This is a genomic window from Pseudomonas sp. UMAB-40, from assembly GCF_900095275.1.
GTDB lineage: Bacteria > Pseudomonadota > Gammaproteobacteria > Pseudomonadales > Pseudomonadaceae > Aquipseudomonas > Aquipseudomonas mandelii_B.
The window spans coordinates 285,999-343,669 of the sequence record NZ_LT607552.1 but is presented as its reverse complement, the minus strand read 5'-3'; the positions used below and the strand labels follow the sequence as shown (position 1 = coordinate 343,669).

General features: G+C 60.2%; 42 protein-coding genes, 1 tRNA gene and 1 pseudogene (2 of these 44 cut by a window edge). 19 read left to right on the top strand and 25 right to left on the bottom strand.

Annotated features, from left to right (window positions below; genetic code table 11):
• The 4 genes from K0F88_RS04190 to phaR all read left to right on the top strand — a co-directional run.
• Positions 1–1,179, top strand: partial view of a cation acetate symporter gene (locus K0F88_RS04190; protein ID WP_094467470.1) — the 3' portion only. It extends 492 nt beyond the left edge of the window; 1,179 of the gene's 1,671 nt are visible here — the last part of the coding sequence; the start codon falls outside the window, past its left edge; the stop codon is at positions 1,177–1,179.
• Positions 1,180–1,247: 68 nt separating this feature from the next.
• Positions 1,248–3,020 carry an acyl-CoA dehydrogenase C-terminal domain-containing protein gene (locus K0F88_RS04185; RefSeq protein WP_094467469.1) on the top strand — a complete coding sequence of 591 codons (1,773 nt, stop codon included), beginning with the start codon at positions 1,248–1,250 and terminating at the stop codon, positions 3,018–3,020.
• Between the two features lie 127 nt (positions 3,021–3,147).
• Positions 3,148–4,416 (top strand): OprD family porin, encoded by a 1,269-nt coding sequence (locus K0F88_RS04180; RefSeq protein WP_094467468.1) that lies wholly within the window; start codon positions 3,148–3,150, stop codon positions 4,414–4,416.
• 232 nt (positions 4,417–4,648) lie between these two features.
• Entirely contained in the window at positions 4,649–5,197 is a 549-nt protein-coding gene (gene phaR / locus K0F88_RS04175; protein ID WP_094467467.1) for a polyhydroxyalkanoate synthesis repressor PhaR, read from the top strand.
• A 38-nt stretch (positions 5,198–5,235) separates the two neighbouring features.
• Here the strand turns inward: phaR and phaP are convergent, their stop codons facing one another.
• The gene (phaP, locus tag K0F88_RS04170) at positions 5,236–5,805 is read right to left on the bottom strand and encodes a TIGR01841 family phasin (protein WP_094467466.1); all 570 of its coding nucleotides are present in this window, start codon (positions 5,803–5,805) and stop codon (positions 5,236–5,238) included.
• Between the two features lie 243 nt (positions 5,806–6,048).
• On the opposite strand from phaP, the gene K0F88_RS04165 reads away from it, so the two are divergent.
• Entirely contained in the window at positions 6,049–8,601 is a 2,553-nt protein-coding gene (locus K0F88_RS04165; protein ID WP_219094138.1) for a DUF3141 domain-containing protein, read from the top strand.
• Positions 8,602–8,626: 25 nt separating this feature from the next.
• Here K0F88_RS04165 and K0F88_RS04160 read toward each other — a convergent pair whose 3' ends face one another.
• A complete protein-coding gene (locus K0F88_RS04160; protein ID WP_094467463.1) occupies positions 8,627–9,664 on the bottom strand; it encodes an AraC family transcriptional regulator in 1,038 nt (345 codons plus the stop codon).
• Between the two features lie 281 nt (positions 9,665–9,945).
• On the opposite strand from K0F88_RS04160, the gene phbB reads away from it, so the two are divergent.
• From phbB to K0F88_RS04135, 5 genes are all read left to right on the top strand, one after another.
• Entirely contained in the window at positions 9,946–10,692 is a 747-nt protein-coding gene (gene phbB / locus K0F88_RS04155) for an acetoacetyl-CoA reductase (RefSeq protein WP_094467462.1), read from the top strand.
• A 57-nt stretch (positions 10,693–10,749) separates the two neighbouring features.
• Complete coding sequence (locus tag K0F88_RS04150) at positions 10,750–11,928, top strand: acetyl-CoA C-acetyltransferase (RefSeq protein WP_094467461.1); 1,179 nt, start codon at positions 10,750–10,752, stop codon at positions 11,926–11,928.
• A 101-nt stretch (positions 11,929–12,029) separates the two neighbouring features.
• The gene (phaC, locus tag K0F88_RS04145; protein ID WP_094467460.1) at positions 12,030–13,733 is read left to right on the top strand and encodes a class I poly(R)-hydroxyalkanoic acid synthase; all 1,704 of its coding nucleotides are present in this window, start codon (positions 12,030–12,032) and stop codon (positions 13,731–13,733) included.
• Positions 13,734–13,877: 144 nt separating this feature from the next.
• Complete coding sequence (locus K0F88_RS04140; protein WP_094467459.1) at positions 13,878–14,531, top strand: hydrolase; 654 nt, start codon at positions 13,878–13,880, stop codon at positions 14,529–14,531.
• 67 nt (positions 14,532–14,598) lie between these two features.
• Complete coding sequence (locus K0F88_RS04135) at positions 14,599–15,909, top strand: OprD family porin (protein ID WP_094467458.1); 1,311 nt, start codon at positions 14,599–14,601, stop codon at positions 15,907–15,909.
• Positions 15,910–15,917: 8 nt separating this feature from the next.
• On the opposite strand, the gene K0F88_RS04130 is transcribed toward K0F88_RS04135, so the two are convergent.
• The 7 genes from K0F88_RS04130 to fdnG form a co-directional block, all read right to left on the bottom strand.
• Positions 15,918–16,013 (bottom strand) — tRNA-Sec (locus K0F88_RS04130).
• 6 nt (positions 16,014–16,019) lie between these two features.
• The gene (gene selB, locus K0F88_RS04125) at positions 16,020–17,927 is read right to left on the bottom strand and encodes a selenocysteine-specific translation elongation factor (RefSeq protein ID WP_094467457.1); all 1,908 of its coding nucleotides are present in this window, start codon (positions 17,925–17,927) and stop codon (positions 16,020–16,022) included.
• Positions 17,924–19,345, bottom strand: a complete 1,422-nt coding sequence (selA, locus tag K0F88_RS04120) for an L-seryl-tRNA(Sec) selenium transferase (protein WP_094467456.1) — start codon at positions 19,343–19,345, stop codon at positions 17,924–17,926. Before selA ends, selB begins: the two co-directional genes overlap by 4 nt.
• 50 nt (positions 19,346–19,395) lie before the next feature.
• Entirely contained in the window at positions 19,396–20,322 is a 927-nt protein-coding gene (gene fdhE, locus K0F88_RS04115) for a formate dehydrogenase accessory protein FdhE (RefSeq protein ID WP_094467455.1), read from the bottom strand.
• Between the two features lie 4 nt (positions 20,323–20,326).
• Positions 20,327–20,980 carry a formate dehydrogenase subunit gamma gene (locus K0F88_RS04110; RefSeq protein WP_094467454.1) on the bottom strand — a complete coding sequence of 218 codons (654 nt, stop codon included), beginning with the start codon at positions 20,978–20,980 and terminating at the stop codon, positions 20,327–20,329.
• Complete coding sequence (gene fdxH / locus K0F88_RS04105) at positions 20,977–21,912, bottom strand: formate dehydrogenase subunit beta (RefSeq protein WP_094467453.1); 936 nt, start codon at positions 21,910–21,912, stop codon at positions 20,977–20,979. The genes K0F88_RS04110 and fdxH overlap by 4 nt, the downstream gene beginning before the upstream one ends.
• Positions 21,913–24,978 carry a formate dehydrogenase-N subunit alpha gene (fdnG, locus tag K0F88_RS04100; RefSeq protein WP_141213415.1) on the bottom strand — a complete coding sequence of 1,022 codons (3,066 nt, stop codon included), beginning with the start codon at positions 24,976–24,978 and terminating at the stop codon, positions 21,913–21,915.
• Between the two features lie 353 nt (positions 24,979–25,331).
• On the opposite strand from fdnG, the gene K0F88_RS04095 reads away from it, so the two are divergent.
• From K0F88_RS04095 to K0F88_RS04075, 6 genes are all read left to right on the top strand, one after another.
• Positions 25,332–26,486 carry a MalY/PatB family protein gene (locus tag K0F88_RS04095; RefSeq protein WP_094467450.1) on the top strand — a complete coding sequence of 385 codons (1,155 nt, stop codon included), beginning with the start codon at positions 25,332–25,334 and terminating at the stop codon, positions 26,484–26,486.
• Between the two features lie 155 nt (positions 26,487–26,641).
• A complete protein-coding gene (locus tag K0F88_RS04090) occupies positions 26,642–27,499 on the top strand; it encodes an SDR family oxidoreductase (protein WP_094467449.1) in 858 nt (285 codons plus the stop codon).
• Positions 27,500–27,761: 262 nt separating this feature from the next.
• On the top strand, positions 27,762–27,890 hold the full coding sequence (locus tag K0F88_RS32230; RefSeq protein ID WP_257605188.1) for a hypothetical protein: 129 nt from the start codon (positions 27,762–27,764) through the stop codon (positions 27,888–27,890).
• A 46-nt stretch (positions 27,891–27,936) separates the two neighbouring features.
• Positions 27,937–29,280 carry a sodium:proton antiporter gene (locus K0F88_RS04085; protein ID WP_094467448.1) on the top strand — a complete coding sequence of 448 codons (1,344 nt, stop codon included), beginning with the start codon at positions 27,937–27,939 and terminating at the stop codon, positions 29,278–29,280.
• 189 nt (positions 29,281–29,469) lie between these two features.
• Entirely contained in the window at positions 29,470–29,772 is a 303-nt protein-coding gene (locus tag K0F88_RS04080; protein WP_094467465.1) for a hypothetical protein, read from the top strand.
• A gap of 320 nt (positions 29,773–30,092) precedes the next feature.
• A complete protein-coding gene (locus K0F88_RS04075; protein ID WP_094467447.1) occupies positions 30,093–30,569 on the top strand; it encodes a hemerythrin domain-containing protein in 477 nt (158 codons plus the stop codon).
• Positions 30,570–30,623: 54 nt separating this feature from the next.
• On the opposite strand, the gene K0F88_RS04070 is transcribed toward K0F88_RS04075, so the two are convergent.
• A complete protein-coding gene (locus K0F88_RS04070) occupies positions 30,624–31,160 on the bottom strand; it encodes a hypothetical protein (protein ID WP_219094136.1) in 537 nt (178 codons plus the stop codon).
• A gap of 138 nt (positions 31,161–31,298) precedes the next feature.
• On the opposite strand from K0F88_RS04070, the gene K0F88_RS04065 reads away from it, so the two are divergent.
• A complete protein-coding gene (locus tag K0F88_RS04065; protein WP_094467445.1) occupies positions 31,299–31,532 on the top strand; it encodes a hypothetical protein in 234 nt (77 codons plus the stop codon).
• A 12-nt stretch (positions 31,533–31,544) separates the two neighbouring features.
• Here K0F88_RS04065 and K0F88_RS04060 read toward each other — a convergent pair whose 3' ends face one another.
• A complete protein-coding gene (locus K0F88_RS04060) occupies positions 31,545–33,467 on the bottom strand; it encodes a PAS domain-containing sensor histidine kinase (RefSeq protein WP_094467444.1) in 1,923 nt (640 codons plus the stop codon).
• Between the two features lie 147 nt (positions 33,468–33,614).
• Between K0F88_RS04060 and K0F88_RS04055 the strand changes: the two genes are divergently transcribed.
• Positions 33,615–34,370 carry a DJ-1/PfpI family protein gene (locus tag K0F88_RS04055; RefSeq protein WP_094467443.1) on the top strand — a complete coding sequence of 252 codons (756 nt, stop codon included), beginning with the start codon at positions 33,615–33,617 and terminating at the stop codon, positions 34,368–34,370.
• On the opposite strand, the gene K0F88_RS04050 is transcribed toward K0F88_RS04055, so the two are convergent.
• From K0F88_RS04050 to K0F88_RS04040, 3 genes are all read right to left on the bottom strand, one after another.
• Complete coding sequence (locus tag K0F88_RS04050) at positions 34,351–35,247, bottom strand: zeta toxin family protein (protein ID WP_094467442.1); 897 nt, start codon at positions 35,245–35,247, stop codon at positions 34,351–34,353. The genes K0F88_RS04055 and K0F88_RS04050 overlap by 20 nt on opposite strands.
• 126 nt (positions 35,248–35,373) lie before the next feature.
• Entirely contained in the window at positions 35,374–37,653 is a 2,280-nt protein-coding gene (locus tag K0F88_RS04045) for an ATP-dependent DNA helicase (protein WP_219094134.1), read from the bottom strand.
• The gene (locus K0F88_RS04040; protein WP_219094132.1) at positions 37,650–39,302 is read right to left on the bottom strand and encodes a VRR-NUC domain-containing protein; all 1,653 of its coding nucleotides are present in this window, start codon (positions 39,300–39,302) and stop codon (positions 37,650–37,652) included. Before K0F88_RS04040 ends, K0F88_RS04045 begins: the two co-directional genes overlap by 4 nt.
• A gap of 187 nt (positions 39,303–39,489) precedes the next feature.
• Here K0F88_RS04040 and K0F88_RS04035 point away from each other — a divergent pair, with 187 nt between their 5' ends.
• Positions 39,490–39,714 (top strand): YgdI/YgdR family lipoprotein, encoded by a 225-nt coding sequence (locus K0F88_RS04035; RefSeq protein WP_010460381.1) that lies wholly within the window; start codon positions 39,490–39,492, stop codon positions 39,712–39,714.
• A 107-nt stretch (positions 39,715–39,821) separates the two neighbouring features.
• Here the strand turns inward: K0F88_RS04035 and K0F88_RS04030 are convergent, their stop codons facing one another.
• From K0F88_RS04030 to K0F88_RS03980, 11 genes and pseudogenes are all read right to left on the bottom strand, one after another.
• A complete protein-coding gene (locus K0F88_RS04030; RefSeq protein WP_094467440.1) occupies positions 39,822–40,184 on the bottom strand; it encodes a hypothetical protein in 363 nt (120 codons plus the stop codon).
• Positions 40,185–40,383: 199 nt separating this feature from the next.
• Complete coding sequence (locus K0F88_RS04025; protein WP_219094130.1) at positions 40,384–42,237, bottom strand: polyurethanase; 1,854 nt, start codon at positions 42,235–42,237, stop codon at positions 40,384–40,386.
• Between the two features lie 96 nt (positions 42,238–42,333).
• A complete protein-coding gene (locus K0F88_RS04020) occupies positions 42,334–44,022 on the bottom strand; it encodes a polyurethanase (protein WP_094467438.1) in 1,689 nt (562 codons plus the stop codon).
• Positions 44,023–44,046: 24 nt separating this feature from the next.
• Entirely contained in the window at positions 44,047–47,118 is a 3,072-nt protein-coding gene (locus tag K0F88_RS04015) for an autotransporter serine protease (RefSeq protein WP_219094128.1), read from the bottom strand.
• A 199-nt stretch (positions 47,119–47,317) separates the two neighbouring features.
• Positions 47,318–50,275: an autotransporter serine protease gene (locus tag K0F88_RS04010; protein ID WP_219094126.1), complete on the bottom strand. Its 2,958-nt coding sequence runs from the start codon at positions 50,273–50,275 to the stop codon at positions 47,318–47,320.
• Between the two features lie 72 nt (positions 50,276–50,347).
• Positions 50,348–51,715 carry a TolC family outer membrane protein gene (locus K0F88_RS04005; protein WP_219094124.1) on the bottom strand — a complete coding sequence of 456 codons (1,368 nt, stop codon included), beginning with the start codon at positions 51,713–51,715 and terminating at the stop codon, positions 50,348–50,350.
• Positions 51,716–51,717: 2 nt separating this feature from the next.
• Complete coding sequence (locus tag K0F88_RS04000; RefSeq protein WP_219094122.1) at positions 51,718–53,067, bottom strand: HlyD family type I secretion periplasmic adaptor subunit; 1,350 nt, start codon at positions 53,065–53,067, stop codon at positions 51,718–51,720.
• On the bottom strand, positions 53,064–54,839 hold the full coding sequence (locus tag K0F88_RS03995) for a type I secretion system permease/ATPase (RefSeq protein WP_219094120.1): 1,776 nt from the start codon (positions 54,837–54,839) through the stop codon (positions 53,064–53,066). The genes K0F88_RS04000 and K0F88_RS03995 overlap by 4 nt, the downstream gene beginning before the upstream one ends.
• A gap of 171 nt (positions 54,840–55,010) precedes the next feature.
• Entirely contained in the window at positions 55,011–55,439 is a 429-nt protein-coding gene (locus tag K0F88_RS03990) for an AprI/Inh family metalloprotease inhibitor (protein WP_094467432.1), read from the bottom strand.
• Between the two features lie 74 nt (positions 55,440–55,513).
• Entirely contained in the window at positions 55,514–56,971 is a 1,458-nt protein-coding gene (locus tag K0F88_RS03985) for a serralysin family metalloprotease (RefSeq protein WP_219094118.1), read from the bottom strand.
• A 338-nt stretch (positions 56,972–57,309) separates the two neighbouring features.
• Positions 57,310–57,671: pseudogene (locus tag K0F88_RS03980) on the bottom strand (transposase); it runs 143 nt beyond the window's last position.

Genomic DNA, 57,671 nt, shown 5'->3' with positions numbered 1-57,671 from the left:
CTGATCGTGCAGATGGTCGGGGCCGGTCAATTGATCAAGTTGCTGTTCGGTCTCGACTACCCGGTTGCGGTGGTGATCGTCGGTGCGTTGATGCTGGTCTACGTGATCTTCGGCGGCATGATCGCCACCACCTGGGTGCAGATCATCAAAGCCGTGCTGTTGCTGGCAGGCGGCACCACCCTGGCGGTGATGGCCATGTCGCAGTTCGGTTTCAGCTACGAAACCCTGGCGGACAAAGCCGTCCAGGCCCATGCCAGCGGCTGGAACATCATGGGCCCGGGCTCGATGCTCGCCGACCCGATCAACACCGCCTCGATGTCGCTGGGCCTGGTGTTCGGGATTGCCGGTCTGCCGCACATCCTGATGCGTTTCTTCACCGTGCCTAACGCCAAGGAAGCGCGTAAGTCGGTGTTCTACGCCACAGGCTTTATCGGTTTCTTCTTCCTGGTTGTCTGCACCCTGGGCTTTGCCGCGATGGTCATCATCGGCACCGACCCGCAGTACTACGTCAACGGTGAAGTCGGCGGCGCCTTGATCGGCGGCGGCAACATGGTTGCCATGCACCTGGCCAAAGCAGTCGGTGGCAACCTGTTCTTCGGTTTCCTCTCGGCCGTGGCCTTCGCCACCATTCTGGCGGTGGTCTCCGGGCTGGCCCTGGCCGGTGCCTCGGCGATTTCCCATGACCTCTATGCCACGGTGTTCAAGAAAGGCAAGGCCAGCCAGAAACAGGAAATGCGCGTGACGCGCATGGCCACGGTGGGCCTGGGCATCATTGCGATTCTGCTGGGCATTCTGTTCGAGAAGATGAACGTCGCGTTTCTGGTGGGCCTGACCTTCGGCATCGCCGCGTCGACCAACTTCCCGGTGCTGATCATGGCCATGTACTGGAAAGGCCTGACCACCAAAGGCGCGATCCTCGGCGGTTTCGCCGGCCTGATCTGCGCACTGGTGCTGGTGGTCCTGTCGCCAGCGGTGTGGGTCACCGTGCTTGGTCACGCTCACGCGATCTTCCCCTACGACCACCCGGCGCTGTTCTCCATGCCGCTGGCGTTCTTCGTGATCGTGGTGGTGTCGAAGCTCGACCGCAGCGTGCGCGCCGACAAGGAGCGTGATGCCTACGCCGACCAGTTCGTTCGCGCTCAGACCGGGCTTGGCGCCGCCAGCGCTTCCGCTCATTGATTGAAAGGGCACGGCCCGTATTTACGCCGCCGTGCCCATCGCACAACCGTTCTATTGAGGTTCACGTTATGCCCGAATTCAACGCTCCGCTGCGCGACATGCGCTTCGTGCTGCATGAAGTGTTCGACGCCCCGGCCCTGTGGGCGCGCTTGCCGGCCCTGGCCGACACGGTCGACGCCGCCACCGCCGATGCCATTCTTGAGGAAGCGGCGAAAGTCACTTCGCACCTGATTGCGCCGTTGAATCGCAGCGGCGACGAAGAAGGCGCCCAGTGGCTCGAGGGTCAGGTCAGCACGCCGATCGGCTTCAAACAGGCTTATGCCACCTTCATCGAAGGCGGCTGGGTGGGCCTGTCCGGTAACGCCGATTTCGGCGGCATGGGCATGCCGAAGATGCTTGCCGTGCAGTTCGAAGAAATGCTCTACGGCGCCAACTCAAGCTTCGCCCTGTATTCGGCGTTGAGTTCCGGGGCCTGCCTGGCGCTGGATGCCCACGCCAGCGAGACCCTGAAAAATCTGTATTTGCCACCGATGTACGAAGGCCGCTGGGCCGGTTCCATGTGCTTGACCGAAGCGCATGCCGGCACCGACCTGGGGATCATCCGCACCCGCGCCGAACCCCGGGCCGACGGCAGTTTCAGCATCACCGGCAGCAAGATCTTCATCACCGGTGGCGATCAGGACCTGACCGAAAACATCATCCATCTGGTGCTGGCGAAACTGCCGGATGCGCCAGCCGGACCGAAAGGCATCTCGCTGTTCGTCGTGCCCAAGGTGCTGGTCAATGCCGACGGTTCACTTGGCGACGCCAATGCCGTGAGCTGCGGTTCGATCGAACACAAGATGGGCATCAAGGCTTCGGCCACCTGCGTGATGAACTTCGACGGCGCCAGCGGTTGGCTGGTCGGCGAAGCGAACAAAGGCCTGGCGGCGATGTTCACCATGATGAACTACGAGCGCCTGTCCATCGGCATTCAGGGCATCGGCTGTGCGCAAGCGTCCTATCAGAGCGCCGTGGCGTATGCCCGCGAACGTGTACAGAGCCGCGCACCGACCGGCGCGATTGCCCCGGACAAAGTGGCTGATCCGATCATCGTCCACCCCGATGTGCGCCGTATGCTGCTGAGCATGAAAGCCATGACCGAAGGTGGTCGCGCGTTTGCCAGTTATGTCGGGCAGCAACTGGACCTGGCGAAGTTTTCCGATGACGCCAAGGAGCGCGACAGCGCGCAAACCCTGGTCGCGCTGCTGACGCCAGTGGCCAAGGCGTTCTTCACCGACACCGGCCTGGAAAGCTGCATCAACGGCCAGCAAGTGTTCGGCGGTCATGGTTACATCCGCGAATGGGGCCAGGAGCAGTTGGTCCGTGACGTGCGCATCGCGCAGATCTACGAAGGCACTAACGGCATTCAGGCGCTGGACCTGCTCGGTCGCAAAGTGCTGGCCGACAGCGGCTTCGCGCTGCGTCAATTCACCGGGGAGATCCGTCGTTTCGCCCATCAGCCCAACGCGCCCTACTCCGTGCAGTTGTTCGATGCCGTGCAGCGTCTGGAAAACCTCAGCGACTGGCTGCAAGACCAGGCCGCCACGAACCGCAACGAAATCGGTGCTGCTTCGGTCGAGTATTTGCACCTGTTCGGTTACGTCGCCTACGCCTGGCTCTGGGCGCGCATGGCCCAGGTCGCGAAGAAAAAACTCAGCGAAGACCCAACGTTTTATGGCGCGAAGATCGCCACCGCCGATTTCTACATCCGTCGCCTGCTTCCGCGCACATTGAGCCTGGAGCATTCCATTCTCGCCGGCAGCGCCTCGTTGTACGGCCTGAGCGCCGAACAGTTCTAACGATTGAACCGACGCGGCACCACGCTCCTCTCGATTCGGCGCCGCGTTTTTTTGTTGATAAGCCCTCGCCTTCCTGGCGAGGGCCGCGGGACCTGTCTTTCCATAATAAAAACAAAGGGGCTTCACCATGGACCGCAACACCCGCACCCTCGCTACCCGACTGTTACTGGCCGGCGGCGTCATCAGCCTCTCGGCCCCCGCCGCTGCGGACTTTGTCAAAGACAGCAAGGCCAGCCTTGAGCTGCGCAACTTCTATTTCAATCGGGATTATCGCCAGGACAACGCCGCCCAATCCAAACAAGAGGAATGGGCCCAGGGTTTCCTGCTGCGCTATGAGTCGGGCTTCACCGACGGTTTGATCGGTGTCGGTTTCGATGCGATTGGCCTGGTCGGCGTCAAGCTCGACTCCAGCCCTGACCGTGCCGGCTCCGGCCTGCTCAAACGCCATCGCGACACGAGCAAAGGCGCTCAGGACGAGTACGGCGAACTGGGATTGACCGCCAAACTCCGCGCTTCCAAAAGCACCCTGAAACTCGGCACGCTGCTGCCGAAATTGCCGACGGTACTGGCCAACGATTCACGGCTGTTGCCACAAACCTTCAAGGGCGGTCAGTTGACCTCGCTGGAGATTGAAGGCTTGACCGTCGATGCCGGGCGGCTGACCCAGGTCAATCAACGTGATTCTTCGGACTACGAGGACATGGGCATCACCCGGACCGGCGCCAAAGGCATCACCACGCGGCACCTCGACAGCGACAGCTTTGATTTCGCCAGCCTGAACTACAAATGGACCAGCAACCTCGCCACCGGCTACAGCTACGGCCACCTCGACAATTTCTACAGCCAGCACCTGGTGAACCTGACCTACGTGATGCCGGTAACGACGGGGCAATCGTTCAAGACTGACCTGCGCTTTGCCCGCTCCACGGATGATGGCGGCAGCAATGTCGACAACAATGCGATTGGCGCGATGTTCACCTACAGCCTCGGCGGGCATGCGGTGGGCCTGGGTTATCAAGGCATGAGCGGCGACACCGGCTACGCCTACGTCAACGGCACCGATGCGTTTCTGGTGAACTTCGTGCAGATCGGTGACTTCGCCAGCAAGGACGAAAAATCCTGGCAGGCGCGTTACGACTACAACTTTGCAGCCATGGGTGTGCCGGGGCTGACCTTCATGACGCGCTATATCACTGGCGACAATATCGACCTGGGCGGCAACCGCCCCGAAGGCAAGGAATGGGAGCGTGATACCGACATTGGTTATGTCGTGCAGAGCGGTCCGCTGAAGAATGTCGGCGTGAAATGGCGTAATGCGACGGTGCGTTCGACCAACTTCGGCAATGATCTGGATGAGAATCGCCTGATTGTCAGCTACACCCTGCCGATCTGGTAAACCCGTTCAGGTTTCACAAAGGGGGGACTCGCTTGGCGGCGCAGTCCTCTTTTTTATTGTGGATTTTCGCTGTGATGACGGGCCTCATCGCGGGCAAGCCCGCTCCCACAGGGATCTTCAGTGTCCCCAGATCCCTGTGGGAGCGGGCTTGCCCGCGATGGCGGCCTCAGAAGCACCGAAGATATTGCTCCCGACCTACCCCATCCCGCGGCAGTAGCCATAGTAGGTTAAGATGCCTGCAAACCAGGCCCGCCGCGAGACGCCCCGCATGACTGATACCACCCCCCGCCTGATCAAGAAGTACCCCAATCGCCGACTCTATGACACCCACACCAGCAGTCATTTGACGCTGGCGGACGTGCGCCAATTGGTCGTCGATAAAGTTGCGTTTCAGGTGGTCGATGCCAAGAGCGGCGAAGACCTGACGCGCAGTATCCTGCTGCAAGTGATTCTAGAAGCCGAAAGCGGCGGTGAGCCGATCTTCACCAGCGAGATGCTGATGGGGATTATCCAGTTCTACGGTCCTTACCAGGGGGTGCTCGGCAGCTACCTGGATAAAAGTATTCAGACCGTCATCGACATTCAGTCCCAGACCGGCGCGCAGTCATCGGAGGCATGGAGCGACTTCATGCATCAACAGGCCCCGGTCATGCAGGACCTGATGCGCCAGTATGTCGACCAGTCCAAGGCCTTGTACCTCAATACCCAGAACCTGTTCGGCATGTTTGGCGCCAAGCCGGGCACCGATAACGGGCCGAAAAAAAATGGCGATGGGGAATAAACCCATCGCCATTGTTTGTGCCGCTGGCCTGAAACGACTTACTTGTTACCGCTGGTAGCCTTGGCGCCCGCTTCCGGTGCTGCTTTGGCGGCAGCGGCAGTGGCGGCGTCAAAATTGCTCTGAGCCACATCGGAAGCCTGTTTCACGGCTTTCTGTGCACTTTCGAACACGGTACTGGCATTCGCCAGGCCCGACTTGAATGCAGCCACGACAGGCTCGGAGCCGGCCGGTGCATTCTTGCTGATGGCTTCAACAAACTCATTGACCTGCTGGGTGCCTGCCTCGACCTGACTCGACGTCAGTTTGGCGATGTCCGACTGCGTGCCCACGATCAGCGCTTGAACCTGACGATTGAACTCGGCCAGACGTTCGGTCTGCGCGCTCGGCTGGGTGAACGACGCCTGCAAATCGGCAAAACCTTGTGGATCACGCACGGCCAGCAGCTTGCGCACGCCTTCGAAGTGTTCTTCGGTGGAGTCGCGCAGAGCCTTGAACTGCAACTGGCTCAGCTGTTCAACGCTGGCGAAGACTTTGCCGCTGATCTGCTGCAAAAGATCGAGGTTGGCTTTTTGAGCGGTTTGCAGTTTTTCCGAATTGAAAAAAGACATGCTTGAATCTCCTGGTACTGGAAGGCCCGGATGGACCAGAGGACGCGATAGCGATCCTGCCAGACATCGCGTTAGCCTTGATATTGCAGTGCACAAAACTATTTGGCAACGGCTATTTTGTGCGGCGCACAATAAAGTTCGCTTCCTTGACCGTTATTCCCTATACACTCGTGAAAATCGAACGGCCGGCTTGGCTGCTATTAGTCAGGGCAACGTTCCCACGCATGGTGTCAGGAGTTCACAATGGGTCAGGAAGAAAATATTGCGCTGCACGATGAAGGGCTTTCGACTCCGTCCGGGTTGTTCGAGCACCTGAACCATCTGCAGCGCCTCAACACCCGCAACGTTCTCGACGCCGTGCAACAGCGCCAGGCCAAAACCTACGCACCTTCAAGCCTTGAACAACTCCGGCAGCCGACCGCCGCCGACTGGCAGGAATACTTCACCGACCTTGGCCAACGCAGCGTGCTGTTCTGGGACACCTTGCGTCAGCGCGGCGACAACACCCTGGCCCACGAACGCGCCGGGTATCCGCTGCTGCTCAAGTTCAACCATGAAACCCTGATTGCCGGTGAAGACCTGCCCCGCCCGGTCAACTACTCGTTGCTGCAGATCCTCCCGGGCCCCGGGCAACAGCTCGACAGCAAAAAGCAGCCGGTGATCATCATTGACCCGCGCGGTGGCCACGGTTCAGGGATTGGCGGTTTCAAACAGGATTCGGTCATCGGCGAAAGCCTGCGCGCCGGTCACCCGACCTATTTCATTTCGTTCAGCCATTCACCACGCCCGGGGCAAACCCTGGCGGACATCGTTGAAGCCCAGGCGCGGTTTATCGAAGAGGTCAGCACGCGACATCCCGCCAGCGCCAAACCCGTGGTGATCGGCAACTGCCAGGCCGGCTGGGCCTTGATGGGCCTCGCGGCGACCCGCCCTGAACTGCCGGGGCTGATCATCGTCAATGGCGCGCCTTTGTCGTACTGGGCAGGCGTCAACGGGCGCAATCCGATGCGCTACACCGGCGGATTGCTGGGCGGTGGCTGGATGGCGCGCCTGGGCAGCGACCTGGGCAATGACCGTTTCGACGGCACCTGGCTGGTGAGCAATTTCGAAAGCCTCGACCCGGCCAACACCTGGTGGGGCAAGTACTACCACCTGTTCAGCGAAGTCGACAGCGAGGCTCCGCGCTTCCTGGATTTCGAACGCTGGTGGGGCAGCCCGACCCTGCTCAATGGCGAAGAAATCGAGATGATTGTCGATGACCTGTTCATCGGCAATCAGCTGTCCGGCGGCCTCGGGCGCAAGAGCAGCGGGCTTGACCTCAAGCGTATCGAAGTGCCGGTGGTGGTGTTCTGCTCCTATGGCGACAACATCACCTCGCCGCAGCAGGCACTGGATTGGATCACCGACGTCTATCCCAGCGATCTCGCCCTGCAAAATGCCGGACGCACCATCGTTTATCTGCGGCACGCGAGCATCGGCCATCTGGGCATCTTTGTGTCCGGTGAGGTGGCGCGGCGTGAACACCGTGAGTTGCTGGGCGCCGTCGACGCGATCAACGAACTGCCGGGCGGGCTCTATGAAATGCTCATCGAGGATCTGCCGGAACATTCGCAAACGCCCTATGCCGTGCGTTTCGAGCGACGACGTATCGCCGACATCCACGGTGACGTGCAGCCGCCCCGTGACGATGATCGCGAATTCGCACTGGTCGAGCGTGCCTCTGATTTTAACAACACGCTTTACGACGGGTTTGTACGGCCGTGGTTGCGCCAGTTGATCAACGAACCGACCGCCGAACTGATGCGCAAGGCCCACCCGTTCCACCAGCAACAGGTGATGTGGAACAGTTTGAACCCCGCGCTCTGGTGGCTGCCGGGCAGCGCCGCCCAGGTGAGCAAGGATCGACACCCGGCAAGCCCATCCAATCCATTGCTGGCTTGGCAGGCATTGTTTTCCAACCAGATACAGGATGCCTTGAACGGCTATCGGGACCTGCGTGATGCCGCTCAGGAAATGAGTTTTTACGGTGTGTATGGCGTGCTCAACAGCCTCACCGGCAATGCACCGGCACGCAATCTCCAGGCGCATGCCGAGCAGCACGATAAAGTCCTGATCGAACGCCTTCAGGACGCCCTGCCCCTGGGCGGCTTGATGGAAGCCTTGATCCGGATCCTGTTCCTGCTGGGCCGCGACAGCGACGAGCCGGGCAAGCAAAGCGTCGAGAAACTCATCCTGCAATTGCAAGTGCTGCTACAGGACTACAGCGCCGAACCACTGGACCTGCGCGAAACCCTGCGCCTGCAAAAACTGCTGGTCGCCACCCACCCGCAGGAAAGCCTGCGCAGCTTGCCCCTGATGCTGGCCGAGGTCGAAGAACGCCAGCAAGTGCTGGCCGCTGTTGCCAATTTGCTGCCGGAGTTGCTGACCAGCGGCGCAGACAACCCGTTCTGGTGTGAGCTGCACACGCTGCTTGAGGTGCCGCTGCCGGGGTTCAACCTGACTCAACCACCGGGTGAAGCCGATGTTATTGAGGAAAAAGCCCCGGCGATAACCCCGGAGCCGATCAAGCCAAAAGTTTCGGCAGTCGTACCTGGCCCCATCAAGGCGAAAACTCCAGTGGTCGTAGCTGAACCCACCAAGCAAAAAGCCCCGGTAACCGCGCCTGAGCCGACACCGCCCAATCCGATCACACAACAGGCCGATGTGGTGCCACCTAAGCCAATCGCCAAGGTTTCGGGTCCCGCGCGTAAACCTGCCAAAAGTAAGAAAAGCGTAAAAAAACCGCCGGTAAAATAACACCGGACCGCTGACGAGCACCGCGTCACACCGGCGCGGCTTCCTCGATCTCAAAAGATTCATCGGACCGGTACTGCCCCGGTGTCATGCCAAACCAGCGGCTACAGGCTTTGTTGAAGCTGCTGTGGTCATGAAAACCAAGGAGATAGGCGACATGCTTCATGTTGAAGTGAGAATGGCGCAGGTAGAAATCGGCCAGTTGTCGGCGTACCGCATTCAGCACGTCCTTGAATTGCGTCCCTTCTTTTTCCAGCGCCCGTTGCAGCGTGCGCTTGCTGATGTTCAACGCTGCTGCGATCGACTCCATGTCGCATTGCCCCTGGCCCTGACTCAGGCGCTCGGTAATCAGCGCGCGAATCCGCCCGACAATGCAAAAACCAAACAGCAGGTCCAGTTGCGCTTCGGCAAAACTGTCATGCAGCACCGCCAGCTTTTCGTTGGCCATGCTCAACGGCCGCAACAGCTCCTGTCCGTCGAACAAAATACTGTCGTAAGGCGCGTCGAATTGCAGATTGGGGCCAAACAGGCGCCGATGCTCGGAGATGTCTTCGGGCTCGGGATAGGTGAATTCAACGCTCAAGGGATGCGGTGCGTCGCCACCCAACAACTTGCGGGAGAAACTCAGCAATGACGCCAGAGCGGAATCGGTGTACTGGCGCGGTTTGACCGAACCATGCTGTTGATGGTCGAGGCTGGACAAGCGGTAATGTTGCTGTTCGGCGGTAAAGAAAAGGCTGAACCCGGTGCCAATCAACGGACTGAAACGGACCAGGCGCTCAAGGGCCTTTTTCAGATTCAGGCTGGACATCATGGTGTAGCCGATGATCTGAAAGCTGCCGGGGTGGAAACTGCCATAGGCCCTCAAGCCAATGTCAGGATCGCCCGAGGCCTCGGCGGCCAGCTCCCATAGTCGATAGATGTTCTTTCGCTCGCAAAACGCACCTGGTTGGTCCGCGAGATCAATGTCTAGTCCAGCCTCCCGGCACAGACTGGCAACATCCAGTCCTTGAGCCGAAAGCGTATTTACCAGCACGCTGGCATAGCCTGAACTCATTCTATACATGGCGTCCTCAATGACCTGTGGAACCGGACATCCTGTCCGGAGCCATGACTGATCTGCGATGAATCAAAATACTAACGGGTGGTTCAGTCGCCAATATTGATCCCAGTATAGGTAATCCTCATTTTTCGCCACTGGTCCCGGCCATTCGTCGCCCCGATGCAACTAAACCGGACATGGCACCTTTGGACACCAGCCCGTCACCTCCCAACACTTCCGCATCCCCCGCCAATACCGAACAATCGCCCATCTTGCAGCGCAAAATACAAAAAGGAACGAAGCTTATGAAGTCGCTTGGTCGTATTGCGTTGGTCACGGGTGGTATGGGTGGGATTGGCACGGCGATCAGCCAGCGCCTGTACAAGGAAGGATTCAAAGTCATCGTCGGTTGCAGCGCTGATTCCGCCCGCAAGAACGACTGGATTGCCGGTCAACTGGCGGCGGGTTATCAGTTCGAATGCATCTACGGCGACATCACCGATTGGGAGTCGACGCGCAAGGCTTTCGAAATGGCGCACGAACAATTCGGCCCGGTCGATGTGCTGGTCAACAACGCAGGCATCACTCGTGATGCCTCCTTTCGCAAGCTGACGCCCGAAGACTGGAACGCGGTGATCGGCACCAACCTGACAGGCCTGTTCAACACCACCAAGCAAGTGATTGAAGGCATGTTGGCCAAGGGTTGGGGACGGGTGATCAATATCTCCTCGATCAACGGTCAGCGCGGCCAGTTCGGCCAGACCAACTACAGCGCGGCCAAGGCCGGCATCCATGGCTTCACCATGGCCCTCGCGCGGGAAGTGTCCGGCAAGGGCGTGACCGTCAACACCGTCTCCCCGGGTTATATCCAGACCAGCATGACCGCGGCCATTCGCCCGGACATCCTCGACACCATGATCGCGGCCACCCCCGTCGGGCGCCTCGGCCAACCCGAAGAAATCGCCTCGATCGTCGCCTGGCTGGCCTCCGATGAGTCGGGCTACAGCACCGGCGCCGACTTCTCGGTGAACGGCGGCATGAACATGCAGTAGACCGATCAGGGCAAGGACGCCCTGCTCCCGCTTGCCAGAATCTTAATGAGGTCACGCATGAACGAAGTCGTAATCGTTGCCGCTACTCGTACCGCCATCGGCAGTTTTCAAGGTGCCTTGTCCGCGATTCCAGCCACTGAGCTGGGTGCCACGTTGATCCGCCGTCTGCTGGAAGAAACCGGCCTGGACGGCGCGCAGATTGATGAAGTGATTCTCGGCCAGGTGCTCACCGCAGGCTCGGGGCAAAACCCGGCACGCCAGACGGCAATCAAGGCCGGCCTGCCCTTCACCACCCCTGCCCTGACCCTGAACAAGGTCTGCGGCTCGGGCCTCAAGGCCGTGCAACTGGCGGTCCAGGCGATCCGCTGCGGCGACGCCGAGCTGGTGATTGCCGGCGGTCAGGAAAACATGAGCCTGGCGCCTTATGTGCTGCCCAAGGCGCGCACCGGTTTGCGTCTGGGTCATGCGCAGTTGCAAGACAGCGTGATTCAGGACGGTTTGTGGGACGCCTTCAACGATTACCACATGGGCATCACCGCTGAGAATCTGGCCAAGCAGTACAGCCTCAGCCGCGAAGATCAGGACGTCTTCGCCGCCGCCTCGCAACAGAAAGCCGCCGCCGCCATCGAAGCGGGCTACTTCAAGGGTCAAATCACCCCGATTCTGATCCCTCAGCGCAAGGGCGATCCGCTGGTGTTCGATACGGATGAGCAACCGCGCCCGGGCAGCACGCTGCAAGCGTTGAGCAACCTTAAACCGGCGTTCCAGAAAGACGGCAGCGTGACCGCCGGCAACTCCTCGACCCTCAACGATGGCGCCGCCGTGTTGCTGCTGGCCAGCGCCTCCACTGCCGAAGCCCTCGGCTTGCCGGTGCTGGCGCGCATCAAGGCCTATGCCAGCGCAGGTGTGGACCCATCGATCATGGGCATCGGCCCGGTCCCGGCCACCCGTCTGGTGCTGGAGAAAGCCGGCTGGAGCCTTAACGATCTCGACCTGATCGAAGCCAACGAAGCGTTCGCCGCGCAATCACTGGCGGTCGGCAAGGAACTGGGTTGGGACACCGCCAAGGTCAACGTCAACGGGGGCGCAATTGCGCTGGGGCATCCGATCGGGGCGTCGGGCGCGCGGATTCTGGTGTCGCTGGTGCACGAACTGATTCGCCGTGACGGCAAAAAAGGCCTGGCCACGTTGTGCATCGGTGGCGGCCAAGGCGTCAGCCTGGTCATCGAACGATAAAAATAAGAAACACAGGACTGCTTGCTTGACTGCTGACGCGGTGCCGAATGGCGGCACCGCGGTTTTTTCTGCCCGGTTTACCGATGTGGGCAAGGAGTTCCATGGACAATAACGCGCACACCTTCAACACTTTCTGGTCAGGCCAGGTCCCGTTCATTGCCTCCTTTGCAGTGCAACAATTACGCCTTTGGGTCAGCACCAATCCATGGTTCACCGGCCAGGAATACGAGGAGTGGTTCGACCTGCCGCGCCCCACCCTGGAAAGCCTGCAAGCCGAGTATCAAACCCAATGGGGTGATCTGGGCCAGCGCCTGCTGACCGGCCAACCGTTTTCCTTTGAAGATCGACGTTTTTCCAGTGGCAACTGGAGCACCCCGCTGTTCGGTTCCCTCGCGGCGTTCTACTTGCTCAACGCCGGTTTTCTGCTGAAGCTGCTCGATAAACTGCCGATCAAAGACAAGAAACCCCGCCAGCGTCTGCTGTACCTGGTGGAGCAAGCGATTGCCGCTGGGGCGCCCAGCAACTTTCTGGCGAGCAACCCCGATGCCTTGCAACGCGTCGTCGACACTCAGGGCGGCAGCCTGTTCACCGGCCTGCTGCACCTGGCCAGCGACCTGCAAGAAGGCAAGATGCGCCAGTGCGACAGCGGCGCTTTCAAGGTCGGCGTCGATCTGGCCAACACCCCCGGCGAAGTGGTGTTCGAGAACGAACTGTTCCAGTTGATTCAGTACTACCCGCAAAGCGAAACCCAGTACCGGCGCCCGGTGTTCATCGTCCCGCCGTCGATCAACAAGTACTACATCCTCGACCTGCGACCGGACAACTCGATGGTTCGCCATCTGCTGCAACAAGGCCACCCGGTGTTCCTGATGTCGTGGCGCAACTTTGATCAGGCGCACGCCGGCACCACCTGGGATGATCTGATCGACACCGGCATCATCAAAGGCCTGCAAGTGACTCGCGAGATCAGCGGCGAGCAACGCCCCAATTGCGTGGGTTTCTGCATCGGCGGCACGCTGTTGAGTTCGGCGCTGGCCGTACTGGCAGCGCGCGGCGACAAGGACATCGCCAGCGTGAGCCTGTTGACTACCTTTCTCGATTACCTCGACACCGGCCCCATCGACATCTTCGTCGACGAACAACTGGTGGCCTACCGCGAGCGCACCATCGGCGGCCAGGAGGGCCCCATCGGCCTGTTCAAGGGCGAGGACATGGGCAACACCTTCTCGCTGCTGCGCCCCAATGATTTGTGGTGGAACTACAACGTCGACAAATACCTCAAGGGCCAGAAGCCGATTCCCCTCGACCTGCTGTTCTGGAACAACGACAGCACCAACCTTCCGGGGCCGATGTACTGCTGGTATCTGCGCCACACCTACCTGCAAAACGACCTGAAATCCGGGGATCTGGACTGTTGCGGAGTCAAACTCGACCTGCGCGCCATCGATGCGCCGGCGTACATCCTCGCCACCCATGACGATCACATCGTGCCGTGGCGCAGCGCTTACGCCAGCACCCAATTGCTCTCCGGGACCAAGCGCTTTGTGCTGGGTGCCTCCGGGCACATCGCCGGGGTGATCAACCCGCCAGCCAGGGAAAAACGCCATTACTGGACCAACAATCGGGTTTCGAAGGAGCCTGACACCTGGTTCATGAATGCCCAGGAGCATGCCGGTAGCTGGTGGAATGACTGGTTCGTCTGGTTGGCAGACCAGTCCGGCGAGCGCCAGCCTTCCGTGCTGCACACCGGCAACGCGCAATACCCGGCGTTGGAGTCGGCGCCTGGGCGGTATGTGATGCAATGAACAACGGCCCCGCGCACTGACCGATAGTGCGCGGGGCCGTTCTTCGCGCGGCCCCGCAAAAACCCAAACACAGCACATCGCTTCAATATTCCCGCCTGAAACTGCGCAACCATGGCCTCCTCACTCACCCGTAAGGATCTCGCCATGGCCATCGCCAAAGCTGTTCCCGGCAAAACCCTGCTGACCCCGACCGACCACACCCTGATCATGATCGATCACCAGTCGCAGATGTCCTTTGCAACCAAGTCGATCGACGCCGTCACCCTGCGCAACAACGCCGCCCTCGTGGCCAAGGCCGCGCGCGGCTTCAAGGTCTCGACCATCCTGACCACTGTTGCCGAGAAGAGCTTTTCCGGGCCGATCTTCGACGAAATCAAGTCGGTGTTCCCGGAACACAACGTCATCGACCGCACCAGCATGAACACCTGGGAAGACGAGCGCATCGCGGTTGAAGTCAACGCCTTCGGCAAACAGAAAATCGTCCTCGCCGGCCTGTGGACCTCGGTGTGCATCGTCGGCCCGGCGCTGTCGGCCATCGACCAGGGTTTCGAGGTCTACGTGATTGCCGACGCCTGTGGCGACGTCAGCACCGAAGCCCATGAAATGGCCATGCAGCGCATGATCCAGATCGGCGCCCGTCCAATGACCTCGCTGCAATACCTGCTCGAACTGCAGCGCGACTGGGCACGTACCGAAACCTATGAAGAAACCGTGAAAACCTCGATTGCCAACGGTGGCTCCTACGGTCTCGGCCTGATCTACGCCAAAACCATGTTCGGTGCCTCGGAAGGCCACTAAGCGCTTTTCCTATAAAAAGCGGGCGACTGCGGACCTTCCGCAGTCGCTGCTGCGTGGTGATTGACCAATGAAGTTTCGCAAGCAAGTTCTCCCCTTTTGGTTGTCGATGCTATTCGCCGGAACAGCCCTGGCTGATGAAGCCGCACCAGGGTTTCTGGACGGCGCAAACCTTGAAGTGCTCAGCCGAAACTTCTACCTCAACAGCGACTACCGGTCCCCTTCGCCGACAGGCAAAAGCTATAAAGCCGAGTGGGCTCAAGGCTTTATCAGCGCTTTTGAATCTGGATTCACACCCGGCACGCTCGGCTTTGGCCTCGACGCCCACGCCTTTCTGGGACTGAAGCTGGATGGCGGCAAGGGACATTCCGGGACCGGATTGTTGCCCGTGAATGATGACAGCCGTAGCGAAGGCAACTATTCCAGTGGCGGTGGCGCGCTGAAAATCAGAGCCTCCCGAACCACCTTGGCCTTCGGCGAAATGATGGTGGAAACCCCGGTGTTCGACACCGCGGACAAACGCCTGCAACCGGAATACGCCACAGGTTTTCTGTTGAACAGCCGCGAAATCGATGACGTGAATCTGCTGGCCGGGCATTTCACCGCATTCAAAAACCAGGACAGTTCTTCGAGCAAAGGCAACTTCTACGGCTACGGCGCCAACACCGAAGCCGGCGGCATTACGTTTCTGGGCGCTGACTTGTTCACTCAACGCCCCGTCGGCGGCGCGCTCTATGCCTCAGAACTCACCGACACTTGGCATCAGTACTACGCCAACTTGCACCTGAAGCAGCCCGGGGTGTTCCTCGACGCCAATCTCTACCACACGCAAGACACCGGCAAAGCGCTGGCCGGTCCCATCGACAACACCGCGTTCAGCCTGTCGGGCAAGTACACCGTCGATGCCCACGCCTTCACCCTGGCCTATCAAAAAATTAATGGCGATACGCCGTTCGATTTTGTCGGCGGCGACTCGATCTACCTCGCCAACTCGATCAAGTACGCCGACTTCAACGGTGCCCACGAGCGCTCATGGCAGGCGCGTTACGACCTCGATTTTGGCACCTTCGGGATTCCCGGCCTGAAATTCATGACGCGTTACGTCCTGGGCAGCCAGATCGACGGCACCCATGCACCCAAGGGCGGCGCCTACAATCCGTTTGATGCGTCCGTCGGCGAATATGTGCCACAACAAGGCGATGGCGGCCGGCATTGGGAGCGCGACATCGACCTGCACTACATCGTGCAGTCGGGGGCGGCCAAGGGGTTATCGCTGCAACTGTCCCATGTCTCGCATCGGGCCAATGCGGCGCAGGCCGGCGATGATATTGACCGGGTTTATGTGGTCATCCAGTACCCGCTGAGCTTCGGGCCTCTCTGAAGGGGAAATGGCGGAAGGCAGCCGGAGTCGAACCTGCCCGGGAACGGATGCCGTCCCCAACCGGGTTTGAAGCCCGGCCGCGCCACCGGGCGCGATTGCCTTCCTTGAAGTCAGTTTCCTGATGGCTGGGCCAAGGCATTGTCGAGGCGCAAATGGCGCTTGTCGCCAAAACGTCGGGTCAGGCCCAGCCGGTCGAAGTATTCGAGGATCTGGATGCTGCGCTTGCGCCCCAGGCCCACGGCATCGCGAAACGCCGTGACCTGAATCACCGGGTTCTGCGCGGCCAGTTGCACAAGCATAGCCGCCAATCGGCGGATGACTGCGTCGGTGTAAAACAGGTCGCGGACGACTTGATGCACCAGCCCCAGCCTCGCCATTTTGCGCAGCAACAAGCGCACCGTCGCTTCGTCATGGCCGAGGTCGCGCACCCACGGTGCATTGAATCCGGCCTGTTCGAACAACGGTTGCAGTTGTTGCCACAACGCTTCGTCCTCTTCACTCAAGCGCACCTGATGCTCGGGCAAGTGCAGCCACGGCCCGCTGGCCAGCATGGCGCCGCTGGTGAGTAATTCGTCGACCAGGCTGATGAAAGTCGGCCGATCCAAAGATGTCCCGGCGAAACGCCGCAGGCGATCCCGGTCGGGTCCCATCTGGTCCGGCTCGAGTTGGTGAAAGCGTGCCAGATGCTCCAACAACGACGTTTTCAGGGACTCCCAACGGTCAGCGCTGAACAACAACGGTCCTTGGCGTGTATCGATCAAACGCACATCGGCGGGCAGGACCCAAGTGTCACGCGGCCGGTTGAACTGACGCTCCAGGCGTTGCGGGTCGAGCCCGGTTTCGCTGTTGCGCAATAACGCAGGCAGCACGTCTTCCAGATCATTGCGGGTCCCGAGTGCCTGAAGCTGCGCCAATCGCTCGGGACTGCGACGGTGTCGGGTCGGCGCAAACGGGTCGAGCACCCGGCCACCGCCGAGGGTCCGTTGGGCGCTCTGGTCACGCAGAATCAAAGGATCGCCCTTCACCGCCTGCACCGGCGCATTCAGCAGGATCTGCGCGAACATCCGCTCACCCGGCGCAACACTGGCACCTTCCAGCAGCGCCACTCGCCCCGTGACATCCTGCGTCCCCAAGTGAACATGCACCGCTTGAAAATGCTCGAACGCCTTGGCTTCGCTGGCCAGCAACCGCATGTCGATGTCCAGGCGCTGGGTCGGTGCGTAAAGCCACTCTGACACCAGCCAGTGGCCACGGTGAATCTGCTCCAGTGCCAAGCGCTCGGCACTCAGGTTCAGCGCCACTCGCTGACCCGCCACCCCAATCTCTGCGGCCTGGTTTTGCGCATGCAAGCCGCGCACGCGCACGGGTTTGCCCAACGGACCGAGCATCAGCGTATCGCCCACGGCAACCTGCCCGGACAGCGCCGTGCCGGTCACCACAATGCCGGCGCCGGCCACGCTGAACGCACGATCGATCGCCAAACGAAAACCGCCACGGGTGCTGCGTTGCAGCACATCACGCTGCGCATCCAGCAAGGCCAGACGCAACGTCTCGATACCCTCCCCGGTCACGCTCGACAGCGCAATCTGCGGTGCGCTTGCATACGGCCCGGGCGCGAGCAAGCTTTCGATTTGTTCGCGCGCGGCCTGCACGCGGGCCGGATCGACCCGGTCGCATTTACTGATCACCACCAGGGCCCGAGGGATGCCCAGCAGTTCGACGATTGCCAGATGTTCGCGGGTCTGGGGCATGACGCCGTCATCCGCGGCGACCACCAGCAACACCAGATCGATGCCCTGGGCCCCGGCGAGCATGTTGTGGGTGAAGCGTTCATGACCGGGTACGTCGATAAACCCGGTCAGTGCTGCGCCCGGTTCCAGCGCGGCGTAGAGATAGCCGAGGTCGATGGTCATGCCGCGTTCACGTTCTTCGCGCCGACGGTCGCCGGCCTGGCCGGTCAAGGCCTGGAGCAACGTCGTCTTGCCGTGGTCGATGTGCCCGGCGGTGCCGACGATCACCCCGGCACCTGCAATTGATCGAGTTGCGCCAGCCACGCGGTTTCGTCATCCAGTTGGCGCAAATCCAGCCACAGCGCGTCGTCGTCAATTCGGCCCAGCACTGGAATGGTCAGCTGACGGAGCGCTGCCTCCAGTCCGAGCAATTGCCGGCCACGCAGACGCTTACTGACAAGCGGCCTGAGGCACAACGCCGCGCTTGGCAGGCGCGCCACCGGTTGGCTGCCGCTGCCGATCATCCCCAGCGCCGCCACCGCGCTGACGCTCCAGCCATCGCCCACGGCCTGCGCCAATGACGGTTGCAGGCGTTCGGCTTGCAACAGAATGTCGGCCTGCGGTCGGGTCAGCAGGCGCAGGCTCGGCAGTCGTTCGGCCAGTCGATCGGGATTGCGGTACAGACCCAACACCGCTTCCAACGCCGCCAATGTCAGCTTGTCGACCCGCAACGCCCGCTTGAGCGGGTTCTTTTTGATCTTCGCGATCAACTCTTTACGGCCGACGATCAACCCGGCCTGGGGACCGCCGAGTAACTTGTCGCCGCTGAAAGTGACGATGTCCGCGCCATCGATCAATGCCTGGCGCACCGTGGGTTCGGCGGGCAAACCCCAACGGGTCAGGTCCAGCAAACTGCCGCTGCCAAGGTCTTCGAGCAGTGGCAGCCCGTGCTTGTGCGCCAGCTCAGCCAACTCGGCCGTCGGCACTCGGGCGGTGAAGCCTTCAATGGCGTAATTGCTCGCATGCACCCGCATCAGCAGACCACTGCGCGGGCCAATCGCCGCCTCGTAATCCCGGGCATGGGTGCGGTTGGTGGTGCCGACTTCGTGCAGCCGGACCCCGGCACGGGCCATGATGTCGGGAATGCGAAACGCGCCACCAATTTCGATCAGCTCGCCCCGGGAGATGATCCCTTCCCTGCGCGCGCCCAGGCTGTTGAGCGTCAGCAGCACGGCGGCGGCATTGTTGTTGACCACGGTCACAGCTTCGGCGCCGGTCAGTTCGCGGATCAGGCCTTCGATCAGGTCGTCACGGTCGCCGCGTTTGCCGCTTTGCAGGTCGAATTCAAGATTGAGCGGATAGCGAGCGGCCATTTGCACCGCTTCGATGGCTTCTTCGGGCAACAAGGCGCGGCCGAGATTGGTGTGAAGCACCGTGCCGGTCAGATTGAACACTCGGCGCACATGGCTGCGATGCTGGAGGGCCAGGCGCTCGCCCGCTCTGCCAGCCAAGACTTCGGGGGTGATTTCAACGGCGTCGAGCTGGCTTGACAGTACCGGTTCGCGCAGGTCATCCAGCAACTGCCGCAGGCTGGCCAGCAGCGCGTCACGCCCAAAGCGCTCGGCCAATGGCAGGCACGCCGGATGGCGCAGCAAACTGTCGATGGAAGGCAGCCGCAAGGCTGGGCTGGCGGATCTGGCAGGCATCAGGCGCTCCCGCAAACGTTGACTGTCGTGCCTGAGTGTAGCCGTTGTGCTTAATCGCCTCCCGGAGCGAGCAGAAGATTCGGTGCCGGGCGCAAGTAACCTTCCTGTTCCAGACGCATGTCCAGCATCAGGCTGGTCAGGTCGGTCGAGAGCGCTTCGGCCTCGGCGTCGTTTTCCAGGTACAGCAGTTTCAGGTAGCTGTGGCAGCCGGGGCAGGTTTCGGCGCGCAACGGCGCCTGATTGGCGGCATGGCGGTCGTCATCGAGGCTGACGTATTCCAGGCCTTTGCTTTGTTCGCAATACACGCATTTGACCCGCACCACATGCCATTCGCAGGCGCACAACGAACACACCAGATAACGCAATCCGTTGTGTTTGCCGCGATGGCGAATGACCCCGGCCATGGCCGGTGAACCACAGGCCGGGCATTGGTTGAGGCTGTCGCCAGGTTTCAGCGCAAGGTCCGGGGTGTTCAGCAGCCAGTGACTGAAGGCGGCTTGCAACGCCGCGCCGAGAAACGGCACCAGCGCTGCCGGCAGCATCGAATACTGGCCGCTGACCAAGGCGATCGCCCAGGCTTTGCGTTGCCCGCTATTGGCATTGCGCAAGGTCGCGACCGCTTTGTCGACGGCCGAGTCTGGCGGTGGCGAGTACCGCTGCAACACCGCATCGAGATACGGCAACCAGGCGTCCTCGCGCACCAGGCTGTCGGCGGCGAACGGTGGCAAACCGTGTTGCTGGCACATTCGCAGGCGCTCGGGATCGAGCGGGGCCGTTTCAGGCGGATCGTCCAACAGGTGTTGCTGAACGCGGCACAGGTCGACCACCAGTTTCAGGTAATCGACCAGTGGGTGCCCGTCCGCCAGTTTTTCCAGGCGCAGCGCCCGCAACGCGAACAGGTTGTTCGGTGGCAGGTGCAGGAACGGCGGTGAACCCGCCGCCGCTTCGATCTCTCCAGGCTCAAGAATGGTCGCCAAGGGGTCATCCTTTTTTGCGGATCGGGTGATCAGGGTTTTCGTCCCGGGTCACTTCCCGAAACCAGAGTTCATGGTGCTTCTTCGCCCAGGCGCGGCTGACCCAGCCATGCACCATGGCGCTGACCGAACCCTTGATCCAGAGGCCGGCATAGATGTGAACGATGATGCTCAACACCAGCACAAAACCGGCCAAGGCATGCAGCAGCATCGCCCAGCGAATCGAGGTGATGCCGAAGTACGCGCTGAAATACGCACGCCAGATCACCAGACCGCTGAACAGCAACACCAGCATGCACAACAACAAGGTCCAGAACAGCAGCTTCTGCCCCGGGTTGTACTTGCCGATCGGTGGCACGCCCTCCTCCTCATTGCGGATCACCCGCCCAACGCGCCGGAGCCACAACCGATCATTGCTGATAAAGAAATTCGCCCGAAAGAACTGGATGACCAGGCCGAGGAACAAAACAAACATCACCACGCCCATGAACGGGTGCAGGATGCGCGTCCACGGCCCGCCGCCGAACAGGTGGCTGAGCCAGAACAGCGCCGGATGAAACAGCGCCAAGCCAGACAGGGCGGCCATGAAAAACAGGATCGCCACCAGCCAGTGATTGGTGCGCTGGTTCGCGGTGTAGCGCAGGATCTGTCTGCGGATCATGGTCTGTCCTCCCCGCGCGGATCAAAGGTGTGCACCGACGGATCGACTTCATGCACGGCCGGATCCTTGAGCGGCGGCAATTCATCCTCCTCGACCAACTGCGGTCCGACGCGTACGTAATGGAAGAACCCGGCCAGCACCGCCAGACCCATGGCCAACAATCCCAAGGGCTTGCTCACGCCCTTCCACAGTTCCACCAGCGGGCTGATTGTCGGGCTGCCCGGCAAACCGGCGTAGAGCGTCGGCGTGTCCGCGTGATGCAGCACATACATGACGTGCGTACCGCCCACGCCGTCGGGGTCGTACAGGCCGGCGTGATCGAAGCCACGGCTTTTCAGGTCGACGATGCGTTCGGCGGCGTGTTCCTTCATGTCTTCCTTGCTGCCGAACACAATGGCCCCGGTCGGGCAGGTTTTCACGCAGGCCGGTTCCAGCCCCACTTCCACCCGGTCCGAACACAAGGTGCATTTATAGGCCTTGTGATCCTTTTGCGAGATCCGCGGAATGTTGAACGGGCACCCGGTGATGCAATAGCCGCAACCGATGCAATGGTCCTGATCGAAATCGACGATGCCATTGGCGTGCTTGATGATCGCCCCTGGGCTTGGGCACGCTGCCAGGCAACCGGGCTCGGCGCAGTGCATGCAGCCGTCCTTGCGGATCAGCCATTCCAGGTTGCCGGCATCGGTTTCATGCTCGGTGAAGCGCATCAGGGTCCAGGTGTCTGCGCTGAGGTCTTGAGGGTTGTCGTAGGTGCCGAGGTTGTGGCCGACGTCGTCGCGCAACTCGTTCCATTCCGAGCAGGCGACCTGGCAGGCCTTGCAACCGATGCACTTGGTGGTGTCGATCAGCTTGGCCACTTCCTCCTGGTTGCGCACCGAGGACGGCACGGTGGTGGTGGCCGAACGGGCAATGATGTCTTGGCTGGCCATTTAGACTTTCTCCACGTTGACCAGGAATGACTTGGATTCCGGGGTCTGTGTGTTGCCATCGCCGAGGAACGGCACCAGGGTGTTGGTCAGGTAACCGTGGCGCGTGAGGCCGGTAAAGCCCCAGTGCAACGGGATGCCGATCTGGTGCACCACCTGATTGTTGACCTGCAGCGGACGAATCCGCTTGGTCACCACCGCCACCGCTTCGATGTGCCCGCGCTTGGAACTGACGCGGACCCGGTCGCCGGCGACAATGCCTTTCTCCTTGGCCAGCACTTCACCGATCTCGACGAATTGCTCGGGTTGGGCAATTGCGTTGAGCTTGCAATGCTTGCTCCAGAAGTGGAAATGCTCGGTCAGCCGGTAGCTTGTCGCCGCATACGGATAGTCTTTGGCCACGCCGAGGGAATCCCACACCGAATCGAAGATCCGTGCCGCCGGGTTGCTGGTGGCTTTTTTGTTTTCCGGGTGCAGCGGGTTGATGCCGATCGGGGTCTCGAACGGCTCGTAGTGCTCGGGGAATGGGCCCTCGTTCATCTTGTCGACGGCGAAGAACCGCGCGATGCCTTCGGGGTTCATGATGAACGGGTTCATCCCGGCTTCCGGCGGCGAGTCGGCCTTGAAGTCCGGCACATCGGTGCCGCCCCAGGCTTTACCGTTCCACCATACAAGGCGCTTTTTCTCATCCCAAGGCTTGCCTTGCGGGTCGGCCGAAGCACGGTTGTAAAGAATCCGCCGGTTGGCCGGCCAGGCCCAGGCCCAGCCCTGATGTTGATGCATGCCGTAGGGGTCGCTGTTGTCGCGCCGGGCCATTTGATTGCCCGTCTCGGTCCAGCTGCCGCAGAAAATCCAGCAGCCGGAGGCCGTACTGCCATCGTCCTTGAGTTGGCCAAAACCGGCGAGTTGCGCATTGCCCTTGATCGTCGCGCCAGTGGCGTCGGTAAAATCGGCAATGGCATAGCCGTTGATTTCCCGCGCCAGTTCTTCCGGCGAGGGTTCGTCGGCGATCTTGTACGGCCAGGACAGTTTGAGGATCGGGTCGGGATAAGCCCCGCCCTTGGCTTGATAGCGCTGGCGCAGGCGCAGGAACAGCTCGCTCATGATTTGCACGTCGGTGCGCGCTTCACCCGGTCCGTCGGCGCCTTTCCAGTGCCACTGCAGCCAGCGGCTGCTGTTGACCAGCGAACCGTCTTCCTCGGCGAAACAGGTGGTGGGCAGGCGAATGACTTCGGTCTGGATACCGGCGGTATCCACATCGTTGTACGGCCCGACATGGCGCCAGAACTCCGAGGTTTCGGTGGACAGCGGGTCCATCACCACCAGCCATTTCAATTTCGCCAGTGCCGCCATCACGCGGTTTTTGTCGGGGAGCGCCGCGATGGGGTTGAAGCCCTGGCACAGGTAACCGTTAACCTTGCCCTGGCCCATCAGGTCGAACACTTTGAGGATGTCGTAGTTGGGAATGTCCAGTTTCGGCAAATAATCGTAAGCCCAGTTGTTCTCGAGCGTGGCGTTGTCGCGGTACCAGGCTTTCATAAGGCTGACGTGGAATTTGCTGTAGTTCTGCCAGTAGGACAGCTGCCCGGGACGCAGCGGCATTTGCGTGCGCTTGGTGATGTAGGCGGTGTAATCCTGCTCGGCGTCGCCCGGCAGGGTCAGGTAGCCCGGCAGCGAGTTGGACAGCAAGCCGAGGTCAGTCAGGCCCTGGATGTTGGAGTGCCCGCGCAAGGCATTGACGCCCCCGCCCGGCATGCCGACGTTGCCCAACAGCAGTTGCACCATCGCCGCGCTGCGGATGATTTGCGAGCCGATCGAGTGCTGCGTCCAGCCCAGCGCGTAGAGAATCGTCATGGTCTTGCCCGGTTGCGAGCACGTGGCGATTTCTTCCCAGATCTTCTGCATGGCATCGACCGGCATGCCGCAAATCTGGCTGGCCAGTTCGATGTTGTAGCGGCTGTAATGCTGCTTCATTAACTGGTAGACGCAGTGCGGGTCTTGCAGGCTCGGGTCGGTTTTGACGAAACCGTCCTCGCCCAACTCGTAGCCCCAGCCGGATTTGTCGGTATACGCCCGTTTGGCGGCGTCGTAACCGCTGAAGATGCCGTCCTCGAAGCCATACCCCGCTTTGACGATAAACGACACGTCTGTGTAGTTGCGCACGTATTCGTGCTGGATCTTGTCCTCGGTCAGCAAGTAATTGATCAGCCCGCCCATGAAGGCGATGTCGGTGCCGGTGCGAATCGGCGCGTAATAGTCGGCCACCGAGGCGGTCCGGGTAAAACGCGGATCGACCACGATCAGCCGCGCCTTGTTGTGCGCCTTGGCTTCGGTCACCCATTTGAAACCGCACGGGTGCGCCTCTGCTGCGTTGCCGCCCATCACCAGGATCAGATTCGCGTTGGCGATATCGGTCCAGTGATTGGTCATGGCACCACGGCCGTACGTCGGGGCAAGACTTGCCACCGTCGGGCCGTGTCAGACACGCGCCTGGTTATCAAACCCCAGCATGCCGAGACTGCGAACGACCTTGTGGGTGATGTAACCCGCTTCATTGGACGCCGCCGAGGCCGCGAGGAAACCGGTGGTCAGCCAGCGGTTCACCGTTTGGCCCTTTTCATTCTTCTCGATGAAGTTGGCATCGCGGTCGGCCTTCATCAGGTCGGCGACGCGGTCCAGCGCTTCATCCCAGGAGATGCGCGTCCATTCGGTGCTGCCGGGCTTGCGCACCTGCGGGTATTGCAGGCGCCCGGGGCTGTGAATGAAGTCCAGCAGGCCCGCGCCTTTGGGGCACAGGGTGCCGCGGTTCACCGGGTGGTCGGCATCGCCTTCGATGTGAATAATGCTTTGCGCGACGTTCTTGGCGGTATCACCCTGACTGTACATGATCAACCCGCAGCCGACCGAACAATACGGGCAGGTGTTGCGGGTTTCATGGGTGTGGGCGAGTTTGAAATGGCGTACCTGCTCGGCGAAGGCAGGCGCAGGGAGCATGCCCAGCGCGCCGAGGCTCGAGCCCGCAAGGCCGATACCGGCGACCTTGAAGAACTGACGACGGTTGAGGTCCATCGTGCACTCCTGATCAGGTGGAGACCCGGTACTTTTGCCGGGTTTTTCTGGACGATCACGGTGGCGGCAGCGTGGCTACCGACACCTGAAACTCTAGACAATGGGAGAACTGACTGCCTGAAAACCGACCATCGGGCAGTGCCGGCGTATTGGACATCACACGGAACCTGTGGGAGCGGGCTTGCCCGCGATAGCGTCGGCACAGCCGGCATCAATGTTGACGGACCCGCCGCCATCGCGGGCAAGCCCGCTCCCACAGGGATTTGTGGTGGTCGGACTATTACCGTCTCGCTCCCGCAAGGCTTGGCGATTATCATGGGCGCCATATTCAACCGGCCTTTATGAGACTGAGCATGACCTTCGATTTTGATCAGGTGTTCGACCGCCACGACACCGGCAGTACCAAGTGGAGCCGCTACCCGGCCGACGTGTTGCCGATGTGGGTTGCCGACATGGACTTCGCCGCACCGCCGGTCATCCTTGAAGCCCTGCGTAAACGCCTGGAACACCCGATGGTCGGCTACAGCGTGCCTCAGGATGATCTGCGCGCCGCCATCGTGGCCGACCTCTGGAACAAATACGCCTGGCGCGTATTGCCGGAGGAACTGATCTTCCTGCCGGGCGTGGAGTCGGGTTTCAACATGGCGCTGAAAGCGCTGGTCGAGCCGCAACAGAACGTCGTGGTTCAGGTGCCGAACTACCCGCCGCTGCGTCATGCGCCAGGTCATTGGGGCTTGAACAAGGTTGAGCTGGAGTTCGACGCGTTGGCTGACGGCACGTATGACACGCCGCTCACAGCCTTGAGCCAGGCGCTGACCGGCGGCGGCGCGCTGTTGCTGAGCAATCCGCATAACCCGTTGGGCAAGGTTTTCCCACGGGAAGAACTGCAAGCGCTGGCCGACATTTGCCTGGAACACAACGCGTGGATCATCTCCGACGAAATCCACGCTGAGCTGTGCTTTGACGGCCGCGTGCACATTCCAACGGCGTCGCTCAGCCCGCAGATCGCCAAGCGCACCATCACCCTGATGTCGGCGAGCAAGGCTTACAACATCGCGGGTCTGAAAACTTCCTTCATGATTATTCAAGACTCGGCGGTGCGTGCGCGGGTCAATCATGCCCGTTGCGGCATGGTCGACAGCGTCAACCCGCTGGGCATGGAAGCGACGCGTGTGGCCTACAGCGAAGGCGGCCCATGGCTGGCCGGGTTAAAGGCGTACCTGCAAGGTAATCGGGATTATCTGGTGGAAGCGGTTCGCACGCGCTTGCCGGGTGTCACGATGAACATCCCGCAGGGGACGTATCTGGCATGGCTCGATTGCTCGGCGCTGGGGCTGGACAATCCGCAACAGTTCTTCCTCGACCAGGCCAAGGTCGGCCTCAGCCCCGGCCTCGATTTCGGCGACAACAACCGCCAGTTCGTGCGCCTGAACTTCGGCTGCCCACGGGCATTGCTCGAAGAAGGTTTGGCGCGCATGGAGCGCAGCTTGCTCAACCTCAAGGCCTGACAACACAACAAATCCCCCTGTAGGAGCAAGCTTCGCTCCTACAAGGGATTTGCGTGGATTCGGGGTTTTGTGCACCCACCTGAATCCAACCGAACTCAAGGCAAAACACCAGGGTCAACCCTTTGAATCCTGTGCCCCGAGATCGGAGATTTGCCATGACTGACTATCCAAGACCACCCTTCCCCACACAAGGCCAGCCCGTCCCCGGTTCCCAACAGAAAATGGACCCGTACCCTGACTGTGGCGAACAAAGCTACAAAGGCTCGGGCCGGCTCGACGGCAAGATCGCCCTGATCACCGGGGCCGACAGCGGCATCGGCCGTGCGGTCGCCATCGCCTTCGCCCGTGAAGGGGCCGACGTTGCGATCGCCTACCTCAATGAACATGAAGACGCGCAGGAAACCGCACGCTGGGTCGAACAGGCCGGACGCCAATGCGTGCTGCTGCCCGGCGACATCGCGCAGAAAGCGCAATGCCAGGCCCTGGTGGACAAGACCGTCGAACGCTTCGGGCGGATTGATATTCTGGTCAACAACGCGGCCTTCCAGATGACGCACGAAAACTTCGAAGACATCCCGGACGAAGAATGGGTGATGACCTTCGACGTGAACATCACGGCGATGTTCAGGATCTGCCAGGCCGCGCTGAAGCACATGAAGGCCGGCAGTTCGATCATCAACACCAGTTCGGTCAACTCGGACATGCCCAAACCCACCCTCCTCGCCTACGCCACGACCAAGGGCGCGATCGCCAACTTCACCGGCGGCCTGGCGCAGTTGCTCGGGCCGAAAAACATTCGGGTGAACAGCGTGGCACCGGGGCCGATCTGGACGCCGCTGATTGTCTCGACCATGCCCGATGAAGAGGTGCAGAACTTCGGGGCGCAAACTCCGCTCGGCCGGCCCGGACAACCGGTGGAAGTGGCGCCGATTTACGTGCTGCTGGCGTCGGACGAAGCCAGTTACATCACGGGCCAGCGCTATGGCGTGACCGGCGGTAAACCGATGTTATGACCACTCCCCTGTAGCGGCTGCCCTGTGGCGAGGGGGGGCTTGCCCCCGTTCGGCTGCGCAGCAGTCGCAAACCCGGCGCGCACGATTTACCTGAAACACCGTGGTTGAATGGTTTTACGACTGCTGCGCAGCCGAACGCAGCCTCGCGTTGCTCGGCAGCTGCTACATGTCCCTCGGTGGACTCGCGAAAAAATGAACGCCCGGCAAATCTCCCCCCTCAATACATTTAGGCCCCCCATCACGGGCCGTTCGAGGAGGTCTCATGTCCGCACCTCTCGTCAAACGATTCTGGGGCGTCGGGCTTCTGGTATTGGTGACTATTCTGGTAGAGATGATTCTGCTGTGGTTCAACGTACTGACGCCTGAATACCTGCGCGCGACGGTCGGTTGATCCAAATAGACCAACAAACGCGGTCCACCCCCAGCGAGAACCGAGCATGAGTTTCATTTTATGGGTGGCCGTATTGGGTGCCGTACTCCTGACCCTGGCGCTGACGTCGTCCTACCTGCGATGGATGCCGGTAACCACGTCGGCGGTGTGCCTGGTGCTGGGTGCCGTCATCGGGCCGGCAGGATTCGGGCTGTTGAAACTGGACACCGCTGACGCTTCGATCTGGATGGAGCACCTGACGGAAGTCGCGGTGCTCTTTTCGCTGTTTGTCTGCGGCCTGAAATTGCGCTCGCCGCTCAAGCATAAAAACTGGCGGATTGCGGTCGGTCTGGCTGGCCCGGTGATGCTGCTGACCATTGTCGGCGTCTGCTTGTTGCTGCATTACGCATTGCAATTGTCATGGGGCGCGTCAGTGCTGATCGCATCGATCCTGGCGCCTACCGATCCGGTGCTCGCCGCCCTGGTCCAGGTCAACGACGCGCGGGATGACGACAGCGTGCGGTTCGGCCTTTCCGGTGAAGCCGGGCTCAATGACGGGATCGCGTTTCCGTTCGTGATCCTTGGCTTGCTCCTGCTGCAACACGAGGGCAATCCCGGCTGGTTGGGCGACTGGGTGCTGCGCAGTCTGATCTGGGCGGTTCCAGCCGGTTTGTTGACGGGTTACTGGATGGGACGCGGCATCGGCCGCCTGACCTTGGCGCTGCGGATCAAGAACGATGACAGCACGCTGTCTCCGAACGATTACCTGGCGCTCGCCTTGATTGCCCTGGCGTATGTCGGGGCCGAGTCTATCCACGCCTATGGGTTTTTGTCGGTGTTCGCCGCGGGCCTGGGGTTACGCCAGGAAGAAGTCAACTCAACGGGCAACGACGAGCTCCCTGCCGAGCATTTGGTCCAGCCCGTTGTCGGTCACCAGAACGTCGAACCGCAACACGCGGTGCATGGCGATACCGACAACCTTGAAGACACCCAGGTCGCCGCCGGCATCATGATGGGAGACATGCTTGCCTTTGGCAGCCTCGTGGAGCGGGCCATGGAAGTGTTTCTGGTGACACTGCTCGGCGTCGTGCTGATCGCTCACTGGGACTGGCGCGCTCTGCTGGTTGGTGGGGTGTTGTTTTGCCTGATTCGCCCTTTGAGTGTCGCCGTGATGCCGTGGGGACGGCTGCTCGATTGGCGCCAACGAATGTTGATCGGCTGGTTCGGCATACGTGGCATCGGCAGTCTGTATTACTTGTTCTACGCCTTGAATCACGGGCTGGGTCAGTCGGTGTCGGCGCTGTGTATGGACCTGACCTTGTCCGTGGTCGCCTTGAGCATTCTGATCCACGGCATCAGCACGCAACCCACCCTCGCCCGCTATGAACGGCGTAAGAAACAGGTTATTTGATTTTTTGCCTGCGTGTTTACGGGTGGATCGAACGAGTTTTCGCTTTTAAAAATTTGAAATCCCTGTGCAACCCGATAGTCACAACCTTAATTCCGCCTGTTTTTCTGCACGGCGGGACCCGACAGGTTCGGTTCCACTGTGGCAACGATGCCGTTTAAAAGGGACCTCAAGCAAATTAAGGTGCCGGTCATGATTCACTGTTCAACCCCCGATCAAATCAAAGCCTGCCGGGCGTTCGCCCTGGAATGTAATCGCCAGATGTTCGAAGAAGCCCAGTCGCTGAGCCGCTGTGCCTATGAAATGCTCGAGGTCGGCGATATGGACCTGGAACGATTTGACCGCTATCAGGCGATGCGCAGGAAGGCTGATCTGAAGTTTCAGGAGGCGATTGAGCATCTGCGCTTGCTCAATGCGGATTTCCCGCCGATCCCGATGTCCGTGAACAACTCCCATAGGTTGCGCCAGCAGCTTGAAGACCGGGCTTGCCCCTGAAAAACCCTGCTATCAGCCTTAACGCAATCTGTGTAGCAGCTGGCTTCGCGAGCTGCTACACAAATCGAATCTGATCGACGGTAACACACCGAAAATTCACATTTCACGACGGAAAACTTCGTGCCGCGAACTGCATGAGTCAATTTCCAGACTCATGCAGCCTGCACGACCTCACTTCGCCATCAGCGATCTCAACGTGTTGTTTTATATAGCGTTACCGAAAGCGTCAAAGTAGGCACGACAAATGCTCCAGGTCCATGAGCGACCTACGGCCATGAGACCGTTTGCGCCCACCCCGTGACTATTTGAGAGATTCGACCATGAACGCCATCGACCTGTTGAAAGCCGACCATGAACGCGTAAAAGGCATCCTGACCCAGTTGAGCGAGTCCACCGAGCGCGGTGTCAAAAAACGCACCGAGCTGCTGGCCAAACTTGAAATGGAGATTGCCATCCATACCCGACTTGAAGAGGAAGTCTTGTACCCAGCGTACAAAAAGGCCGGAGGCAAGGAACAGGACGTCATGTACTACGAAGCCAAGGAAGAACACCGCACCGTGGATTCTCTGGTGCTGCCGGACCTGAAAGTCACCGACCCTTCCACCCCGGAATTCGCGGGTCGGGTGAAAGTGGTCAAGGAGCTGCTGGAACACCACATTGAAGAAGAGGAAACGGAAATGTTCCCTCAGGCGAAAAAGCTGCTCGGCAAAGCCACCCTGGAAGAGTTGGGTGCGCAGATGGAAACGCTTAAGGCTCAGTACAAGAAAGAAATGAGCGCGTCCAATCTGGCGGCTTGATTTGGATGCTGATGCAAGAAAGCCCGGCGTTTGCCGGGCTTTTCAGTCTGCGATTCAACCGCCGGGGTTGGTCACCTGGATGAAAACCGCATAACTGCCCAGCAACACCCAGAACGTCGCGAAGATCCACGGCGTGCGCACGGAAAACAGCAGCGATTTGCGGTACCCCTTGTGGGACGATTCCATCTCACTGAACAGCGGTGATTCATCGTAAGCCAGCCCCATCAATGGCTCGCTGCGCAATAGCTCACTCTGCTTGAAGTGCCAATGATCGATGATGTCGTAGGCCGCACGAATACCCGGCCAGGCGTTCAACGAACTGAGCAGCCCCAACAGCGCGAGGAACGGCGGCACCACCAGGGTGAAGAGTTTTCCCCATTCGGGATTGAGGTTGGACATGCAGGAAGCAAAGGCAATCACCAGGAATGACTGCGCGGCCAGGTAAGCGTCGGTTCGATTGGCGAGGATGCTGGTTTCGTACTGGATTTCCCGACGATAGAAATCCAGGCGCTCCTTGGGCGAGCCGAACATCTTGGCGTTGTGTTCGGACAAGGCTTCTTCGGCGGTAGGTTCGGTCAGTATTCTGGGCACGGGAATGACATGTAGGCTGGGAAAGCGTTATGACGAAACCTGCCCCGACAAAGTTCAGACGGATTTAATGCACCTCGCTCGAACGCCACTTCGCCGACGTGGTCCTTCAAATACACAGGCTGATTTAGAGGACGGCGGATGGACGCTCTCGATTGGGTGCAATGGCCGGCGATGCTGATCACGGTGCTGGCGGCGTGGTTGATCGGCTCACAAACCTCATCGCGCAGGGTGTGGGGCTTCAGCTGCTTTATCATCAGCAACCTCTTGTGGGTGATCTGGGGTTACCACACCCACGCCTATGCGTTGATCGTGTTGCAGTTTTGCCTGTGTGCAATGAACTTGCGCGGCTTCAAGAAGAACGCCAATGGCTGAGCGTAACGCGGGTCACTTCATGGCCTGGGCAATGACCTCCACCAGATTGAGTTGGGTATACGGTTTGGACAAGCGCGGGAGTGCGGTCGCGAAGCCTTCAAGGCGCTCGGCATAACCGGTGGCGAGAATGATCGGCACGTCCGGCTTCAACGTCCGAATGGCCTGCGCCAATTGCGCGCCATTCATTTGCGGCATGGCCATGTCGGTAATGACCAGGTCAATGTTCTGCTCGTGTTCGAACAGCTCAAGCGCTTGTGCACCGGACACCGCACTGATCACCCGGTGTCCGAGGTCCTCAAGCAACAGGCCGGTACTGGTCAACACCAGGCTGTCATCGTCCACCACCATTACGCACAATTGATCCACTGGCGGTGCTTCCACTTCTGCTGCAGCGGGTTGGTTGAGTGCAGCCGTCGTGGCAGCGGGTATCCACAATTCGGCGACCGTGCCGATGTCTTTCTGGCTCTTGAGAACGAATCGCCCGCCCAATTGTTCGATAAAGCCATGGATCATCGACAACCCCAGCCCTGTGCCTTTGCCTACGCCTTTTGTGGTGAAGAACGGGTCCATGGCCGAGGCCAGGGTGGCCTCATCCATGCCCTCTCCCGTATCGGCGACGCTCAGGCACACATAGCGGCCGGGTTCCAGCAATAACGTTGATTGATCGGGGATTTCTTCTGCCCGGGTGCCGATGACGATTTTGCCGCCGTTGGGCATGGCATCCCGGGCATTGGTGGCGAGGTTCAGCACGGCCAGTTCGAGTTGATTGACATCGGCCATGACCGGAACGAGGTCGGGGGAAAAGCGTGTTTCGAGCTGCACGGAAGGCCCGAGGGAGCTGCGCAACAGGCCGCTGATCCCTTCCACCAACGCAGGAATCTCGACGGATTCGGACTTGAGTTCCTGACGTCTGGCGAACGCCAGCATGCGCTGAGTCAGGGACACACCACGCAGGGCACCTTGGGTGGCGTTGTCCACCAATCGAGTGACTTTCGGGTTGTCTCCCACGCGTTTGCGCACGATTTCCAGGTTGCCAAGGATAACGGTCAGAAGATTATTGAAATCGTGGGCGATCCCGCCACTGAGTTGACCGATGGCCTGCATCTTCTGCGCCTGGAACAACGCTTCACGGGTTTGCTCCAGAACCTTCTGTGCTTGTGTGGCCTCGGTGATGTCCCGGGTGATTTTGGCAAAGCCCAGCAACGTGCCCGTCTCCCCCCAGATCGGATCGACCACGACATGGGCAAAGAACCGCGTACCGTCCTTGCGCACGCGCCAGGCCTTGTTTTCGAAGCGTCCCTCTCGTGTCGCCGTCTCCAACGCGCGCTGCGGTTCCCCGGCTTCACGGTCTTCGGGGGTGTAGAAGATCGAAAAGTGCTGGCCAATGACCTCTTCGGGCCGGTAGCCCTTGATGCGCTGGGCGCCTTGATTCCAGTTGGTCAGGCGTCCGTCCGGGGCGAGCATATAGATGGCGTAGTCAGTGACGCTTTGAACCAGTAGCCGAAACTGCTGCTCGCTTTGCTTGAGGGTCTCTTCGGCCATTTTGCGGTCGGTGAGGTCCCGGGTGATCTTGGCGAAGCCCAGCAGCTTGCCGGTCGGATCGATAATCGGATCGATCACCACATGACACCAGAAGTGCGTGCCGTCCTTGCGAACCCGCCAGCCTTCGCCCTCGAAACGACCTTCGCGGATCGCCGTGTCCAGTGCACGCTGGGGCAGACCGATAGAGCGATCTTCTTCGGTATAAAAACGCGAAAAATGCTGACCGAGGATCTCCGCCTCCTCATACCCCTTGAAACGTTTGGCGCCAGCGTTCCAGCTGGAGATGATGCCATCGGGGTCAATCATGTAGATCGCATAGTCCACCACGGCATCAATCAGCAGGCGAAAGCGCATTTCCTCGATGGAGTTGGTTTTGGACTGGTTATCACTCATCGATCACACCCGTGATTATTGTTTTGTGGAGTATGCGACAAACCGTGGCTTTGGTGAGCCAGAAAACAATCATGTACTGGAGCATAACGTTGTGACCGCCTATTCTCGACGCCAAACGCCATTCCTGGCGGGTTCAAGGCGTCCCCGATGATCCTGATTCTGTTACCCACGTCTGACTACGATCCCACAGAGAGCAGCGTTCCATGGCAAGCCATGCGCCAGGCCGGTATTGAAGTGCGCTTTGCGTCGCCCGAGGGATTGCCGGCCTACGCCGATTCGCGCCTGGTGGACATCGGTTTTGGCCCGTTGAACCCGTTGCTGATGACGCGCAAGGCCGACCTTGCCAGCTACGCCCGGATGATCGAAGCCCCGTCATTTCGCCAACCGCTGTCCTATGACGATGTCGACCCCAGCGAGTTCCAAGGGCTGCTGATTCCCGGCGGGCATGCCAAGGGCATGCGCAGCCTGCTGGATTCCGAGCAGGCCCGACGGATCGCCCTGCACTTTTTCAAGGCAGACAAACCGGTGGCAGCGGTCTGTCACGGCGTGCTGGTGCTTGCCCGCACCCTCGACCCTGACAGCGGACTTTCGGTGTTGCGGGGTCGCAAGGTCACCGCCCTGGTAGCCAACACCATGGAGCTGCCTGCCTGGGCAATCACCGCGGCCTGGCTCGGACGTTATTACCGGACCTATCCTCAAACCGTCGAAGCGGAAGTCACAGCCGCCCTGTCCAGCCCGATGGATTTTCTGCGCGGGCCATTCCTGGCGGTGCGTGATTCGGCGGTCCAGCCACAAAGAGGTTTCGTCGTCCGCGATGGCCAGTTGCTGACCGCTCGCTGGCCGGGAGACTGTCATCGCTTCGCCGCCGAATGGGTTCGCCTGGTTATCGGTTCACGTATTTGACGATGCAGGCGTACAGATCGTTGTAGACAAAATCAGGGACAACCTCGGCGTATGTCTGGGTTTTGAGTAACGCCAGGTGGCATTCTTTTACCACCTCGTCACGCTCACTCAGGGTGTGGACATGATTATTGATGATGCTGTCATAGGCGCTGTACACCGTTGGCGTCGTAGAGGGCGTCACGCCAGCGGTTGTGGTGTAGGTGATATGAGCACGCGAGACGCGTTCTTTCAGCGCCCCGAACCCGCGTTCATACACCGTGATTTGTGAGCGATCGACCGCCTTCGAGGCGGTTTCGAAGGCCAGGATGATCGCTTGCTCATTCCTCATGGAGCTCTCCAGCGTCGATCGTGTGACAAACCTTTCCAGCTCGCGGTTTTCCAGGCTTTGAAAAGCTCTTTTGATGCTCGACACGTGGGCGAACTCCAGCGTGCAGCCAACGATATGGGTTTCGAACTGATAGCCGGCCGCCGTCGCCAGTGGTGGAAATGCCGCGAAATCGACGCTGTCGAACGCACACTCCATGATGATGTTGTATTTGAGTGTGAAGGCTTCGGTGAAGATTTTGGCGCAGAGCTCTCGGACGAAAACTTCGGTATGTTCATACGCATGCAGCACGCCACGCTTGATCATCTCCGCGTATTGAGGATGTTTCTGCCGGTATTCGGGCAGGTAGAGACGAACATATTTGTCGTAACGCCGGGTCGGCAGGAGTGTGTTTTCCAGCAGGAAGGTTTTACCCGAGCCTTGAAGCCCGGCAACCACCAGGATCTTCGGCGTTTCCTCGGCCGTGATACCGCGAAACAGTGTGGTTTTTATGACATTGAACGCGGCAGTGACCTGCTCAGGGGTATAGATGTAGTTCGGTGCGGAGCACATACCTTGATTTCCTTATCAAAGAGCGGCTGAAATTGATGCCTGCCCTTTGAATAAAGCGCTGATTCCGCATTTGTTCAAATGTGTGTGTCTTTCAAGATATGTATTTGTTTTAAAAGGTAAATAATCCTACACACCAGACGCCAGATGCGCCTGCTCGACCGACCACCAACGCGGCAGCAAGTGTTTGACCTTGCTGTCGCCGAACCGGTCATCAATCAACATCACCACCCCTTGATCCTGTTGAGTACGGATCACCCTTCCTGCCGCCTGCACCACTTTCTGCACGCCGGGATACAAGTAGGTGTAGTCATAACCGGCGCCGAAAATCGCCGCCATTCGATGCTTCATCTGTTCGTTGACCGGATTGAGTTGCGCCAGCCCCAGGGTGGCAATGAATGCACCGATCAGGCGTGCGCCGGGCAAGTCGATGCCTTCACCGAACGCTCCCCCCAACACCGCAAAACCAACGCCCTGGCTGTGCGTCGTGAACTGATCGAGAAAGGCCTGACGCTGCCCTTCCGCCATGCCCCGGGACTGCGACCACAGAGTGATCTGCGGGTGTCGCTCGGCCAGTAACTGCGCGACTTGCTGCAAATAATCAAAGCTGCTGAAAAATGCCAGGTAGTTACCGGGGCGTTGGCTGAATTGCCGTGCGATCAGTTCGACAATCGGTTCGAGGGACGCTTGGCGGTGGACGAATCGGGTCGATATCTGGCTGACAATTTGCACTTTCAACTGGTCGGCATGGAACGGGGATTCGACATCGATGCACACCGTGTCCGGCGGCGTACCCAGAAGGTCCGCGTAATAATGCCGAGGGCTCAGCGTCGCGGAAAACAGCACGGTGCTGCGCGCAGCGGTCAGGCGCGGACGGATGAAACCGGCCGGCACCACGTTGCGCAGGCACAGTTGCGACAGGTTGTGTTTGCGCTCCAGGTCACGCTTGCTGATGTCGAACAGAAACTGTTCATCGAAGAGTTCGGCCACCCGGCAAAACTGCAGCATGTCGAAGTAAAAATTCTGTAGGGCGCTGTCCAGGCCCTGGGGATGATCGTTGAGATAATCGCCGATGCTCGCGCTGCACGACGACAGCGCCTGGAGGAGCTTTTCCGGTGCCTTGTCGTAGGCCTGATACGGCGCCAATTGCAGATTATGCAGGGCATTCCACTCACGATTGACCCGCTGCAACGGTTTTTTCAGGGCGTCCGGCGCGGTTTTTCGTACCCCGTTTAGGGTCGACTGATCGAGCGTGGCGCTGTACATCTGCCGGCCGCGTTCCACCAGGTTGTGCGCCTCATCCACCAACACCGCGACTGTCCAGTTATTGGCCTGGGCCAAGCCGAACAACAACGCACTGAAATCGAAATAGTAGTTGTAGTCGGCGACCACTACATCGGCCCAGCGGGCCATTTCCTGGCTCAGGTAATAAGGACAGACCTCATGCGCCAATGCTACTTGGCGCAAGGCGTCCTGATTCAACAGGCTGAGTTCACTGGCGGCCTGGCGGGCGGCCGGCAAACGGTCGTAAAAGCCCTGGGCCAAAGGGCAGGATTCACCGTGACAGGCTTTGTCCGGGTGCTCGCAGGCCTTGTCCCGGGCGATCATCTCCAGCACCCGCAACGGCGGCGCATCGGCGCTCTCCAGGATGACGTGCGCGGCATCGAGCGCCAGTTTGCGCCCCGGCGTTTTCGCCGTCAGAAAGAACACCTTGTCCAACTGCTGCGGCGCCAGGGCCTTGAGCATCGGAAACAGCGTGCCCACGGTCTTGCCGATGCCGGTGGGCGCCTGAGCCATCAGGCAACGACCGGTGCTGACCGCCTTGAACACCGATTCCGCCAGGTGCCGTTGCCCCGGACGAAAGTCGGCATGGGGAAACGCCAATTGCTGCGCCGCGTGATTGCGCGCGTCGCGATGGGCCATTTCCTGCTCGGCCCATTGCAGGAACAGCCCGCAATGATGCTCGAAGAACGACTGCAACTCCCCGGCGCTGAAGGCCTCGACCAGACAGGTTTCCTTTTCGCTGACGATGTCGAAGTACACCAGCGCCAGATTGATCTGCGCCAGTTCCAGCTTCTGGCACATCAGCCATCCGTAGACCTTCGCTTGCGCCCAGTGCAATTGCCGATGGTTGGCCGGTTGCTTGCTCAGGTCGCCGCGATAGGTTTTGACTTCTTCCAGGCAGTTTTGCGCCGGGTCGTAGCCGTCCGCCCTGCCCTTGACCTTCAAGGTTTTGTACAGGCCTTCGAGGGCCACTTCACTTTGATAGCCCTCGCTTCGACGCGAGGCCACGGTGCGGTGCCCGACGATGCCTTCCAGCGCGGTTGGCGACGGCGTGAAACGCAGGTCGAGGTCGCCGACCTTGGCCGTGAATTCACACAGCGCCCGCACCGCAATGCTGTAGCTCAAGCGCTCTGCTCCGCCCATTGCACGTAGCAGACGGCGATCGGCATCTGATGTTCGTGACAGAACTCCAGCCAGCGCAATTGGTTGTCTTGCAGGCGATCGCCGGGACCTTTGACTTCGATCATGCGGTAGGTCTTGCGTTGCGGCCAGAACTGGATCAGGTCGGGCATGCCGGCCCGGTTGGCCTTGATGTCCAGCAACAGGCGATTGAACCAGTGCTTGAGGTGTTCGGCGGGCAGGCAGTCAAGCGCCTGATCCAGCAGTTCTTCGCTCAGCGCGCCCCAGAACACAAACGGTGACTGCACGCCCCACTTGGCGACGTAACGTTCACGGATAGTCTGGATATAACGCCCGTCATCGAGTTCGGCGAGACAGGCCTGAAACTCATCCGCCCGACGTGCATGGAAGTCTTCGTTGAGCAGGTCCACCGGCCCGCGCTGGAACGGGTGGAAAAACGCCCCCGGCAACGGCGTAAAGATCGCCGGCCAGCACAGCAGGCCGAACAGCGAGTTGATCAGACTGTTCTCGACGTAATGCACCGGGGCCGAATCCTCCGCCAGGTGCGCCTGCACATGAAATTCGACCGACAGCGCAGGATCGGTCCTGGGCAACTGAAGGTCCAGGCGCAGCATTTCCCGGGGAGATTGCCGTTTCATTGCCGGGCCACCCAGTTTGCGCCGCAGCCTGGGCAGCACACGCAGCACATGCTGATGCTCGGTGGCGCTTTCCGGCGATTGCTCCGCGTGCATGGCCAGGTGCAGGGCCAACTGATATTCGCCACAACGCTCCAGCACACGGATAAGGCGCACCCGAGCGCCGGGGTAGGCGCAATCGCGGTAAATCGACAGCGCCGTGGAGAAATCCGTCATGCGTTCACAATGCTGACCAATCTGGAACAGCAACTTGCCCCGGCGTCGTTGCAGCCAAGGGTTGTCGAGTAGCACCTCGTTGATCTGCTCGACAATGTCCGCCACCTCTTCACCGGCCTCGAAACGTTGCTGGCAGTGGTGCAGGAACAGGCAGGCGTCCACGTCTTCACGGCTGCGCAGGCCCCGGGATTCTGTACAGAATTCGACTTTCTCGTAAGTAAAGATACCGAGATCGGCCAACACGAATTCCGACCAGTCCTGATACAGATTGCCGAAGAACATCAGCCGCAAGCGGTCGCACAGGTCCATGATGGTCAGCGTGAACAGTCGGTCGCTCAGTTGCGGGCACCATTGCGCGAAGCTTTGCGCCTCGCAGAACTGCTCGCTCAGGGACGCCAGCCATTCGGTCTTCTTGCCTTTGGGTTGACAGAGGGTGGCACCGAAGCAGTGAAGAATCTCGGCCTTGAACAGAACGTCGAAAAGCTCCTCGAGCTGTAGCGGCGATTGCGCAGAGATCCAGCCTGCCGCCAGCAATGGCTCGGCAGCACTGGCAATGTCGCCAATTTCGACATAACTCAATTTGCCGGCCCTAAAATGCAGTCCCTTGCGCATCACCATCCTGACCAGCAGCGCCCGGGACTCGCGGGGCTGCCGACTGAAATCGCGGATGAAGGCCTGCTCCTCGACGCTCAGCACATCGGCATAACGATGCTCAAGCCAATCAAGCACTTGCATGAAGTTGTTCAGGTAATAGAACGGGTCGTCGAGAGGATTTGCGGTCACAGGGAAAAAGGGCCATGGCGAGCGAGTACTGGTTATTCGTACAGATACCAGCTCCGGTGTATCCGGTGCAAACGGAAAAGGATAAGCGGCGGCGCTATTTGGCTATTTTCGGGTGACCATCGAACTTTCTGCCGATCTATGGCACCAACCGGCATAGCGGCTTTTTTTATGCAGTTGAGAGGTGGGTATGAATATCAAGACTCTGGGTTTGCCCTTGGCAGCAGCGGCCTTCCTGGCCCTGGCCGGTTGCTCCACGCCAACGGTCGTGACGTTGCAGAACGGCACCCAGTATTTGACCGAAGACATGCCGAAAACCAAGACCAAGGACGGATTTTACGAGTTTGAGGATATTTCCGGCGCGAAGGTGAAGGTCAATGCCAAAGATGTAGCCACGGTTCGCGAGGAAGACTGAAAACCGCGTTATCGTTCTTCGCGGTCAAGCCTCGCGCCTACAAGGAATCGCACAACCCTGTAGGAGCGAGGCGTGCCCGCGAAGAGGCCCTCACAGACGCCGAAAATCTAAGGCATCCACGGCGTACTGTTATCGCAGGAGACGAACTTCCCTCCTCGCCTCCTCAGTTCTTCATGAATCTTCTGGCAGCGCTCGTAATCCTGCTGCATTGCGTGGTCGATGCTGATGTTGCCGGTGATCTCCGTCTGCTTTTCCTCCGAGCGAAAGGTCACAAAAGGCTCTTCCGGCTGGAGCTCGAAACGGCTTTTCTCTTCCAGGGGGCCGACAGTTTCCGGCGATGCCGGTGTCGGCAGTTGATCTGGCGTCATGCCATAACGGCTCAAAATCGAGCTATGAGGCAACTCTGCAGCGGCACTCCCTGATAACAGGGCCAGCGCCAACCCGATGAGGTGCTTCTTGCTGTTACTCACGTTGCTTAATCTCCTGATCCAGTACTCAATCCTGTTGTTGCAAGGTATTGGAGTCCATCGGTGACTATCGGGTCACGTGAGCAGGCAGGTTTACCGCGCTATCGTTCATCGCGAGCAGGCTCGCTCCCACATTGGATCGCGGTCTAATGTGGGAGCGAGGCGTGCCCGCGAAGAGGCCCTTACCGGCGCCACATCAACGTCAGGCGATTACGATCCCGGAACCAGACAAACTGTCCAGCCCAACCCCCACCAACGTCACCGAATCCCCGCCAAACGTCAGCACCGTATCCTGCCCCACCACCGAGGCATGAGCCCGATAGTCATCATTCGGCACGACCCCCTGAACCCCGAGAAATACCAGCTTGTCGTTCGTCTGATACCCCACCACCCGGTCCTGCCCAAACGCACCGCTGAACAGGAACGTATCACTCCCGCCCCCCGATTCCATCAGGTCATTCCCCGCCCCGCCCACCAACACATCGTTGCCCTGGCCGCCGATCAAATGATCGTTGCCGTCCAGACCGAACAACCAGTCGCCCGTCGCATGTGCCTTAAGCGTATCGGCCCCCGCACCGCCCTTCATCGATGACGCGTACTGAGTCAGGTTGTTGCCGACAGCAAGACCATTGGCCGTCACGCTGTGCGTCACGTCATCCTTGAACAGCCCCCACAAGAACCCCGGTTCCTTGGTGACAATGCTGCCGATGTCCCGGGTGATGCTGATGCCGCCATTGGCATCACGGACGTAGAGGTTGCCGGCGCCATCGTTGGCAAAGTTGAAATTTTTCACCGACTGCTGCAAGTCCAGCACGTTGCTGCCCTTGCCACCCAATACGATGTTGTAGCCGCCACCGTCACGGAAGGTGTCGTTACCGTCACGCCCCTCCAGGTAGTCGTTGCCCTTGCCACCCTGAATCAGGTCATTGCCGTCGCTGCCGATGATGAAGGTGCTGCCCTTGTGGGTTTCGGCGTTGCGATTCAGATCCTGAACCCAGGTATTGGCGCGCGCCGGGTCCGAAAGGTTGGCGACGATGATCGTCGAGTCTTTGCTGGTAAGGTCGTAGAACTTTGATTCGATCACCCGGTTCATGCCCTCGCCATAGGCGGTCGGCAAGTGCGAGATCCAGGTCGGGATGTTGAGGATGGAGAACGGCAGCACATTCCACGCGGTCGAGGCGTAGTAGTCGTTGAAGCTGACGATGTTATCGGTCGCTGAGGCCTTGGCGGCATCGTGCACGCCCACCGACGACAGGTTGAATGATGAACCGTCGAGGGCCCGAAACACCGGGTCGTTTTCATAGCCGACGTTGAGCACTTTGTCGGTGCTGCTCTGGGTCGGGGACGCGTAGGCGATGTAGTTGGAATCCTTGTAGAACCCGGACCACTTGTCTGTGCTCAAGTCCGCCAGGCTGTTGACCGCCAGCCCGCCGAGGCTGTGGCCGCTGACCAGCACGTTCTTGCCTGACAGGCCATTGGCCTGGGCAAATGCCATGACGTCGCCGAGCAGATTGCCGAAGGCTTCGCCCACATAGTTTTTCGCATAATCCTTGGGACCGAAGGCCGCCAGCAGATCGTTGATCACGTCGCCGATGGAGTCGCCAATCAAGGTTTCCCGCGGGCCGCTGGTGCCGCGAAAGGCAATGCCGATTTCGCTGAGATGGCCTTGAGCATCGTACTTGCCGAGGATCTCGACCTGCGCGCTGGTGTACCCGGCCTTCTCGCCGAAGAACGTTCCGCGAGCGTCCACCTTGCCGTCATAACCCAGTTGCGAGGCCGTGATGGGCGTCCAGCCGGCTTTTTGCACGGCCTCCAGCGCTGCTTTTTCCGAATCGGGGTTCCAGGGTATGCCGGGGATCACGCCTTGGGAATCGGTGCCGCCCAGCAGCGCGGTGATCAGGGTCGCCGGCAAGCCCAGGCCGAAGCCGTTGTGCTGGTAACCGGTGGCAAAGCCGTTGTCGAGGTTGTGATAGGAATACAGCGTGATCGCCATAGCGTCGGTGAATAACGCTTTGGAATCGGCTGTGCCTAAGTTTTTGTAGTCATACACACCCATTGGTATTGCCTCTCTTTTGTTGGAATTGTCAGAGATAGCTCACAACCAGGACGCCTCATTCACGAGGCGCCCCGGAGCATTTAGTGCATGCAGCCTTTACGCAAACGTGATGCCTGAAGCCGACAGGCTGTCCAGTCCTACCCCCACCAGGGTCACGGCAAAATCACCCACTTTCAGCACCGTGTCATGGCCCGACTGCGAAGCGTGTTGCTTGTAGTCATAACCCTGCCCCGCGCCCTGAACGCCGAGGAACACCAGCTTGTCGTTGCCTTGGTAGCCATTGATCGCGTCAAAACCGAAGGCGCCGCTGAACAGGAAGGTGTTGTTGCCACCCGAACCCTGCATCACGTCGTTGCCCGCGCCACCGACGAAGGTCACCTGGCTTTTGTCGCTGCGCAGCAGGTCGTCGCCGGCATGACCGAACAACCAGTCGCCGTCGACGCTGGCCGCCAGTGTGTTGCCGTAGGCGTCACCGTTGAGCGAGTGGCTGTAGTGGGTCAGCTCGCTGCCGTTGAGCAAGCCATTGGCGGTGACGCTGTAAGTCACCTCCTTGCTCCCCCACCATGAATCCGACTCCTTGCTCACCAGCGCGCCGATATCGCGGGTCATACTGATGCCGCCATAGGCGTCACGCACATACAGGGTGCCATCGCCATCGTTGGCAAAGCTGAAGTTCTGCAACGGCTTCTGCAACTCGAAGGTGTTGCTGCCCTTGCCGCCCAGCAGGAGGTTGTAGCCACCGTCATCGCGGAAGCGGTCATTGCCGTCGCGGCCTTCGATGAAGTCATTGCCGGCACCGCCCTTGAGCAAGTCGTCGCTGTCGGTGCCGATGATGAAGGTGCTGCCGGTGTGGGGTTCGCCGCTGCGACCGAGGTCCTCGACCCAGGTTTTACCCCGGGACGATTCCGCCAGATTGGAGACGATCAGCGTCGAGTCCTTGTCGGTCAGGTCGTAGAACCGCGAGTCAATCACCCGGTTCAAACCGTCGGCATAGCCCAACGAGCCATGGGCCGACCAGTTCAGCGGATTGAGGATGCTGAACGGCACCAGGTTCTGTGCGGTGGACGCGTACTGGTCATTGAAGTTGACGATGTTGTTGGTCGCCGAATCCTGATGGCCGTCGTGCTTGCCCAGCGAACCTGTGCTGAACGTGGTGCCGTCTAGCACCCGGAACACCGGGTCGTTCTCGTAGCCGATGTTCAACACATTGTTACCGGTGGCGCTCTGGGTCGGTGAGGCGAACGCGATGTAATTGGCGTCCTTGTAGAAGCCGCCCCAGTTGTTGCTGCTCAGTTCAGCGAGGCTGTTGACCCCCAAACCGCCGAGGCTATGGCCGCTGACCATGACGTCCTTGGCGCTCAGGCCATGGGCAATGGAAAACGCGGCAACGTCCTTGAGCAAGGTGTCGAAGGCGTTTTTCGCGTAGTTCGTCGCGTAATCCACCGGGCCGACGGCGGCCAGCAGGTTGTTTTTCATGTCGCCGAAGGTGTCGCTGTACCCCAGGCCTCCGGTGCCCCGGAAGGCAATGCCGATACCGATCAGCTTGCCCGCCGTGTCGTACTTGCCGAGCACTTCGGCTTCGGCGCTGGTGAAGCCGTCCTTCTCACCAAAGAAGGTGCCCTGGGCGCCGACCTTGCCTTGATAACCCAGCTGCGCAGCGCCAATCGGCGCCCAAGCGGTGGCCGGCAGCGGCTGACCGGTTGGCGTGTACGCATACAGCGTCAGGGCCATGGCGTCGCTGTACAACGCCTTGCCGTCAGCATTTTTGTAATCAAACAGTCCCATGTTGTTTGCTTCCTTTGCGTGAACTCAGAACTGCCAGTCGAGTGTCAGACCTACACCGTGGTCTTTCTCGTTGGAGCCCAGCAGTCCGTTGTAATCCAGGCTCACACGCACATCCTTAGCCACCACCAGACCGGCACGCGCACCAATGACGGCGGCGTTACGATCCAGTGACACGCTCTGCACGCTGAACCCTGTGTTGCCGTTGGCGAAAGCCAGGTGGTCTTCGGAACGGGTGTTGCTCAGGTTGTGCTGCCAACCCAGGGTGCCGGACAGTTCCAGCTGCTGTTTGTCCGACAGTGCAATGGCTTTGCTCGCCCGTACACCGAGGGTCGACAGCACGGCGTCGCGGTTGTCTTCGCCACCCTTGAGGGCTGCGGCATCACCTTTCTCGGTGAAGCTGTCGCTGTTGAGGTGCACGTAAGCCAGGTTGGCGAACGGCTCCAGAGCCAGCGGTTGCAGGTCCAGGCGATACGCCACTTCGGTAAACAGTTGGGCGGTGGTCGCATCGCGCTTGGATTTCTGTTTGCCGCTGACGTCGCCGAATTGCAGGTCGCGTTTCACATCGATGCGATGCCAGCTGTAAGCGCCGCCGACGCTCAAGCGCAGTGCATCGATTTCATGGCCCAGGTAGGCGCCCAAGTGGTAGCTGTCGACCGAGGCTGATGAATGCGTGCCATCGCCCATGCTCAACGAGCTGTCGCTATAACCTGTGACGAAACCGAGCCGCGTATCTTCAGTGATCAGACCGTCGACACCGGCCAGCAAGCCACCGATGGAGCTGGTGGAACTGGCGTTGTCATGCCCGCCGTCGCTCTTGCCCCAGGCGCCGAGGACTTTGACCCAGGCGTTGCTGCGGTCATCGGTCGGTGCCGCAGCATCGAACAGATCACGCTCACGCAGGCGTTCGCCGACGGCATCGCGCAGGTAACGGCTGTCGTTGATCAGCAACGTGCCGATCGCCGGATGAATCTCACCAGACAGTTGCTGGAAGGCTTGTTGCGCGACCGCTGCCGTCGGCGACAGCAGCAGGGTTTCATAGAGCGGATTGCCGGCGCCCAGTTGCTCGGCAGCGGCAGCGACGGCGCGTTGGTTCGGGGTCTGGCCGACGCTGGCGAAGGATGCTGCGTTGCGCTCTACCGCCAACTGGATGCCAGTGGCCGAATAGTCGAGTGCGCCGCCGATGAACAGATAGTTCGGCAAGACTGCGCCAAACCGCCCTTCGATCCCGCCGGCCGCTTGCAGGATGTTGTATTGATTGCCGAGAAGGGATTGCACCTCGCTGGTGGTCAGCAAGGTCGGGCTGTTTTCCAGGGACAGGCTGACGGTCGCGCCGTCGATCACGGCTTTACCGCCCGCGATGATCTGGTCGCTGCTGGTGGACGACAATTCCACGGCGTAGGTCGAGCCAGGCTCGAAGGTTACGTCACCCGCCACCTGCAAAGTGCCGATGGAATTGCCGGGGGCCACGGTGCCGCCGCTTTTCGCGGTCAATGCGCCGATGCGGCCGTTACCGCCGAGGATCCCGCTGTCGTTGACGGTGACCGCCGAGAGCAGCGAGCCGTTGATCGCCAACCGACCCTGATTGACCAGCGTCGGGCCGGCGTAGGTGTTGGCGCCGGTCAGCACCAGCGTGCCGATGCCCTGCTTGGTCAGGCCGCCGTGGCCGGAAATGTCGTTACGCCAGACGTCCCGCCCGCACTGCACGTCGTTGCACACCCTTTCGGTCGGTTTGCCCGCGTCGATAATCGCGCCAATGCCCGGCAAGTCCGCGACAAACTGGCTGGAGCCGTAGGCGCCCTGGATGCGGAACTCCTCGGGAATGTCTTGCTCGGTGACCAACATCGCCGGGCCATCGATGCCTTTGCGCAGGTTGATCATGCCCCAGCCGTACAGCGCGTCCACACCGGGTGCGCCCATGTCGGTGGCGGTGGTGCGCAGCACGCTGGCAACCTGGGCGCCAGTCATGTACGGGAAGCGCTCCATCAGCACCGCCACCGCGCCCGCGACGTGCGGCGCCGCCATGGAAGTGCCGTTTTTGTTGGCGTAGCCCACGGTCAGGTTATCGGCATTGGTGCCGCCGATGACTGCGCTGAAGATTTTGCTGCCCGGTGCCGACACGCAGAAACTCGCGGTGTAGCCGCAGCGCGACGAGAAGGTGCTGATGTTGTAGAGGTCCGGGCTGTTGAGGTCCGGGTTCTTCTGCAAGGCCGCGACGGTCATCCAGTTCGGTGCGATTTCAGGGACGAAATAACCGAGGCCGGCAATGGCGTCCGGGTTATTGAGGTTGTAGTCGTTGCCGGCGGCGAAGATCGTCACGATGCCGCTGCGAGCAGCCGCGATCGCACCGTCATAAGCGCCGCCCTGGCGCGTGCCGAGGATGGGCTGGATCTCATTGAACTGCAGTCGCGCGTCCTGCACGGTGAAGTGCGGATACGCCGGGTCGCGGCCACCCAGGTCGAAGCGATCAGTGATGCCTATGCCCCAACTGTTGTTGATGATCCGCGCGCCGCTGGCGATCAACGCATCCCAACCGGCCTTGTACACCGCGCCGTCGTTGCCGAGGATGATGCCGTCTTCAGGGCCCGGATCGCCGTTGTCGGCACTGATGATTTGCGCGTTGTACGCCACGCCGTGCATCGGGTTGCCGTCACGGCTGCCCGCGGCGATCCCGCCGACGTGAGTGCCGTGGGAGCCGAGCTTGCCGTCGTAGCCAACCGTGGGCGAGCCGTCATACCGAAACGCATCGCCGGCTTTGACCGGGATGTACGGGTCGGTGTACTCGCGGATACCGCTGGTGACCAGAGTGACGACCTTGTTGGCACCGGAAAACTCCGGATGCTGGGCGTAAACCGGCTGATCGAAGATCCCCAGTTTCACGCCTTTGCCGCTGTAACCGGCAGCGTAGGCTTCCTGGGCATTGATGGCGCCCAGACCCCAGTCAGCGTTGAACTCAGCGCTGCGCCAGCTGTTGGGATCGCCTGCACGACCGTTTTCCACGTAGGGCGCGGCTTGCGCGGTGCCTATCGAGGCCAGCGCACAAAGCAGGGCTCGGTTGAGTGCTTTCAAGGCGAATAGGTTGTTGTTCTTAACTTTCATCCAGCGACCATCCTTAGTTGTCTTGCCAAAATCCCTGTGGCGAGGGAGCTTTCTCCCGCTCGGCTGCGCAGCAGTCGCAAATCGGCTGGTGCGTTATCCTTGAAGAATCACCGTTGCTGGTGTTGGGGCGGCTTCGCCACCCAGCGGGAGCAAGCTCCCTCGCCACATTTAATGTTTGCCGCATTTGTTGTTTACAGCGTCAGAACTGCCAATTGAGGCTCACCCCTACACCATGGCTCTTCTCGCGGCTGGCCAGTTGGCCGGTGTAATCGAGGTTCACGCGAATGTCCCGGCTCAGGGCCAGGCTGGCGTGAGCGCCTACCAGCGCCGCGTCACGCACCATTGGCGACCCTTCCACCGAGAACGCCGTGCTGCCGCTGGCAAATGCCAGATGTTCTTCAGCATCGGTATTGCTCAGGTTGTGCTGCCAGCCGAGGCTGCCGCTCAGGTCTAGTTGTTGCTGGCCGGACAAGTTCACCGTTTTCAACGCGCGCACGCCCAACGTGCTGAGCATCGCCTCACGCGTGTCGCCACGGCTTTTCAGTGCAGCGCCATCACCTTTCTCGGTAAAACCTTCGGTGTCGAGGTGGACGTAGGCCAGATTGGCAAAAGGTTCGAGCGCCAGCGGTTGCAGGTTCAGTCGGTACGCCGCTTCGCCAAACACCTGAGTGGTGCCGGCATCGACCTTGGCTTTCTGCCTGGCGCTGACGTCGCCGTATTGCAGGTCACGTTTGACGTCGGCGCGATGCCAGCTGTAGGCACCGCCGGCACTCAGGCGCCAGGCACCCAGTTCGCGGCCGGCATAAGCGCCCAAGTGATAGCTGTCGACCTTGGCCGATGAATGAGTGCCCGAGCCCATGCTCACCGAGCTATCGCTATAACCCGTGACCAGACCGATCCGGGTTTGCTCGTCGATCGCACCATCGACACCGGCGAGCAAGCCGCCAATCGAGGTGGTGTAACCGGCGGTGTCATGGCGATCATCGGTCTTGCCCCAGGCCCCGAGCGCCTTGATCCAGCCATTGCTTTGCGCGCCTTTGGCGTCAACCAGTCGCTCACCGATTGCATCGCGCAGGTAACGACTGTCATTGATCAGCACCGAGCCCAACGCCGGATAGATTTCCCCCGACAACTGCTGGAACGCCTGCTGTGCGGATGTCGCGGTGGGCGACAGCAACAGGCTTTCGTACACCGCATTCCCCGCCCCAAGCCCTTCCACGGCGGAGGCGACGGCGTGTTGGTTCGGCGTCTGGCCGACGCTGGCGAACGTCGTGCCGTTACGCTCCACACTCAGTTGAATACCGGTGGCGGCGTAATCGAGACTGCCGCCGATGAACAGATAGTTGGGCAACACCGCGCCGAACTGCCCCTGGATACCACCGGCCGCCTGCAGAATGTTGTATTGCTGACCGAGCAGGCTTTGCACTTGTTGAGTGCTGAGCAAGGTCGGGCTGTTTTCCAATGACAGGCTGACTGTCGCGCCGCTGACCGTGGCCGTACCGCCTGCGACGATCCGGTCGCTGTCGGTCGGCGACAACTCCACCGCGTAGGTCGAGCCGGGCGCAAACGTGACATCGCCGGCGACCTGCAAGGTGCCGATGGAATTGCCCGGCGCAACGATAGCGCCGCGGTTGGCCGTCAGTGCGCCGACTCGTCCTGAACCGCCCAGGGTGCCGCTGTCATTGACGGTCACGGCAGAAGTCAGCGAACCGTTGACCGACAGTAAGCCGCCGTTGACCATGGTCGGTCCGCGATAGCTGTTGTCACCGATCAGCATCAAGCGTCCGGCCCCTGACTTGATCAGGCTGCCTTCGTACACACGGTTGACGGCGGCTGAATCGCGAGCCATGCCGACGGCGTAATCCGTCTGGTCCTGCTGGCTGGCACCGGCCGGCACGCCATTCTCCCAGCCCTTGGTCTTCAACGTCTGTTGCCAGGCACTGCGTTCGGCCGCGTCCTCACTCTGCCGCTGGATCAGCGCGTTGTCGGAGATGTCGTTGCTCCAGACATCGCTCTGCCCTGCCCCCAGATTGGCGTCGAAGCGCCCGAGCAATTGCCCCGGCCCGCGCATCGCCCGTTCGAGGTTGGCCACGCCCCAACCGACGCGGGTATTGGGCGCCTGGGTGACGGAACCGTCGAGTTGGGTGGCGGTGGTCAACAGGGTTTCCAGCGCCTGCTGGTTGGTCATGTACGGATAGCGTTCCATCACCAATGCCAGGGCGCCAGTGGCATGCGGTGCGGACATGGAGGTGCCGGACTTAATCGCATAACCGGCGTCGGGGATGGTGCTGTCGATCTTCGCGCCGGGGGTGGTGATGCACCAATACTTGGCGATCCCGCACTGGTTGTACTTCTGCTGATTGCTTTGATCCAGCCCCGACACCGCCAGCCAGTGGCCTTCAAGGTCTGGCTGGAAATACGGCAAGGCCGAACGCACGCTGGCATTGGGATAACCACTGTTGCCAGCGCTGAACACGTTGATCACACCGCGACGGGAAACATCAGCCGCCGCATCTAGCCAGGTGCCTTTGTTCCAGTGCTGGGCGTAGGCGGCGTGCAAATCCTCGAGGGTGCGATAGCTGACGTCCGGTGGCTGGCTGCCCCAACTGTTATTGATCGCCCGCACACCGGCGTCGGCCAAGGCGTTATAGACCGCTTTGAAGTAGCGCGGATCAGGATTGGGGCCGAACAGAAAACTGTCGTTCTTGTTGGTATTGCCGACGTAGACCTGCGCGTTGTACGCCACACCGTGCATGCCGGTGCCATCGCGGGAGGCGCCAATGGTGCCGGCGACGTGGGTGCCGTGGGAGTCGTTGTTGGCGTTAAGGGTGCCGTCGACATTGAACAGTGAGCCGTCGACGTAGCTGCCGCTGGCCAGCACCGCGTGGTAGCGGTCGGTGGCGAATTCGGGATGAGCGGCATCGAAGCCTGAATCAAGCTCGCCGATTTTCACACCCTTGCCGGTGATGCCGGCGGCGTAGGCCTGGTCGGCCTGCATGCGGGCCAGTCCCCAGTCACGCTGAAATTCCACCGAGCGCCAACTGGCCGCATCGCCCAGGGTGCCGTTTTCCTGATAAAGCGCCTGGGCCGAGCCTGGCGCTACTGAAATCCAGAGCAATAACGTGCCGACCGACATCGGCTTGTTCTGTACGTCCATGTCAACTTCTCGCTTTTTTGGCGTTTTTAGAATTCTGGTTGCCCACTAGGGGCTGCAACGCAACAGGTCAAATCATTGAGATCCCGGGCCTTGACCGAATGCCTCGTCCACCTTGGCCAGATCCTGCTCATTCAAGGTCCCGGCGTAGTAATGCAACTTGGTCCAGGCCATCAAGTAGTCGTACCTTGCCTGAGCCAAATCCCGGCGGGTGGTAAATAGTTGTTGCTCGGCATTCAACGCATCCAGGTTCACCCGCTCACCGCCCAGGATGCTTTGCTTGGTCGAGACCACCAGCGCTTCCGCCGATTTCAGGGCTTTCTGATAAGCGCGCAACTTGTTCACCCCCGACAGGCAGGCACTGAATTGCCGACGCAGCTCGATCAGGGTTTCCCGGGTCTTGCCATCGAGTTCGTACTCGGCCTGTTCCATGGTCCGGCTGGCCTGACGGGTCGACGCCGACACCCCGCCGCCGGCGTACAACGGCACGCTGACTTCAATGCCGATGGTGTTGGTGTCGTAACGCTGGTTGTAGGTGTTGCCGCTTTCCGATTCGTTCTGGCGCACCGAAGCGTAGGCACTGACTTTCGGCAGGTGTCCGGCGCGGTTGCGTTCGACTTCATACCGCGCGACTTCCACCGCCTGACGCTGGGAGGCCAGGTTCGGGTTGTTGGCCACGGCCATCTCGTGCCAGGTGTCGTAGTTGGCGGGCAATAGGCTGAAGGTCTGGAAGTTCTGGTCCAGTGGCGCCAGGTCCGTGATGTCGACGGCCGGCACGCCAATCAGCGCACCCAGTTCGCGCAAGGACGCGTCCTGCTCGTTGCGTGCCTCGATTTCCTCGGCGGTCGCCAGTTCGTAACGAGACTCGGCCTCAAGAATATCGGTGCGCGTGCCCTCGCCTTGCCGGAACATCTGCTCGTTCTGCTGGAACTGCTGCTCGAAGGCCTTCTTCTTCGCCAGCGCGATGTCGATCTGATCCTGAGCGAACAACGCGTGGGTGTAGTTTTCCAGCACACGAACCAGCAATTCCTGGCTCTTGCCGCGGAAGGCTTCGTCGGCAAACAGCGATTGCGCCACGCCTTTTCGATACGCCGCATAGGCTTCGTAATCGAGTAATGGTTGTTGCAGGGTCAGGTTCGAGCCGAAGCTGCTGTAGTTGCGGTCCTCAGTGAAGTCCGGCCGACCTTCATTGATTTGGGTGACCTTGGAGGTGTTGCGCCCCTTGTTGTAGGTGTAACCGATCCTGGGCAACAGCCCGGCACGGCCGATAATGCGGTTTTCAAGGCCTGCATCGCGTTCCTTCATGGCGCCAAGGAACACCGGGTCATTGCGCAACGCTTGTTCGTAGATATCGAACGGCCCCATGGCGGCCATCGCACTTTTGCACGTCAGCAACGCCAGGGTGGCTGCCAGCATTGAAAGCTTATTCATACAGCCGAACATCCTTATTCCTCGGTCAACGCGGAGCCTGCCCGGTCGAGCAGCGGTTTGAACAAATAGTTGAGGAGTGAACGTTCACCGGTACGCACGAACATTTCCGCCGGCATGCCGGGCTTGATCACCAGACCGTTGAGTTTTTCCATGGCCTGATCGCTGACGCTGCTGCGCAGCACGTAGTAAGGCGCGCCGGTTTTCTCGTCGACCATCTGGTCGGCGGAAATCAGGCTGACTTCGCCGGGTACGCGCGGCGTTCGGCTCTGGTTGAACGCGGTGAACAGAATGTCCACCGGCAAGTGGGTGCCAACCTTGTCGATCAGGTTGATCGGCAAGTGCCCTTCCACTTCCAGGCGGGTGCCTTGCGGCACGATCTCCAGCAAGGTTTCGCCCTGGCGGACCACCGCACCTTCGGTGTGAACCCCAAGGTTGACCGCGATGCCGTCGGCGGTAGCGATGATCTCGCTGTGTTGCAGATCAAACCCGGCGGAAGTCAGTTGCTCTTCCAGGGTCACGCTTTTGAGTTGCGCGTCGGCCAGTTGCGTGCGGACTTCTTTCTGATATTCCTCGATGTGCTGTTGCAGCTTCAGGCGCGATTCGAGGATGCCCTGCTCGACCCGGCCGCTTTCACCGCTGTTTTCCGCCAATTGCTGCTGCACCTGCGACAGCTGCCGCTGGAATTCCATCAAGCGGTTGCGCGGGATGTAGCCGTTGTCTGCCAGGGGCTGGAGATTACTCAGTTGTTGTTGCAACGAATTGGCCTGAGCCATCAGGTCCGTGCGCGCGCGGCGCATGCCGGCCAATTGCGCGCTGGCACCTTCAATGCTGGCGCGCAAACCCGCCTGCTCACGGGAAAACGCTTCGCGGCGGCTGCTGAACAATTGCCGCTGGCCTTCGAGGACCAGGGCCAGGCGCGGGTCGGGATCGTTGCTCAGTTCAGCGGGGAAACTCACTTGCTTGAGGTTGTCCCGCTCACTCTGCCAACGCGCCAGGCTGGCCCAGGCCATTCGGTATTGCGCTTGCAGCGATTGCACGTCGGCCGCGACCTGGGTCTGGTCGAGCTGGAACAGCGGCTGGCCCTGCTTTACCACCTGGCCCTCGCGCACCAGAATCCGGCTGACCACACCATTGCTCATCGACTGCACGGCTTTACGCTTGCCCGAGACCACGACTGTGCCTTGTACCGGGATGCCCTGGTCGAGCGGCGCCAGGCTGGCCCAGGTGAAGAAACTGCCGGCGCCGACGATCGCCAGAATCCAACCCATGCGGGCGAAGAAACGCGCGTCACGCTCAGGGCGTTCGGCGATGTAATCGTGTTCCATCGTCGCTTCGTTTTCAGTGTTCATGCGAGCGCTGGTCATACACCCGAATTCCTTGTCGTAGGCTGATACTGGCGACTCATGCTGAGCCCGCCCGGTGCTTGCGCCGGTTTTTCACGTTGCTGTTCCTGGGCACCGGAGAGTGCCTTGAGCACTTCCTGGCTGGGGCCAAAGGCCTGCAAACGACCGTCGTTGAGCACCAGCAATTTGTCGGCCTGAGCCAGCGCCGAGGAGCGATGGGTCACCAGAATCACGCTGGTGCCCTGGGCCTTCATCTGCGCGATGGCGCCGGCCAGCGCCGCTTCGCCCACGGTGTCGAGGTTGGAATTGGGTTCATCGAGCACCACCAGGCTTGGCTTGCCGTACAGCGCGCGGGCCAATGCCACCCGTTGCTTCTGGCCGCCAGACAAGCCGCTGCCGTCCTCTCCCAGCACTGTGTCGTAGCCTTGCGGCATGCGCAGGATCAGCTCATGGACGCCCGCCTGTTGCGCCGCTTCGACGACTTTTTGCGGATCGGCGTCGCGAAACCGGGCAATGTTTTCCGCGATGTTGCCGCTGAACAATTCGATGTCCTGGGGCAAGTAGCCGATGTAAGGACCCAGTTCATCGCGGTTCCAGCGATGGATATCCGCGCCGTCGAGCCGCACGGTGCCGCCGAGGGTTGGCCAGACGCCGACCAGCACCCGGGCCAGGGTCGACTTGCCGGAGCCGGAGGCGCCGAGTACGCCCAACACTTCGCCGGCACCCAGGCTGAAATTGACCATGTGCAGGGTCGCCGCACGTTGCCCTGGAGGACCGGCGCTGACTTGTTCGAAGGTGATCTGCCCCTTCGGCGCCGGCAGCGCCATGGCTTCGTCACTCGGTGGAAACGCTTGCAACAGCGAATCAAGACGACGGTAAGCGAGCTTGGCACCGCTCCACTGTTTCCACACCGCGATCAGTTGATCGATGGGGCTCAGGACGCGGCCCATCAGAATGGAGCCGGCGATCATCATTCCGGCGGTCATATCGCCCTTGATCACCAGTAACGCGCCGAGGCCCAGGACCAGGGATTGCAGGCACAGCCGCAAGGTTTTGCTCAGGGAGCTGATGATGGCGCCGGTGTCGCTGGCCTGATTCTGCAGGCCGAGGAAACGCGAGTGCACCTGGAACCAGCGCTTGCGCAACACGCCAAGCATGCCCATCGCCTGAATGGTTTCGGCATTGTGCAGGTGGCTGGTGGCCAGTTGGCTGGACTTCTGGGAAAACCCGGCAGCTTCGCCCAAGGGCTTTTTGGTCATTGCCTCGTTCAGGCAAGCGAGGCCGATCAGCACCACCGCGCCCACGGTCGCGAACACACCGAGCCATACGTTGAACAGGTAGATCACGAAGAGGTAGACCGGAAACCACGGCGCGTCGAAGAAGGCAAACAACGCAGGACCGGTGACAAATTGGCGAATGTGGGTCAGATCGCCAAGGGATTGGCCGGCGTTGCCCTCGCCCTTGAGCAGGTTGCGCTCGAACGCGGCCTGATACACCCGCAGGTTGAAACGGCGTTCCAATTGGCTGCCGATGCGGATGACGATGAAACTGCGCACGATCTCGAGCAAACCGATGAAGGCGAAAAATCCGACCACCATCAGCGACAACATGGCCAGGGTGGTTTCGTTTTGCGAAGACAACACGCGGTCATAGACCTGGAGCATGTAAATCGACGGGACCAGCATCAGCACGTTAATTAACGCGGTGAAACAACCGACACTGATCAGGATGCTTTTATAGTCGCCCAGTGCTTTGAATAACGGTGCGGTGGCCGGGCTCTTTGCCATCTTCATGGGTTCTTCCTGAGGTGTTATTCCTCGTCATGCCTGACGAAGTTTCCAATAACTGTCCGCTAATAGGCGCAGATAGGTTTGGCGCACTAGCGCTTACAAACCAATAACAATTTTTAATTTGGTTTGGTGCTTATAACGATAATGACCGCTACTCTTTTCGCCGCAGCCTGTTCATTGCTGCGCCTGACGCACAAGTGTTATGACCAGCCCGGATCTCAATGTGGTTTTATAAGCGCCATCACGTTGACGGCTGAGAAATAGAATCTTTGAACCTTCGTTGCCGGTGATCGCAATACCGTCCGGTTCAGGGAACCAACCGATAGCGGTTTTGCCGTCCAGCCACGCGCTGAGGCAACTGGCGCCCTCACCCAGTGTTTGGTTTTTTTGGAAATTGATGACGCAGACATTGGACGGTTTGTCCTGCAACGCCTGGGTCTCGGGCGAGTCATCTTTGGCATTCAGGGTGGCCTGCCATTGACCGGCCAGTTCCGAGGGATCTGCTAATTTCAGGCTGCTCGACATGGCTGTCTCTCCAAAAAAAATCATCAACGTCGCCAAGAGCCACGCGGTTGTTCGGTGGGTGAAGGCTTTATGAGCCATAGGTTGTTGTACTCCGGCTGCGGCCTTGGGCACAGAGGGCGGCGCATCGGCGCCACCCTCCTTATCGCGTTACATCACGCGGCGATGTCCGAGAACGCCGCCTGGCCAACGGTGCTGACCAGGAAATCAGCCACGCCGTGCCCGGAGAAGTCCACCGCCAACTGGCTGTTACCGCCCGAAGAGGTCAACACGGCATCGCCCGCCGCACCGGTGAACGAATTCACGAAGTGCAGGCCCGCGCCTTTGGTGATGGCGGTCAGGTCGATCTTGTCCAGGCCGCTGACAAAATCGAGGATCTGATCGGCTACACCCGGCTTGGAATCGCTGCTCGCTGCGAACACAAAAGTGTCCGAGCCGGTACCGCCCCACAGCTTGTCCGCACCGCCCGCGCCGAAGAGGATGTCGTTGCCGGCACCGCCCTTCAGCTCGTTGGACACGCCATTACCAATCAACAGGTCGTTACCCGAACCGCCAATCGCGTTCTCGATGGTTGCACCCTTGGCAATGGAAACGTTGCCAACCATGCCGCCAACGTCGGAGAACGAGGCCTCATTGAGGTTGATTTTCTGGTTCTGGGTAAAACCGGAGAAGTCCAGCGTGTCTTTGCCGCCCGCATCCCACACCGAAAACACGACCTTGTCCGACGACGAAGACGCGCTCAGGAAATCGCGACCGGCATTGGAGTTGAAACCGTAGGTGGTGTCACCGGTGCGGGTGGTGGTGTTGGCACCGTAGAGCTTCTGGATGGCGGCAATATCGTCCAGCAACGGACCGGACGCATAGGCTTCGACGCCGCCCTTGCTGAAGTTCTGGTCGGTATTGCTTTCACTCCAGTAGCTCATGAGGCTGTAACCGCGGGTGTCTTCGGCATAGGTCGCGTCGTTGTAGGTCGGCGCACCTTCACCGGCGTTGTAGTCGCCGGGGTGGGCCAGGCCCAGGGAGTGACCGATTTCGTGGGTCAGGGTTTGACGACCGTAGTTGTTCAGGTCCGGTGTCTTGTTGGGCGTGTAGCTGCTGTTGGTCAGGTACCAGGAAGTACCGTCATAACCCGCGCCGGTGCCAGGCAGGTAGGCGAATGCCGCTGCGCCGTCCTGACCGCCGCTGTAGTTGCCGAAGGTCATGTGACCGTCGCCGCCCGTAGCCTTCTCGGTAAAAGTGACTTTGGCCACATCGGCCCAGGATTGCATGGCGAGCGCGGCCTGGGCTTTCTGTTGAGCGCTGAACTGACTGAAGCCGGTAATCCCGTGCTTGTTCATGGTGCTCGACGACGCCGAGGTCAGGAACGTGTAGGTCAGTTCGATTTTTCCGCTGCCGTCCTTGTCCTGGTAGGCAGCGCCATCGCGCAGCAATTGGGTCGCTGCCTCGTCGACGGAGTAGGAAGGTTTGCCATTGACCGTGAGATTGCCACCCCGGTCATACTGATGGCTGAAGCTGTCGATCTGGTTGTACGCGGAACTGGGCGCAGCCAATGCTTGCAATGGCGAAAAGGCCTGTTCGGCAAGATCAATAGCGTTGTTTTTAACTTTCGACATAAACACACTTCCTTGTTTAGCAATGGAACAGTTTTTGTCAGATAGCGACAATCTCTGGCGAGATCGTCCTATCACTCGCCCAATGAAGGCGAAAGAAAACTGACACAATTCGAAATCAAACGTCTACATTTTTTTTGACGTCAAATTGTTCTGCCCCGGCAAGTACCCGGAAACAATGCCTGTGCTGTCGAAATATAGTTTGAAGTTGAGGGTTTCGGACTAATTGTCTGACAATTGCGTATTTAAATATTAAATATAGGTAAGTTGTTTTTTGCCGAAGGCGTCTCACTTTTTCGGACTTATCAATATGAGTGCCAGTGGATTGATATCAGACGGAGTTATATTGGATATGACATTTTGGCGACTGCTTCGCAGTCGTCAGGCACTGATAACCAACACGCATCCACAGCGGATAATCATGTACCCGCGTCACTAGCCCCGCGCGTATCGGATTGGCGACGACATACCGAGCAAGATTTTTCACATCCTCCTCCCTGCGAACTGCTCGATCGTGGTAACCCGTCTGCCACAGGCGCCCTCTGCGCCCCAAGGCTTGATTAACAGCCAAACTGCGCCGAGATTTTTTCGGCACATCAGCTCCGCCAGTGTCTTGTCGTGCAACTGCACCAGGCAATGCAAATGATCCGGCATCACAACCCAGGTTAAAAAATCGGCCCAGCCGTCTCCTTGGGCCTCACGC

Bases quoted from the DNA above. Each gene is read 5' to 3' on its own strand.
- K0F88_RS04185 (WP_094467469.1), top strand. From the start codon at position 1,248: ATGCCCGAATTCAACGCTCCGCTGCGCGACATGCGCTTCGTGCTGCAT.
- K0F88_RS04180 (WP_094467468.1), top strand. From the start codon at position 3,148: ATGGACCGCAACACCCGCACCCTCGCTACCCGACTGTTACTGGCCGGC.
- phaR (WP_094467467.1), top strand. From the start codon at position 4,649: ATGCCTGCAAACCAGGCCCGCCGCGAGACGCCCCGCATGACTGATACC.
- phaP (WP_094467466.1), bottom strand. From the start codon at position 5,805: ATGTCTTTTTTCAATTCGGAAAAACTGCAAACCGCTCAAAAAGCCAAC.
- K0F88_RS04165 (WP_219094138.1), top strand. From the start codon at position 6,049: ATGGGTCAGGAAGAAAATATTGCGCTGCACGATGAAGGGCTTTCGACT.
- K0F88_RS04160 (WP_094467463.1), bottom strand. From the start codon at position 9,664: ATGTATAGAATGAGTTCAGGCTATGCCAGCGTGCTGGTAAATACGCTT.
- phbB (WP_094467462.1), top strand. From the start codon at position 9,946: ATGAAGTCGCTTGGTCGTATTGCGTTGGTCACGGGTGGTATGGGTGGG.
- K0F88_RS04150 (WP_094467461.1), top strand. From the start codon at position 10,750: ATGAACGAAGTCGTAATCGTTGCCGCTACTCGTACCGCCATCGGCAGT.
- phaC (WP_094467460.1), top strand. From the start codon at position 12,030: ATGGACAATAACGCGCACACCTTCAACACTTTCTGGTCAGGCCAGGTC.
- K0F88_RS04140 (WP_094467459.1), top strand. From the start codon at position 13,878: ATGGCCATCGCCAAAGCTGTTCCCGGCAAAACCCTGCTGACCCCGACC.
- K0F88_RS04135 (WP_094467458.1), top strand. From the start codon at position 14,599: ATGAAGTTTCGCAAGCAAGTTCTCCCCTTTTGGTTGTCGATGCTATTC.
- selA (WP_094467456.1), bottom strand. From the start codon at position 19,345: ATGCCTGCCAGATCCGCCAGCCCAGCCTTGCGGCTGCCTTCCATCGAC.
- K0F88_RS04110 (WP_094467454.1), bottom strand. From the start codon at position 20,980: ATGATCCGCAGACAGATCCTGCGCTACACCGCGAACCAGCGCACCAAT.
- fdxH (WP_094467453.1), bottom strand. From the start codon at position 21,912: ATGGCCAGCCAAGACATCATTGCCCGTTCGGCCACCACCACCGTGCCG.
- K0F88_RS04095 (WP_094467450.1), top strand. From the start codon at position 25,332: ATGACCTTCGATTTTGATCAGGTGTTCGACCGCCACGACACCGGCAGT.
- K0F88_RS04090 (WP_094467449.1), top strand. From the start codon at position 26,642: ATGACTGACTATCCAAGACCACCCTTCCCCACACAAGGCCAGCCCGTC.
- K0F88_RS32230 (WP_257605188.1), top strand. From the start codon at position 27,762: ATGTCCGCACCTCTCGTCAAACGATTCTGGGGCGTCGGGCTTCTGGTA.
- K0F88_RS04085 (WP_094467448.1), top strand. From the start codon at position 27,937: ATGAGTTTCATTTTATGGGTGGCCGTATTGGGTGCCGTACTCCTGACC.
- K0F88_RS04080 (WP_094467465.1), top strand. From the start codon at position 29,470: ATGATTCACTGTTCAACCCCCGATCAAATCAAAGCCTGCCGGGCGTTC.
- K0F88_RS04075 (WP_094467447.1), top strand. From the start codon at position 30,093: ATGAACGCCATCGACCTGTTGAAAGCCGACCATGAACGCGTAAAAGGC.
- K0F88_RS04065 (WP_094467445.1), top strand. From the start codon at position 31,299: ATGGACGCTCTCGATTGGGTGCAATGGCCGGCGATGCTGATCACGGTG.
- K0F88_RS04060 (WP_094467444.1), bottom strand. From the start codon at position 33,467: ATGAGTGATAACCAGTCCAAAACCAACTCCATCGAGGAAATGCGCTTT.
- K0F88_RS04055 (WP_094467443.1), top strand. From the start codon at position 33,615: ATGATCCTGATTCTGTTACCCACGTCTGACTACGATCCCACAGAGAGC.
- K0F88_RS04050 (WP_094467442.1), bottom strand. From the start codon at position 35,247: ATGTGCTCCGCACCGAACTACATCTATACCCCTGAGCAGGTCACTGCC.
- K0F88_RS04035 (WP_010460381.1), top strand. From the start codon at position 39,490: ATGAATATCAAGACTCTGGGTTTGCCCTTGGCAGCAGCGGCCTTCCTG.
- K0F88_RS04025 (WP_219094130.1), bottom strand. From the start codon at position 42,237: ATGGGTGTGTATGACTACAAAAACTTAGGCACAGCCGATTCCAAAGCG.
- K0F88_RS04020 (WP_094467438.1), bottom strand. From the start codon at position 44,022: ATGGGACTGTTTGATTACAAAAATGCTGACGGCAAGGCGTTGTACAGC.
- K0F88_RS04015 (WP_219094128.1), bottom strand. From the start codon at position 47,118: ATGAAAGTTAAGAACAACAACCTATTCGCCTTGAAAGCACTCAACCGA.
- K0F88_RS04010 (WP_219094126.1), bottom strand. From the start codon at position 50,275: ATGGACGTACAGAACAAGCCGATGTCGGTCGGCACGTTATTGCTCTGG.
- K0F88_RS04005 (WP_219094124.1), bottom strand. From the start codon at position 51,715: ATGTTCGGCTGTATGAATAAGCTTTCAATGCTGGCAGCCACCCTGGCG.
- K0F88_RS04000 (WP_219094122.1), bottom strand. From the start codon at position 53,067: ATGACCAGCGCTCGCATGAACACTGAAAACGAAGCGACGATGGAACAC.
- K0F88_RS03995 (WP_219094120.1), bottom strand. From the start codon at position 54,839: ATGAAGATGGCAAAGAGCCCGGCCACCGCACCGTTATTCAAAGCACTG.
- K0F88_RS03990 (WP_094467432.1), bottom strand. From the start codon at position 55,439: ATGGCTCATAAAGCCTTCACCCACCGAACAACCGCGTGGCTCTTGGCG.
- K0F88_RS03985 (WP_219094118.1), bottom strand. From the start codon at position 56,971: ATGTCGAAAGTTAAAAACAACGCTATTGATCTTGCCGAACAGGCCTTT.